The 55,651-nt window shown below is 71.6% G+C and carries 56 protein-coding genes (2 of these 56 running past the window's edge); 29 read left to right on the forward strand and 27 right to left on the reverse strand.

The genetic code is table 11. The features are described from left to right. Positions 1–284, forward strand: partial view of a PH domain-containing protein gene (locus ACTWPW_RS01575; RefSeq protein WP_375109137.1) — the 3' portion only. 208 nt of this gene lie to the left of the window's left edge; only the last 284 of its 492 coding nucleotides appear in the window; its start codon lies beyond the left edge, outside the window; its stop codon occupies positions 282–284. Between the two features lie 167 nt (positions 285–451). After that, positions 452–1,963 carry a PH domain-containing protein gene (locus tag ACTWPW_RS01580; protein WP_443167742.1) on the forward strand — a complete coding sequence of 504 codons (1,512 nt, stop codon included), beginning with the start codon at positions 452–454 and terminating at the stop codon, positions 1,961–1,963. A 154-nt stretch (positions 1,964–2,117) separates the two neighbouring features. Here ACTWPW_RS01580 and ACTWPW_RS01585 read toward each other — a convergent pair whose 3' ends face one another. From ACTWPW_RS01585 to ACTWPW_RS01595, 3 genes are all read right to left on the reverse strand, one after another. Next, the gene (locus ACTWPW_RS01585; RefSeq protein ID WP_443167743.1) at positions 2,118–3,578 is read right to left on the reverse strand and encodes a hypothetical protein; all 1,461 of its coding nucleotides are present in this window, start codon (positions 3,576–3,578) and stop codon (positions 2,118–2,120) included. Positions 3,579–3,772: 194 nt separating this feature from the next. Next, positions 3,773–5,233 (reverse strand): serine/threonine-protein kinase, encoded by a 1,461-nt coding sequence (locus tag ACTWPW_RS01590; RefSeq protein WP_443167744.1) that lies wholly within the window; start codon positions 5,231–5,233, stop codon positions 3,773–3,775. Then, complete coding sequence (locus ACTWPW_RS01595) at positions 5,223–6,725, reverse strand: serine/threonine-protein kinase (RefSeq protein WP_443167745.1); 1,503 nt, start codon at positions 6,723–6,725, stop codon at positions 5,223–5,225. Before ACTWPW_RS01595 ends, ACTWPW_RS01590 begins: the two co-directional genes overlap by 11 nt. Before the next feature lie 75 nt (positions 6,726–6,800). On the opposite strand from ACTWPW_RS01595, the gene ACTWPW_RS01600 reads away from it, so the two are divergent. Continuing rightward, the gene (locus tag ACTWPW_RS01600; RefSeq protein ID WP_443167746.1) at positions 6,801–8,525 is read left to right on the forward strand and encodes a DEDD exonuclease domain-containing protein; all 1,725 of its coding nucleotides are present in this window, start codon (positions 6,801–6,803) and stop codon (positions 8,523–8,525) included. 17 nt (positions 8,526–8,542) lie between these two features. Further along, positions 8,543–8,830, forward strand: coding sequence for an Lrp/AsnC family transcriptional regulator (locus ACTWPW_RS01605; RefSeq protein WP_364113453.1), 288 nt, complete (start codon positions 8,543–8,545; stop codon positions 8,828–8,830). 263 nt (positions 8,831–9,093) lie between these two features. On the opposite strand, the gene qcrB is transcribed toward ACTWPW_RS01605, so the two are convergent. The 4 genes from qcrB to ctaE are packed head-to-tail and all read right to left on the reverse strand — an operon-like array spanning position 9,094 to position 13,335. Then, positions 9,094–10,752 (reverse strand): cytochrome bc1 complex cytochrome b subunit, encoded by a 1,659-nt coding sequence (qcrB, locus tag ACTWPW_RS01610; protein WP_375109131.1) that lies wholly within the window; start codon positions 10,750–10,752, stop codon positions 9,094–9,096. Next, a complete protein-coding gene (gene qcrA, locus ACTWPW_RS01615; RefSeq protein WP_375109130.1) occupies positions 10,749–11,861 on the reverse strand; it encodes a cytochrome bc1 complex Rieske iron-sulfur subunit in 1,113 nt (370 codons plus the stop codon). The genes qcrB and qcrA overlap by 4 nt, the downstream gene beginning before the upstream one ends. Further along, positions 11,858–12,667: a cytochrome bc1 complex diheme cytochrome c subunit gene (qcrC, locus tag ACTWPW_RS01620; RefSeq protein WP_375109129.1), complete on the reverse strand. Its 810-nt coding sequence runs from the start codon at positions 12,665–12,667 to the stop codon at positions 11,858–11,860. The genes qcrA and qcrC overlap by 4 nt, the downstream gene beginning before the upstream one ends. A 14-nt stretch (positions 12,668–12,681) precedes the next feature. Further along, the gene (gene ctaE, locus ACTWPW_RS01625; RefSeq protein WP_443167747.1) at positions 12,682–13,335 is read right to left on the reverse strand and encodes an aa3-type cytochrome oxidase subunit III; all 654 of its coding nucleotides are present in this window, start codon (positions 13,333–13,335) and stop codon (positions 12,682–12,684) included. Between the two features lie 179 nt (positions 13,336–13,514). Between ctaE and ACTWPW_RS01630 the strand changes: the two genes are divergently transcribed. Together ACTWPW_RS01630 and trpD are read left to right on the forward strand one after the other, a co-directional pair. Then, complete coding sequence (locus tag ACTWPW_RS01630) at positions 13,515–13,940, forward strand: hypothetical protein (protein ID WP_443167748.1); 426 nt, start codon at positions 13,515–13,517, stop codon at positions 13,938–13,940. A gap of 6 nt (positions 13,941–13,946) precedes the next feature. Continuing rightward, entirely contained in the window at positions 13,947–14,993 is a 1,047-nt protein-coding gene (trpD, locus tag ACTWPW_RS01635; protein WP_375109126.1) for an anthranilate phosphoribosyltransferase, read from the forward strand. Positions 14,994–15,352: 359 nt separating this feature from the next. Here the strand turns inward: trpD and ACTWPW_RS01640 are convergent, their stop codons facing one another. From ACTWPW_RS01640 to ctaC, 4 genes are all read right to left on the reverse strand, one after another. Then, on the reverse strand, positions 15,353–16,561 hold the full coding sequence (locus tag ACTWPW_RS01640) for a L,D-transpeptidase (RefSeq protein ID WP_375109125.1): 1,209 nt from the start codon (positions 16,559–16,561) through the stop codon (positions 15,353–15,355). Positions 16,562–16,703: 142 nt separating this feature from the next. Next, positions 16,704–17,117: a cytochrome c oxidase subunit 4 gene (locus ACTWPW_RS01645; RefSeq protein ID WP_364113469.1), complete on the reverse strand. Its 414-nt coding sequence runs from the start codon at positions 17,115–17,117 to the stop codon at positions 16,704–16,706. Next, positions 17,117–18,781, reverse strand: coding sequence for an aa3-type cytochrome oxidase subunit I (gene ctaD, locus ACTWPW_RS01650; protein ID WP_364113471.1), 1,665 nt, complete (start codon positions 18,779–18,781; stop codon positions 17,117–17,119). Before ctaD ends, ACTWPW_RS01645 begins: the two co-directional genes overlap by 1 nt. Next, positions 18,778–19,608 (reverse strand): aa3-type cytochrome oxidase subunit II, encoded by an 831-nt coding sequence (gene ctaC / locus ACTWPW_RS01655; protein WP_443167749.1) that lies wholly within the window; start codon positions 19,606–19,608, stop codon positions 18,778–18,780. Before ctaC ends, ctaD begins: the two co-directional genes overlap by 4 nt. A gap of 154 nt (positions 19,609–19,762) precedes the next feature. Here ctaC and ACTWPW_RS01660 point away from each other — a divergent pair, with 154 nt between their 5' ends. From ACTWPW_RS01660 to ACTWPW_RS01670, 3 genes are all read left to right on the forward strand, one after another. Continuing rightward, positions 19,763–20,905 carry a cysteine desulfurase family protein gene (locus ACTWPW_RS01660; protein WP_443167750.1) on the forward strand — a complete coding sequence of 381 codons (1,143 nt, stop codon included), beginning with the start codon at positions 19,763–19,765 and terminating at the stop codon, positions 20,903–20,905. Next, complete coding sequence (locus ACTWPW_RS01665; protein ID WP_043638353.1) at positions 20,902–21,147, forward strand: sulfurtransferase TusA family protein; 246 nt, start codon at positions 20,902–20,904, stop codon at positions 21,145–21,147. Before ACTWPW_RS01660 ends, ACTWPW_RS01665 begins: the two co-directional genes overlap by 4 nt. An 86-nt stretch (positions 21,148–21,233) precedes the next feature. Beyond that, on the forward strand, positions 21,234–21,668 hold the full coding sequence (locus ACTWPW_RS01670) for a CBS domain-containing protein (protein ID WP_375109122.1): 435 nt from the start codon (positions 21,234–21,236) through the stop codon (positions 21,666–21,668). A gap of 24 nt (positions 21,669–21,692) precedes the next feature. Here ACTWPW_RS01670 and ACTWPW_RS01675 read toward each other — a convergent pair whose 3' ends face one another. Next, complete coding sequence (locus tag ACTWPW_RS01675; RefSeq protein WP_375109121.1) at positions 21,693–22,679, reverse strand: carbohydrate kinase family protein; 987 nt, start codon at positions 22,677–22,679, stop codon at positions 21,693–21,695. Positions 22,680–22,786: 107 nt separating this feature from the next. Further along, positions 22,787–23,140, reverse strand: a complete 354-nt coding sequence (gene erpA, locus ACTWPW_RS01680) for an iron-sulfur cluster insertion protein ErpA (protein ID WP_090930529.1) — start codon at positions 23,138–23,140, stop codon at positions 22,787–22,789. Positions 23,141–23,309: 169 nt separating this feature from the next. Between erpA and nadA the strand changes: the two genes are divergently transcribed. Next, entirely contained in the window at positions 23,310–24,467 is a 1,158-nt protein-coding gene (nadA, locus tag ACTWPW_RS01685) for a quinolinate synthase NadA (protein ID WP_443167751.1), read from the forward strand. A gap of 101 nt (positions 24,468–24,568) precedes the next feature. Here the strand turns inward: nadA and ACTWPW_RS01690 are convergent, their stop codons facing one another. From ACTWPW_RS01690 to ACTWPW_RS01720, 7 genes are all read right to left on the reverse strand, one after another. Beyond that, on the reverse strand, positions 24,569–25,435 hold the full coding sequence (locus ACTWPW_RS01690; protein ID WP_443167752.1) for an alpha/beta fold hydrolase: 867 nt from the start codon (positions 25,433–25,435) through the stop codon (positions 24,569–24,571). Between the two features lie 350 nt (positions 25,436–25,785). After that, positions 25,786–26,388: an SIMPL domain-containing protein gene (locus tag ACTWPW_RS01695; protein WP_443167753.1), complete on the reverse strand. Its 603-nt coding sequence runs from the start codon at positions 26,386–26,388 to the stop codon at positions 25,786–25,788. Between the two features lie 179 nt (positions 26,389–26,567). Then, positions 26,568–28,031, reverse strand: a complete 1,464-nt coding sequence (locus tag ACTWPW_RS01700; RefSeq protein ID WP_443167754.1) for an alpha/beta fold hydrolase — start codon at positions 28,029–28,031, stop codon at positions 26,568–26,570. Positions 28,032–28,078: 47 nt separating this feature from the next. After that, the gene (gene pspAB, locus ACTWPW_RS01705) at positions 28,079–28,636 is read right to left on the reverse strand and encodes a PspA-associated protein PspAB (RefSeq protein WP_364113491.1); all 558 of its coding nucleotides are present in this window, start codon (positions 28,634–28,636) and stop codon (positions 28,079–28,081) included. Between the two features lie 2 nt (positions 28,637–28,638). Beyond that, a complete protein-coding gene (gene htpX / locus ACTWPW_RS01710) occupies positions 28,639–29,538 on the reverse strand; it encodes a zinc metalloprotease HtpX (protein WP_375109116.1) in 900 nt (299 codons plus the stop codon). A gap of 4 nt (positions 29,539–29,542) precedes the next feature. Next, positions 29,543–29,821, reverse strand: a complete 279-nt coding sequence (pspAA, locus tag ACTWPW_RS01715) for a PspA-associated protein PspAA (RefSeq protein WP_132519798.1) — start codon at positions 29,819–29,821, stop codon at positions 29,543–29,545. Next, positions 29,818–30,636: a PspA/IM30 family protein gene (locus ACTWPW_RS01720; RefSeq protein WP_364113495.1), complete on the reverse strand. Its 819-nt coding sequence runs from the start codon at positions 30,634–30,636 to the stop codon at positions 29,818–29,820. Before ACTWPW_RS01720 ends, pspAA begins: the two co-directional genes overlap by 4 nt. Positions 30,637–30,789: 153 nt before the next feature. Here ACTWPW_RS01720 and ACTWPW_RS01725 point away from each other — a divergent pair, with 153 nt between their 5' ends. Continuing rightward, positions 30,790–31,374, forward strand: a complete 585-nt coding sequence (locus ACTWPW_RS01725) for a DUF3043 domain-containing protein (protein ID WP_364113497.1) — start codon at positions 30,790–30,792, stop codon at positions 31,372–31,374. Positions 31,375–31,405: 31 nt separating this feature from the next. Here the strand turns inward: ACTWPW_RS01725 and ACTWPW_RS01730 are convergent, their stop codons facing one another. Continuing rightward, positions 31,406–32,413 (reverse strand): SMI1/KNR4 family protein, encoded by a 1,008-nt coding sequence (locus tag ACTWPW_RS01730; RefSeq protein ID WP_375109115.1) that lies wholly within the window; start codon positions 32,411–32,413, stop codon positions 31,406–31,408. Positions 32,414–32,470: 57 nt separating this feature from the next. Between ACTWPW_RS01730 and ACTWPW_RS01735 the strand changes: the two genes are divergently transcribed. After that, a complete protein-coding gene (locus tag ACTWPW_RS01735) occupies positions 32,471–33,469 on the forward strand; it encodes an aldo/keto reductase family protein (protein ID WP_375109114.1) in 999 nt (332 codons plus the stop codon). A 66-nt stretch (positions 33,470–33,535) separates the two neighbouring features. On the opposite strand, the gene ACTWPW_RS01740 is transcribed toward ACTWPW_RS01735, so the two are convergent. Further along, on the reverse strand, positions 33,536–33,742 hold the full coding sequence (locus ACTWPW_RS01740; RefSeq protein ID WP_138693754.1) for a hypothetical protein: 207 nt from the start codon (positions 33,740–33,742) through the stop codon (positions 33,536–33,538). An 82-nt stretch (positions 33,743–33,824) separates the two neighbouring features. On the opposite strand from ACTWPW_RS01740, the gene ACTWPW_RS01745 reads away from it, so the two are divergent. Both ACTWPW_RS01745 and ACTWPW_RS01750 read left to right on the forward strand, forming a co-directional pair. Continuing rightward, positions 33,825–34,520 carry an SCO2322 family protein gene (locus ACTWPW_RS01745; protein WP_443167755.1) on the forward strand — a complete coding sequence of 232 codons (696 nt, stop codon included), beginning with the start codon at positions 33,825–33,827 and terminating at the stop codon, positions 34,518–34,520. Positions 34,521–34,965: 445 nt separating this feature from the next. Further along, the gene (locus ACTWPW_RS01750; RefSeq protein WP_375109112.1) at positions 34,966–36,048 is read left to right on the forward strand and encodes a bifunctional adenosylcobinamide kinase/adenosylcobinamide-phosphate guanylyltransferase; all 1,083 of its coding nucleotides are present in this window, start codon (positions 34,966–34,968) and stop codon (positions 36,046–36,048) included. A 41-nt stretch (positions 36,049–36,089) separates the two neighbouring features. Here ACTWPW_RS01750 and ACTWPW_RS01755 read toward each other — a convergent pair whose 3' ends face one another. Next, positions 36,090–36,890, reverse strand: a complete 801-nt coding sequence (locus ACTWPW_RS01755) for an ABC transporter ATP-binding protein (RefSeq protein WP_375109111.1) — start codon at positions 36,888–36,890, stop codon at positions 36,090–36,092. A gap of 34 nt (positions 36,891–36,924) precedes the next feature. On the opposite strand from ACTWPW_RS01755, the gene ACTWPW_RS01760 reads away from it, so the two are divergent. Next, positions 36,925–37,863: an adenosylcobinamide-GDP ribazoletransferase gene (locus tag ACTWPW_RS01760; RefSeq protein WP_443167756.1), complete on the forward strand. Its 939-nt coding sequence runs from the start codon at positions 36,925–36,927 to the stop codon at positions 37,861–37,863. 45 nt (positions 37,864–37,908) lie between these two features. On the opposite strand, the gene ACTWPW_RS01765 is transcribed toward ACTWPW_RS01760, so the two are convergent. The 3 genes from ACTWPW_RS01765 to ACTWPW_RS01775 are packed head-to-tail and all read right to left on the reverse strand — an operon-like array spanning position 37,909 to position 40,129. After that, complete coding sequence (locus tag ACTWPW_RS01765) at positions 37,909–38,820, reverse strand: lysostaphin resistance A-like protein (RefSeq protein ID WP_443167757.1); 912 nt, start codon at positions 38,818–38,820, stop codon at positions 37,909–37,911. Beyond that, positions 38,817–39,785, reverse strand: coding sequence for a hypothetical protein (locus ACTWPW_RS01770; RefSeq protein ID WP_443167758.1), 969 nt, complete (start codon positions 39,783–39,785; stop codon positions 38,817–38,819). The genes ACTWPW_RS01765 and ACTWPW_RS01770 overlap by 4 nt, the downstream gene beginning before the upstream one ends. After that, entirely contained in the window at positions 39,782–40,129 is a 348-nt protein-coding gene (locus tag ACTWPW_RS01775) for a GntR family transcriptional regulator (RefSeq protein WP_375109107.1), read from the reverse strand. The genes ACTWPW_RS01770 and ACTWPW_RS01775 overlap by 4 nt, the downstream gene beginning before the upstream one ends. A 105-nt stretch (positions 40,130–40,234) precedes the next feature. Between ACTWPW_RS01775 and ACTWPW_RS01780 the strand changes: the two genes are divergently transcribed. From ACTWPW_RS01780 to ACTWPW_RS01845, 14 genes are all read left to right on the forward strand, one after another. Further along, complete coding sequence (locus ACTWPW_RS01780; protein WP_443167759.1) at positions 40,235–41,695, forward strand: leucyl aminopeptidase; 1,461 nt, start codon at positions 40,235–40,237, stop codon at positions 41,693–41,695. 51 nt (positions 41,696–41,746) lie between these two features. After that, the gene (lpdA, locus tag ACTWPW_RS01785; protein ID WP_364113519.1) at positions 41,747–43,111 is read left to right on the forward strand and encodes a dihydrolipoyl dehydrogenase; all 1,365 of its coding nucleotides are present in this window, start codon (positions 41,747–41,749) and stop codon (positions 43,109–43,111) included. Positions 43,112–43,149: 38 nt separating this feature from the next. After that, the gene (gene sucB / locus ACTWPW_RS01790) at positions 43,150–44,631 is read left to right on the forward strand and encodes a 2-oxoglutarate dehydrogenase, E2 component, dihydrolipoamide succinyltransferase (RefSeq protein ID WP_375109105.1); all 1,482 of its coding nucleotides are present in this window, start codon (positions 43,150–43,152) and stop codon (positions 44,629–44,631) included. Between the two features lie 87 nt (positions 44,632–44,718). Then, a complete protein-coding gene (locus tag ACTWPW_RS01795) occupies positions 44,719–45,612 on the forward strand; it encodes a TIGR01777 family oxidoreductase (RefSeq protein WP_375109104.1) in 894 nt (297 codons plus the stop codon). A gap of 38 nt (positions 45,613–45,650) precedes the next feature. Then, positions 45,651–46,388 carry a Type 1 glutamine amidotransferase-like domain-containing protein gene (locus ACTWPW_RS01800; protein WP_375109103.1) on the forward strand — a complete coding sequence of 246 codons (738 nt, stop codon included), beginning with the start codon at positions 45,651–45,653 and terminating at the stop codon, positions 46,386–46,388. A 37-nt stretch (positions 46,389–46,425) separates the two neighbouring features. Then, complete coding sequence (gene lipB / locus ACTWPW_RS01805) at positions 46,426–47,133, forward strand: lipoyl(octanoyl) transferase LipB (protein WP_375109102.1); 708 nt, start codon at positions 46,426–46,428, stop codon at positions 47,131–47,133. A 142-nt stretch (positions 47,134–47,275) separates the two neighbouring features. After that, positions 47,276–48,259, forward strand: a complete 984-nt coding sequence (locus ACTWPW_RS01810) for a M48 family metallopeptidase (RefSeq protein WP_375109101.1) — start codon at positions 47,276–47,278, stop codon at positions 48,257–48,259. A gap of 42 nt (positions 48,260–48,301) precedes the next feature. Further along, positions 48,302–49,231, forward strand: coding sequence for a lipoyl synthase (gene lipA, locus ACTWPW_RS01815; protein ID WP_375109100.1), 930 nt, complete (start codon positions 48,302–48,304; stop codon positions 49,229–49,231). 133 nt (positions 49,232–49,364) lie between these two features. Continuing rightward, on the forward strand, positions 49,365–50,327 hold the full coding sequence (locus ACTWPW_RS01820; RefSeq protein WP_443167760.1) for an AraC-like ligand-binding domain-containing protein: 963 nt from the start codon (positions 49,365–49,367) through the stop codon (positions 50,325–50,327). A 148-nt stretch (positions 50,328–50,475) separates the two neighbouring features. Beyond that, positions 50,476–50,865: a VOC family protein gene (locus tag ACTWPW_RS01825; RefSeq protein ID WP_375109098.1), complete on the forward strand. Its 390-nt coding sequence runs from the start codon at positions 50,476–50,478 to the stop codon at positions 50,863–50,865. A gap of 20 nt (positions 50,866–50,885) precedes the next feature. Then, on the forward strand, positions 50,886–51,665 hold the full coding sequence (locus tag ACTWPW_RS01830; RefSeq protein ID WP_443167761.1) for an alpha/beta fold hydrolase: 780 nt from the start codon (positions 50,886–50,888) through the stop codon (positions 51,663–51,665). 66 nt (positions 51,666–51,731) lie between these two features. Beyond that, entirely contained in the window at positions 51,732–54,056 is a 2,325-nt protein-coding gene (locus ACTWPW_RS01835; RefSeq protein WP_443167762.1) for a glycoside hydrolase family 3 C-terminal domain-containing protein, read from the forward strand. Positions 54,057–54,123: 67 nt separating this feature from the next. Continuing rightward, positions 54,124–54,804: a DUF4191 domain-containing protein gene (locus tag ACTWPW_RS01840; RefSeq protein WP_364113541.1), complete on the forward strand. Its 681-nt coding sequence runs from the start codon at positions 54,124–54,126 to the stop codon at positions 54,802–54,804. Continuing rightward, a complete protein-coding gene (locus tag ACTWPW_RS01845) occupies positions 54,804–55,568 on the forward strand; it encodes a class I SAM-dependent methyltransferase (RefSeq protein WP_443167763.1) in 765 nt (254 codons plus the stop codon). Before ACTWPW_RS01840 ends, ACTWPW_RS01845 begins: the two co-directional genes overlap by 1 nt. Here the strand turns inward: ACTWPW_RS01845 and ACTWPW_RS01850 are convergent. Beyond that, positions 55,549–55,651 carry the 3' portion of a hypothetical protein gene (locus ACTWPW_RS01850; RefSeq protein WP_375109095.1) on the reverse strand. 836 nt of this gene lie beyond the right edge of the window, so only the last 103 of its 939 coding nucleotides appear in the window; its start codon lies off the right edge, out of view; it ends in the stop codon at positions 55,549–55,551. The genes ACTWPW_RS01845 and ACTWPW_RS01850 overlap by 20 nt on opposite strands.

Genomic DNA, 55,651 nt, shown 5'->3' on the forward strand with positions numbered 1-55,651 from the left:
GGGCCTCGTACCGGGTGGAGCGCTGGGAGGTCACCGACCAGGCGGTCTACACGCGCAAGGGGTGGCTGACGCACACCTGGCGGGTGGCGCCGATGTCGCGGATCCAGCGGGTCGACACCGCGCGGGGGCCGGTGCAGCGGCTGTTCGGGCTGGCAGACGTCACGGTGACCACCGCCTCCTCGGCCGGGGCGATCAAGATCGAGGCCCTGGACCACGAGGTGGCGGCCGAGCTGGCCGAGCGCCTGACCGCGATCACCCAGGCCACGCCGGGGGACGCGACGTGAAGGCGGAGCGGGACGCACTGGAAGGCACGGTGACAGAGCACAGGACAGGGGCCGGAGCAGGAGCAGGGGCAGGAGCAGGGACAGGGGCTGAGGCAGGGGCCGGGACGGCGGGCGGGAGGCCGGCTGGGGGTGGGGCGGTGGCCGGGACGGCGGGCGGAGGTGCGGCCGTGACCGCAAGCGATGGGTGGCGGCGGCTGTCGGGGCGGAGCCTGTGGGCCTCGGCGGTCAAGTCGCTGGCGCTCGTGGCGGGCGCGACGGCCGGGCTGGTGCGCTTCCTGACCGGCCGCGACTGGCCGGTCGGCGGCGTGGTGGCGGTCTGCGCGGGTGCGGCGGTGCTGATCGTCGCCGCCGTGGTGGCGTACGACGTGCTCCGGCTGCGCGCCACCCGCTGGCGGCTCACCCCCGATCGCCTCGAACTGCGCTCGGGCATCACCACCCGCCAGCACCGCTCGATCCCGCGCGACCGGGTGCGCAGCGTCGATCTGCGCGCCGATCCGGTGAACCGGGTGTTCGGCCTGACCGTGGTCAAGGTCGGCACGGGAGAGCACGCCGCCGACGGGTCCGAGCTCGCGCTGGACCCGCTGGACCGGCACGAGGCCGAGGCCCTGCGGCGGACCCTGCTGCGCCAGGAGACCGCCGAGGAGACCGGGGACGGGCCGCCGCTGGCGGAGCTGCGCTGGTCGTGGATCAGGTACGCGCCGCTGTCGGTGTGGACGTTCACGGGCGCGGCGGTGCTGCTCGGCGCGCTGTTCAAGGCGCTCGGCTCGTTCGGGGTCAAGAGCTTCGCCACCCGGCTGGCGACCGGCCTGTGGGAGTGGGTGGTGGCGCAGCCGCTGCTGGCGGTCCCGCTGCTGCTGGCGGCGAACCTGGCCGTCGGCGTCCTGGGCTCGGTCCTGCTGTTCGCCGAGGCGTGGGGCCGCTACCGCCTCGACCGCGAGCCCGGCCGGCTCCGGCTGCGCCGCGGCCTGCTGACGACCCGGTCCCTGACGCTGGAGGAGCGCCGGCTGCGCGGCGTGGAGCTCGGCGAACCCCTGCTGCTGCGGCTCGGCGGCGCGGCCCGGGTCAGGACCATCGCCACCGGGCTGGGCAGGAAGCCCGACGACGAGACCGAGGACGCGGCCGCGCTCACCCCGCCGGTCCCCCGCGCCCTGGCCCTCCGGATCGCCGCCCGGGTCTCCGGCGCCGGGTTGCCCCCGCTGGTGCCGCACCCGCCGGCGGCCCGGCGCAGGCGGGTCGTCAAGGCCGTCGTGGCGGCGGCGGTGGCCGTCGCGGCGGCCGTCGCGGCGGCCGCGTGGCCGTGGCCCGGGGTGTGGGTGGGGAACTGGGTGTGGGTGGTGCCAGTGGTCGTGGCGGGGTACGGGCTGTGGCTCGCGGTGGCGAGCGCCGCGAGCCTCGGTCACGCGCTGGGGGCCCGCCACCTCGTCACCCGCAGGGGCGCCGTGGTCCGGCGGACGATCGCGCTCGACCGCCGGGGCATCGCGGGCTGGACGGTCACCGAATCGTTCTTCCAGCGGCGCTCCGGCCTGCTGACCGTCACCGCGACCACGGGCGCCGGAAGGGGTCACTACGAGGTGGTCGACGTGGGCCGCGGCGAGGGCCTGGAGCTGGCCGCGCGGGCCGTCCCCGGCCTGCTCGAACCGTTCCTGGCCCGGGAGAGGCAGCTCCGGGAAAAGCAATGAGCCGCGTGATCCCCCATGCGTTTGCCCATGCCCCTGTACTGGACAAACCTGATCGCGCGGCTCAGATTGCTTGCCTACTTAAAGGTATTTGTCCGACTTGCAGCCGGGTTGCAACCCCATTAACCGCCGTCAGTGCTCGCCAGTCAGGTACGCCCTAGCTCCCGGCGGGCTGCTTCGCCAGCGCCTCCAGGTACGCCCTGGACAGGGTGAGCGCGCCCGCCATCGCTTCCTTCTCGGACATGAGCTCGACCTTGGGCGAGTTGGTCTGCTCGTCCGCCGGCCGCTGGTGGCCGGAGTAGTCGACCTGGACGACCACCGAGCCCTTGCGCATGAGCACCGTGCCGCTGGAGGCCGAGACCGCGCCCTGCCTGGTCTGCACGAACTGCCGGTAGGCCTGGTCGCCCAGCCCCTTGACGTCGGCCAGCTTGCCCCAGGTGATGCCGCCCATGGAGGAGTCGGCGGTGAACTTGTCGCCGCCCTGTTCGCTCACGTAGTAGGCCTTGGCCGCGGGCTCGTCCACCGCGCCCGCCCGGTTGGTGAACCGGTGCACGGTGATCATCGCGCTGCGGATCTTCGTGACGCCCTCGCCGCCGGAGAGGTCCAGGTTGAGCCAGCGGCACTCGGTCTGCCGGTCGCTGCCGGCCTCGGTGCCGCGCGCCCGGGTGGTGGGCTCGGGCACCAGCCGCGTGGCCGTCGCGGTGACGGCCGCGCAGTCGGCGGGGAAGGAGGCCAGCACGGTGGGCGAGGGCGTCGGGCGGGCGCTCGGCGAGAGTGTCGGCGACGGCGACGGCGACTTCTCGGCCTTGGCCAGCACGTTCGGGTGCTGCGCCTGCCAGGCGGCCACGCCCTTGGCGAAGTGCGCGACCAGGCCGCTGACCTCGCGGATGGCGTTGGCCTCGGTGACCGCCTGCGTGGTCTCGTTGCTCAGGATCTGGGCGTCCTTGCGCTGCTGGCCCGCCTGGTATTTGACCTCGATCGTCATGTCGCCGACGCGGGCGTGGGCGGTGCCGTAGGCGTACCAGAGCAGCTTGCCGTCGCGGCGCCAGGTGTATTGGGCGAACGCGCCGTCGCCGACGCCCGGGATGTCCTTGATCGGGGAGATGTACTGCTTCTCGTCGGGGTCGAGGGATGGCTTGGCGGTCTCGCCGTATTTGCCGCCGCGGTATTCGACCTCGTACGAGTTCTGCGCCATCGCCCGCCCGGTCTTGGCCCCTTCGCCCTTGTGCTGCTCGACCCTGACGTCGATCTCCCGGCTGCGCCAGAACTCGCCGAACGAGATGCGCTGGTTCATCCAGTTGCAGGTGAAGTTGACCGTGTAGTCGCTGTCCCTGGACGACCTGGCCACGGTCGCGTCCGGCACCAGCCGGTCGGCCTCGTCCTTGGGCAGCATGGCGCACACGTCGGGGGCCGTCGCGGCGGCCTGGGGCTGCCGGGACGGCGACGTCTGGACCTGCGGGGGCGAGGTGACGCCGGAGATCTTGCCGTACAGGAAGTAGGCCCCCACGCCGCCCGCCGCGACCAGCACGACGAGGGCGGCGGCCAGCGTGGGCAGCACCCAGGCGGGCCGCCCCGGCCTCGGGGGCGGCGGCATGGGAGGGCCGGGGGGCGGGCCCATCGGAGGCCCCATGAAAGGCCCGGTGGACGGCATGCCCGGCGGCTGGAACTGCCTGCCTGGCACCTGATGAGGGGTGGTGGGCGGCTCGTACTGGCTTCCGGGGTTCACTGGCGGGACTCCTGGGGTTGCCCTGACATGCGGGGAGACATGCTAGTCACGCCCCTTGCAAGGGGCTTGCAGCACCGTCCGCGGCCTCATCGCGACAGCGCCGCCGAGACCAGGCGGGCCGCGGCGACGGCCGCCTCCTTGTCCGCCGGGGCGGTGGCCGCCGCGTCCTCACGGTGCCAGATCACCTCGCCCAGCAGATTACTCGTGCGGAAGAGCAGCGTGCTGTACGCGGTGCCGCTGTCGGTGGAGGTCAGGTAGTACTTGAAGGTGCTCTGGACGATCGCCGCCTCCCCCACCCCCGTGACGTCGGCGACCGCGCCGCGCTTCCAGCGCCGGTCACTGCCCTCCGCGGCGGCCCGGGTGGTCTTCTCGCTGGCGAAACGGCGCTGCGCCACCTCGGGGCCGCCGAGGTCGCCGGTGGGGCGATCCACCCAGGCCCGCACGACGAGCCGGCGGGCCGAGACGGTGCCCTCGCGGATGAGCCACTGGCACTCGCCGGGCCGGGTGAGGCTGCGCTCGGGGGCGCCCTTCATGAGCCGGGCGGCCTCGGCGTCGCTGAGCAGGGAGCAGGGGTCGGGCGCCGTGGCGTAGGCGCCGGTCTCCTGGTCGGGCCCGCCGAGGGCGGAGGCGGCGTACCAGCCGCCCCCGCCCAGCGCCACCACGGCGGCGAGCGCGGCGGGCAGCAGCCACCAGCGGCGGCGGGCGGCGGGGCGGTGGGGGCGGGGAGCCGTGTCGGGGTCGGTCAGCGGGATCAGCGCCTGGCGGATCTGCGCCGCGGTGGGGCGGGTCGCGGGGTCCTTGGCGAGCATGGCCATCAGCAGGCCGCCCAGGTCACGGCCGGCCCTGGCCGGGAACGGCGCCTGGTGCAGCAGCACCGCGGCCGCGACCGCGGCGGGCAGCTCCCGCTCGAAGGGCGCGCGGCCCTCCACCGCGGTGTACAGGCTGGCGCCCAGCGACCACAGGTCGGAGGCGGGGCCGGAGGGCTCCTCGTTGAGCCGCTCGGGGGCCATGTAGCCGGGCGAGCCCGCGCTGCCGTACCGGTCGCCCCGCCCGCCCATCGGCGCGGCGATGCCGAAGTCGGTGAGCATGGCCGAGCCGTCGCCGTCGAGCAGGATGTTGGCCGGCTTGACGTCCTGGTGCAGCATGCCGTGCGCGTGCGCCACCTCCAGCGCCGACAGCACGCGCAGCCCGATCGCGGCCACGGACGAGGGGGGCAGCGGCCCCCGCTCCTTGATCACCTTGTCCAGGGAGCGGCCGGTGACCAGGTCCATGATGATCCACGGCTGGTCGCCCTCGAGGACGACGTCGTGCACCAGCACGATGGCCGGGTCGCGCAGCCGGCCCGCCGACCTGGCCTCGTGGATGGCCCGGTCGGCGAACTCCGCCCGCTCGTACGGGCTCATCCCCTGCGGCACCCGCACCTGCTTGACGGCGACCTGCCGGTCGAGCGTCTCGTCGATCGCGCGCCACACCGTGCCCGCGCCGCCCTGCCCGAGCCGCTCGATCAGCCGGTAACGCCCGGCCAGCAGGTAGAGGTCACCGGGCATTGCGCAACGCCTGCTCGCTCGCCTGGGCGGCTCTCAGGGCCGCCTGCCTGACGTCCTCGTCGGTCGGCTTGTCGGCGAGCGTGGCGTATTCGACGCTCACCACCAGGTTGGCCAGCCGGTAGAAGACGTGGGCGGAGTGCACCCGGCCCGTGGATCCCTTCAGCTCGAAGCCGAACGCCTCCTCGCCGAGGCCGGTGATCTGGTGCACGGGGGTGCGCTTTGCCTTCCTGGAGGTCTTCACGCCGATCTCGGGCCAGGTCCAGTCGATGTCCTCGTATTTGGACCAGTAGCGCTTCTGGTTCTGGAAGAGCGCGCGGGCCGAGACGTCGGTCATGGACCACGGGTCGACGGTGTCGGAGTCCTTCTGCACCTGCAGGCCCACGCCGGTGCCCGGGACCGGCCAGCCGCACTTGGGGCCCACCTCGTCGGAGTCGGGCTGGGCCTTGGGCGGGCTCTGCGTGCGCAGCAGCCTGCCGACCTCCTGCTGCGGGATCAGCGTGCACACGTCCATCGGCACGGTGAACGCCGCCTGCGCCGCGCCATCCTGCCGGTTCAGCAGCAGGAAGGCGGCCGCGCCCGCCGCGACGACCACGACCGTGCCGGCGGCGATCCAGAGTGCGGCCCGGCCGCGCCGCGTGACCGTGCCGGGCACGGTCACGTCGTGGCTGGCGGGCAACCGGGGCGCGGGCCCGCCCGCGGCGACCTGCCTGAGCGCCTGGACGGCCACGGCCGGATCGGGACGGGCGGCGGGGTGCTGCGCCATCATGGCGGCCAGCAGCGGCCCGAGCGGGCCCGGCGCGACGGGCACCGGCTCCATCAGCGTGGCGCGCACCCGCTGGGCCACCGACCCCGCGTAGGCCGGCGCGCCCGTCACGGCGACGTAGAGGGTGGCGCCGAGCGACCACAGGTCGCTGGCCGGGCCGCCGGGCTGGCCGTCGAGCCGCTCGGGCGCGATGAAACCGGGCGAGCCGATCATCATCCCGTGCTCGGTGAGCGAGGCCTGCCCCTCCTGCCTGGCGATGCCGAAGTCGGTGAGCACCACCCGGCCGCTCTCGGTCAGGAAGACGTTGCCCGGCTTGACGTCGCGGTGCTGCAGCCCCTGGGCGTGGGCGACGCCCAGCGCCTCCAGGACGTCGGCGCCGATCCGCGCGGCGTGGGCGGGCGGCATGGGGCCGAACTCGCGTACGGTCTCGGCCAGCGTGCGGCCCCGCAGCAGCTCCATGACCAGCCACGGCCGGTCCTGCTCCACGACGACGTCGTGCAGCGCCACGATGCCGGGGTGGCGCAGCCGCGCGGTGGCCTGCGCCTCGCGCACGGCCCTGGTCACCGAGTCGGAGCGCTCCTTGGGCGACATGCCTTCGGGCAGCGTGAGCTCCTTGACCGCGACATCGCGATCAAGCATCTCGTCCCTGGCCAGCCACACCGTTCCCATGCCGCCCGCGCCCAGGGGGCGCAGCAGGGAGTAGCGGCCGGCAAGTCTTCCCGCGGACATAAAGGGAAGGGTAACTAAAGACCAAGAGGGGTGGTGACTCGTTCCTGTCGGTCCCCCTCTCTATGGTCTTGGTTCGTGGATCCGGTTCAAGGCACTCTCGACGAGCTCGGCACCCCGCTGAGCGACGTCACGTTCGTCGTGTTCGACCTCGAGACGACCGGCGGCGCGCCTGCCGAGGACGCCATCACCGAGATCGGCGCGGTCAAGGTGCGGGCGGGCGAGGTGCTCGGCGAGTTCTCCACGCTGGTCGATCCGGGAGGGCCGATACCGCCGTTCATCTCCGTGCTGACCGGCATCACCGACGCCATGGTCATGGCCGCGCCGAAGATCGAGTCGGTGCTGCCGAGCTTCCTCGAGTTCATCCGCGGGGCCACGCTGGTGGCCCACAACGCCGGCTTCGACACCCGCTTCGTCAAGGCCGCCTGCGCCGCGCTCGGCTATCCCCCGCCGGCCAACCCGGTCGTCGACACCGTCGACCTGGCCAGGCGCGTGCTGACCCGCGACGAGACGCCCAACGCCAAGCTGGCCACGCTGGCCAGGTTCTTCCGCAGCCCGGTCGAGCCGTGCCACCGCGCCCTGCAGGACGCCAGGGCCACCGTGGACGTGCTGCACGGGCTGATCGAGCGGGCCGGGTCCTTCCAGGTCCACACGCTGGAGGAGCTCAAGTCGTTCGTCCGGGCCCCCACGCCGGAGCAGCAGCGCAAGCGCCATCTGGCCGAGTCCGTGCCCCACGCGCCCGGCGTCTACCTCTTCGAGGACGAGCGCGGAGAGGTCCTCTACATCGGCAAGAGCACCAACCTGCGCAACCGGGTGCGCTCCTACTTCACGGCCGGCGAGACCCGCCCGCGCATCCGGGAGATGATCGGCATCGCCGAGCGGGTGCGCCACATCGTCTGCTCGACCGCGCTGGAGGCGGAGGTGCGGGAGCTGCGCCTGATCGGCGGCGCCAAGCCGCGCTACAACCGCCGCTCCCGCTTCCCGGAGAAGATGGTGTGGCTCAAGCTCACCTCCGAGGTGTTCCCGCGCCTGTCGATCGTGCGCGAGCTCAAGGACGACGGAGCCACCTACCTGGGTCCCTTCAGCAGCGCCCGCCTGGCCGACGACGCCCGCATCGCCCTGCACGAGGCGGTCCCGCTGCGCCAGTGCACCCAGCCGGTCACGCTGCGCACCCGGCGGGCGGCCTGTGTGCTGCACGAGATGGGCCGCTGCGGCGCCCCGTGCGAGGGCCGGGAGAGCCCGGAGGAATACGCACTGCACGTCGAGAGCGCGCGCCGCGCCATGACGCTCGACGCCTCGCCCGTCTTCACCGCCGTGTCGGCCCGCATGGAGCGGCTCTCGGTCGAGCAGCGCTACGAGGAGGCGTCCGTCGACCGTGACCGGCTGGCCGCGTTCGTCCGCACGGCGGCCCGCATGCAGCGCCTCAGCGCCATCACCCGCATCCCGCAGCTCGTCGCCGCCAGCCCGGCGTTCGGCGGCGGCTGGGACATCCACGTCGTCCGCTACGGGCGGCTGGCCGGGGCCGGGGTCATGTCGAAAGGCACCCATCCCACCGCTTTCGTGGCCTCGCTGACGGCCACCGCCGAGGTGGTGCTCCCCGGGCCCGGCCCGGTCCACGCCGCCAGCGCCGAGGAGACCGAGTGCATCCTGCGCTGGCTGGAGTCACCCGGGGTGCGGCTGGTGGAGGTGGACGGGGAGTGGAGCCTGCCCGCGCGGGGCGCAGCCCGCCACAAGGCGCGCATCGACCTCGCCTACCGCCATCTCGACCAGCGCCACAATCGGGAGGGGCGACCTTTGGGGTGAAACGATAGAGTTGATGCATGGTCACGGCTATCGTCCACATCAATGCAGAGGTAGACCGGATCCCGGAGGTCGCCCAGACGATCGCCGAGATCGAGGGGGTCAGCGAGGTCTACTCCATCACCGGCGAATACGACCTGCTGGCCATGGTCAGGGTCGCCGCGTACGAGGAGATCGCCGAGGTCGTCCCGGGGCGGATCAACAAGGTGGCCGGGGTGCTGCACACGGAGACGCACATCGCCTTCCGCGCCTACTCCAGGCACGACCTGGACGCGGCCTTCTCGATCGGCTTCCCCGAGGCCGACTGACCGCCGCCACGAGCACCGGCCTCCAGGGGGTCCGCTGCCGCATGCCCACGAACCGGGGCCTGCGCGGTGCGGCCTCGACACCCCGGCCCAGGCGGCACGCCTCGGGGCGCCCGCACCACCCGCGCCCCCATGCGAACAGGTCCCGTTGCGCCACCCCGTTCTCCGCCGCGCCGGACCGGCGGCGCCGTCTCACCACCCGGAACGCCGGACGGGCCCGGACGAGGAGATCCTCGTCCGGGCCCGTCCGGTTCGTGGCGTCAGGGTCAGTGACTGATGCTGCGGTCGTCGCCACCGGAGCCGATGGCGGCGTGCTCCTCCTCGTGCCCGTGCCCATGCCCGTCGTCCAGCGGGATCTTCTCCCCGCCGTACGCCTTCGACATGCGCCCGCGCAGCTTGCCGAGCGGGCCGCGCATGCCCTTCGGCGGGATGCCCGAGGTGTCCTCGTCCACCGGCAGCATCGGCACCGGCGTCTTGCCGCGCATGTGGGCCTCGATGTCCTCCGACGGAGGCGTGTGGACCTCGATGAACTCACCGTGCGGCAGCCGCTTGATCACGCCCGACTCCACGCCGTGCGAGATGACGGCCTGGTCGGACCGCTGCAGGCCGAGGCACATGCGGTAGGTGATCAGGTAGGCCAGCGCCGGGGCGACGAAGATCAGCACTCGACCGGCGTAGGTCGTGTGGTTGAGGCTGACGTGGAAGTTCGCCGCGATCTCGTCGTTGGCGCCGAGCAGCCACAGCACACCGTAGAACGTGATCGCCGACATGCCGATCGAGGTGCGGTGCGGGTTGTTGCGGGGACGGTCGGCGACGTGGTGCTCGCGGTTGTCGCCGGTCACCCAGCGTTCCAGGAACGGGTAGAGCGCCAGGCCCGTCATGATGATGCCCATCGGCACCAGCGCCGGGATGATGACGCTCAGCGGCAGCGTGCCCGCGTGGGACGTGCCGAAGAGGTTGATCTCCCATGGCGGCATGATGCGCAGCGCGCCTTCGAGGAAGCCCATGTAGAAGTCGGGCTGCGAACCGGCCGACACGTCCGCGGGCGTGTAGGGGCCGAACAGCCAGATCGGGTTGATCTGGGTGAACGTCGCCAGGCCGCTGATCACGGCCAGCGTGAACAGGAAGTACGCGCCCGCCTTGGCCATGAAGGCCGGGTAGAACGGCGCGCCCACCACGTTCTTGTTGTCGCGGCCCTTGCCCGGCATCTGCGTGTGCTTCTGCACCCACATGAGCACCATGTGCGCCGAGATCAGCGCCAGCAGGATGCCCGGGATGAGCAGGATGTGCAGCGAGTAGAACCGGGAGATGACATCCTCACCCGGATATTCCCCGCCGAACAGGAAGAACGTGATGTACGTCCCCACCAGCGGCAGCGAGATCGCCACACCCTCGGTGATCCGCAGACCGGCGCCGGAGAGCAGGTCGTCGGGGAGGGAGTAGCCGGTCAGACCCTCGGCCAGCGCCAGCGTCAGCAGCAGCACGCCGATGATCCAGTTGAGCTCGCGCGGCTTGCGGTAGGCGCCGGTGAAGAACACGCGCAGCGCGTGCACCATCATGCCGGCCACGAAGAGCAGGGCCGCCCAGTGGTGCATCTGCCGCATGAGCAGACCACCACGGACGTCGAAGCTGAGCTCCAGCGACGATGCGTAGGCCTCGGACATCAGGACGCCCTTGAGCGGCGCATACGAGCCGTCGTAGGCGATCTCCATCATGCTGGGCTTGAACCAGAGCGTCAGGAACGTACCGGTCAGCAGCAGGATGATGAAGGAGTAGAGCGCGATCTCGCCCAGCAGGAACGACCAGTGGTCCGGGAAGATCTTGCGCATGTTGCGCTTGAGGAAGTTGGCCCCGCCGAGGCGCTCGTCGAGGAAGTTCGACGGCCCGGCGATGGCCTTCGGCGTCGTCTTCAGCTCGTCACTCATGCCTGGCCTCCCTTCGACCTGGCCTCGGCCTCGGCGTCACCGCGTTCCCAGTAGCTGGGACCGACCGGCACGTCGAAGTCACCCTGGGCGATGAGGTAACCCTCGGCGTCGACGGTGATCGGCAGCTGCGGCAGCGGCCGCGCGGCCGGGCCGAAGATGACCTTCGCACCGTCGGCGGCGTCGAACGTCGACTGGTGACACGGGCAGAGGATGTGGTGGGTGTTCTGCTCGTACAGGGCCGCGGGGCAGCCCACGTGGGTGCAGATCTTGGAGTACGCCACGATGCCGTCGTGCGTCCAGTTCTGCCGGACGCCGCTCTTGATCTCCTCCGGACGGAACTTGATCAGGATGAGCGTGGCCTTGGCCAGAGCGGTCAGGTCGTGCTGGTAGCCCTCGGGGACGACCGACAGGATGCCGCCGGGCGAGTTGAAGTCGGCCGCCCTGATGGGCTGGCCGGTGCCCTCGACGACGAGCCTGAGCGGCTTGCCCTCCTTGGTCTTCTCACCCCAGACCGTGTGCCGCAGCGTCTTGTTGAACTTGGCGCCGGGCATCTTGCTGTTGTCGAGGTCGCGCAGCAGCACCAGCGGCACCAGGCCGAGCGGCGCGGCCGCGAGCAGCAGCGTGCGGCGCAGCAGCTTGCGCTTGACGAAGCCGCTCTCGTTGGCGCCCTGGATGAACGTCTCCGACACGACCTCGCGGTCGTCCTCGTCGGAGGCCATCGCGTGGCGCTCCTGGACCAGGGAGTATTTCGGCATGATCTGGCGGACCCAGATCACGATGCCGACCGCCAGGCCGAGGATCGCCACCGTGAGCGAGCCGCCCAGCGCCAGGTTGGACGTGCCCGTCGCCTCGGGGCTGCCGACCTGGAACACGACGTAGGAGATGATGAACGCGATGGCGGCCAGGAAGGTGATCGTGAAGCAGAGCGCCACGATCTTCTCGGCCTTGCGGGCCTTGGTCTCGTCCTGGAGCGTGACGCCCGGGACGTCCTCTTCGGCTTCGGCCGCCTCGGCGGTGCCGAGCATCGAGGTGCCCGGCGCGGGGGTGCCGATGACGCGCTTGGGGACGCGGTCGTCCGGCTGCTCGATCTCGTGCTCGTTGTCTGTCATGACTTCTGTCGCTTCTTCGCGGTGATCCAGATGGCGGCGAGTGCGAGGGCCGCGATGCCCACCACCCACGCTACGAGACCTTCGGTGACCGGGCCAATGCGGCCGAGGCCGAAACCACCGGGGTCCTTCTGCTCACGGACCTGGGTGATGTAAGCGATCATGCTGCGCTTCTCTTCGGGCGTGATCGTCGAGTCGTTGAAGACCGGCATCGCCTGCGGCCCGGTGACCATCGCCTCGTAGATCTGCGTCGGCGTCGCCTCGTTGAGGTTGGGGGCGTACTTGCCCTGCGTGAGGGCGCCACCCGCGCCGACCCAGTTGTGGCACTGGATGCAGTTGGCGCGGAACAGCTCGCCGCCCTTGCCGGCGTCACCGAGCTTCGGGTCCACCTGCTCGTGGCCCGGCACCTGCGGGCCGCCGCCGAGCGACTGCACGTAGGCCGAGATCTGCCGCGTCGTCGTCTCGTTGACCCAGGGGGCCAGGGGCTTGCGCGGAGCCTGCGGCCCCGGCGCGCCGGCCGGCATGCGCCCGGTGCTCATCTGGAAGTCGACGGCCGCGGCGCCGACGCCGATGAGCGTGGGCGCCGTGGTGGTGCCCTGCGCGCTCATGCCATGGCAGCTCGAACAGTGCTGGACGAACAGGCTCTTGCCCTCGGCCACGTCATCGACCTTGCCCGCCGCCAATGCCGCGTCGGCGGGCTTACCCACCTGGACAAAGGCGGTGTATGCCATCCCGACCAGCGCCAACGCGAAAATCAGGACGGCGTATCTCGCGAGGGGATGCCGCCGCCAAGCGGTGATCCTAGTCACAGAGATCCCGTTCCTTAACGAATGATGTAGATGGTCGCGAAAAGACCGATCCAGACGACGTCTACGAAGTGCCAGTAGTAGGACACGACGATCGCGCTGGTGGCCTGCTCATGCGTGAAGCGCTTCGCGGCGTACGTGCGTCCCAGCATGAACAGGAACGCGATCAGGCCACCGGTCACGTGCAGGCCGTGGAAGCCCGTCGTCAGGTAGAACACCGAGGTGTAGGCGTTAGCGGACAAGGTCGCGCCCTCTGACGCCAGCTCCATGTACTCGTACAGCTGCCCGGCGACGAAGACCGCGCCCATGAGGAAGCTGACGATGTACCAGAAGCGGAGCTTGCCGACCTGCCCCTTCTCCGCGGCCCACACGCCCAGCTGGCACGTCACACTCGACAGGACCAGGATGATCGTGTTGACCGTCGCGAACGGGATGTTCAGGTGAGCGCCCTCGGCGAGCTCGAGGCCCGCCTTGTGCAGCGCGGGGCCCCATACGAGCTCCTGGCCCTCGCTCACCGACCGGATGGTGAAGTACATCGCGAACAGCGCCGCGAAGAACATGAGCTCAGAGGACAGCCAGACGATCGTGCCCACGCTGACCAAGTTGGGTCTGCGGTACGACTGTGCTGTCGTCGTCGAAGTTATTGCGGATGCTGTCGCCACGGGCAGCATTATTGCGGCTCCGGTGGTCGGTCCGGCGCACGACCCCCCGTTAGGAGGTACAAACCGGGAGCCAACCTGGGATAATCGACACAAAACACCCACCAGGCATGGTGGCCTGGGTCTGCACGCCGACGCACCGGTACGATCCCAGGTGACCATACCGTTTCGACTGATAGTGAGCGCGACCGATGTCCACTGGGAGCACCGACGAGAAGATGAAGGTCCTCGTCTACAGCGATGACGCCGCCACCAGGGCCGAGGTGAGCCAGGCCATCGGCAGGCGCCCCGCGGCCGACGTACCCCTCGTGGAGATCGTCGAGTGCGCCACCGAGCCCAAGGTCCACCAGTGGCTCGGCTCGGGCGAGATCGACGTGGCGGTCCTCGACGGCGAGACGCAGCCCGCGGGCGGCATGGGCGTCGCGCGCCAGGCCAAGGACGAGGTCTACGACTGCCCGCCCATCTGCCTGATCATCGCCAGGCGCGACGACCGCTGGCTGGCCGACTGGTCCAAGGCCGACGCCGTGGTGCCGCAGCCCCTGGAGCCCATGGTCCTGGCCGACACGGTGGCCGACCTGATGCGCCGTCGCTCCTCCACCCGCCTCAACGCTAAGTAGGTGCCCATGGACTCCCGGACGACCTGGCCCACCCTGCTTTCCGCTCTCCTGTCCGGAGAGCACCTCACATCCGACGAGTCGGCCTGGGCGATGCGGGAGATCATGTCCGGCGCCGCGACGCCCTCCCAGATCGCCGGCTTCGTGATCGCGCTGCGCGCCAAGGGCGAGACGGTGGCCGAGGTGGTGGGCCTGGCCCGCACCATGCTCGACCTGGCCACGCCGCTGAGCGTGGAGGGCCCCGTGGTCGACGTCGTCGGCACGGGCGGCGACCGGGCGCACACCGTCAACGTCTCCACGATGGCCGCCATCGTGGCCGCCGCCGCGGGCGCGCGCGTCGTCAAGCACGGCAACCGCGCCGCCTCGTCCTCCTGCGGCGCCGCCGACGTCCTCGAGCACCTGGGCATCCGGCTCGACCTCACGCCCGAGCAGACCGCGCAGGTGGCGCGCGAGGCGGGCATCGCCTTCTGCTTCGCGCCGGTCTACCACCCCGCGCTGCGCTTCGCCGGCCCCACGCGCAAGGAGATCGGGGTGCCCACGGTCTTCAACTTCCTGGGCCCGCTCACCAACCCGGCCCGCCCGGCCGCCCAGGCCATCGGCGTCTACGACGCCGCCATGCTGCCGGTGCTCGCGGGCGTCTTCGCCGAGCGCGGGGTCTCCGCCCTGGTCTTCCGCGGCGACGACGGCCTCGACGAGCTCACCATCGCCGCCACCTCGACCGTCTGGGTCGTCAAGGACGGCACGGCGACGCAGACCACCTTCGACCCGGCCGTGCTCGGCATCCCGCGCGCCGACGTGGGCGCGCTGCGGGGCGGGGACGTGGCGTTCAACGCCCAGGCGGTCCATGACCTGGTGCGGGGGAAGACGGGGCCGGTCCGCGACGCGGTGCTCCTCAACGCCGCCGCGGCCCTGGTGGCGCTCGACGGGCCGGGGGACGATCTGGACTCGGCCATGATCGACGGCTACGCCCGCGCGGTCCAGGCCGTCGACTCCGGCGCCGCCGCCGCGGTCCTGGACCGCTGGGTCGAAGCCAGCAGTTCCTTCCGCCCCGCCTGACCCCACCCCACCCCGGACTCCCCGCCCCACCCGGGCCCACGCGGCCAGCCCGCTGGGCCCGCCCGACCCACCCCGGGCCCACGCACCACCCACCCGAGCCTGCCCGGCCATGGCCAAAGCGCCACGTCCCCGGGCCACCGCCTCGCCCGCCCCGTAACCCGTCGGTGCTCTCTCGTGGGCAGGGCGCCTCAGCAGGCGGGCGCGCCTTGCCACGGGCCACGCGTCAGGGGCGCTCTTCCGGGCGTCGTCCCTCAGACAGACATCCGGGACGTTTCAGGCGTCCGCGTGGCGTGACCCCGCCGACGCGCCACCGAGAAACCGCCCACCACGGCCGGCGCAGGAGGCGAAGCCCCCGCCGGTCAGGGCAGGGTCGTGGTCGGGCCGGCCTTGAGCGCGCTCCACTTGAGCCACTGCTTCCAGGTCTCCTGCCAGTGCCCCCACCCGTTCGTGGGCTCCAGCTTCCGGGGCGACCCCGTGATGATGATCGGATCCCCGATCAACGTGTGCTTGATGAACCACGCCGCGTTGGCCGGGCTGATGTTCACGCACCCATGGCTGACGTTCGAGTTCCCCTGCGACCCCACCGACCACGGCGCGCTGTGCACGTACTCGCCGCTGTTGGAGATCCGCACGGTGTTGTACACGGTCAGCTGGTAGTACCCGGGCGAGCCCGGCCCGATGCCCGGCGAGGTCATCACCGTGACGGGCTCGCGCGACATGGCCAGATGGATGCCGGAGGTCGTGTAGTACTTCCACTGCCCGCCCTGCCCCGCGCTCATCGGCATGGTGCGGATCTTCTTCCCGTCCCGCCGGACCACCAGCACGTGCTCGTTGGTGCTGCCCTTGGTGATCTGCGAGCGGCCGATCTTGAAGTCGAGCCGTACGTCCCGCTTGCCGTACATGCCCGGCCCCCCGCGCACCCCCGCCAGCTTGGCCTCCACGCGCACCTTCGTGTGCGCCGGCCAGTACTTCTGCGGCCGGAAGTCCACGTGCTGGCTGTCGAACCAGTGCCAGGCCCCCTCCACCGGCTTGGAGCTGTGGATGCTGAGGTTGCGCTCGACGGCGACCCGGTCGGTCACCGGCTTGTCGAAGGCGATCATGACGGGCATGCCGACCCCGACGGTGAGGCCGGTGTCGTCCTTGTTCGGGGTGATGGTCTTGATGTCGAACGTCTGCTTGCCCTTGACCGTCCTGAACGTGCTGCGCGTCTCATTCTGCTTGCCCGCGGCGTCCACGGACACGGCGGTCACGGTGTAGTCGGTGCTCGGCCGGGCGGTGCCGACGCTGCGCCAGCGGGTGCCGTCGGAGCTCAGGACGCCTTTGAGCGGCCCCGACTTGCCGCCTTCCACCTGTACGCTCCTCAGCTTGCCCCCATGGGCCGAAACCACCACGGGCTGGTCCGTGGGCACGTTCGAGGTCTTGTCCGCCGGAGAGACCCCCACAGGGGCGCTGCGTGCCCCGCCCGCCATCGCGACCCCCTCGGGCTCCTCGGCCGGGCCGGCCGCCGAGCACGCCGTCAGCAGCGCCAAGGCCAGCAGGCCGGCCGATCCATACGCTCCGCGCCCCACGAGTACTCCCTCGCCCAAGATCCAACCACTTCTGCCTCCTTTATTACCCTGAGTGATCGAATCACCACATCCGCGCCCTGGTAAAGAACACCAAAAAGCGGGCGTCTCCCGTGAGGGAGAGCGCCCGCTCCAGGTGTGGGGCTCAGTGCGAGAAGTGACCCCGGTAGTACTGGAACACGAACCCGATCATGGCCATGATGATCAGGAACACGCCGATCAGGAACATCCAGAAGCCGATCACGAACCCGGCGAAGGCGAAGGCCGCCGCCAGGCACAGGAACAGCGGCCACCAGCTGCTCGGGCTGAAGAACCCGATCTCGCCCGCGCCGTCGCTGATCTCGGCCTGCTTGTTGTCCTCCGGCTGCGCGCCGATGCGCCGCGCCGTGAACATCAGGTAGTAGCCCACCATGAACGCGAACCCGACCGAGATGGCCATGGCCGTGGTGCCGACCGGCTCACCCTGACCCGTCGCCGCCTTGGTCCAGAACCAGTAGGCGATGTCGACGCCGGCGAAGAACACGCCGCACAGCAGGAACAGCCAACCCTGGACCTTCATCAGGCCTCAACCTCCTGGGCGGACTTGGCGGAGACATGCGGATAGTGCAGGTCGAACGCGGGACGCTCCGACCGGATCCGCGGCAGCGAGGTGAAGTTGTGCCGCGGCGGCGGGCAGGAGGTCGCCCATTCGAGCGAGCCGCCGTAACCCCACGGGTCGTCCACGGTGACCTTGGGCGCGCTGCGCCAGGTCTTCCAGACGTTGTAGAAGAACGGCAGCGTCGAGGCGCCCAGGATGAACGCGCCCACCGACGAGAGCAGGTTGAGGTCGGTGAAGCCGTCGGCCGCGCTGTAGTCGGCGTAACGGCGCGGGAAGCCCGCCATGCCGAGCCAGTGCTGCACGAGGAACGTGGTGTGGAAGCCGATGAACAGCAGCCAGAAGTGCAGCTTGCCCAGCTTGTCGTCGAGCATCTTGCCGGTGAACTTGGGCCACCAGAAGTAGAAGCCCGCGAACATGGCGAACACGACGGTGCCGAAGACCACGTAGTGGAAGTGGGCCACGACGAAGTAGGTGTCGCTGATGTGGAAGTCGAGCGGCGGCGAGGCCAGGATGACACCCGTCAGACCGCCCAGCAGGAACGTGATCAGGAAGCCGACCGAGAACAACATCGGCGACTCGAAGCTCAGGTGCCCGCGCCACATCGTGCCGATCCAGTTGAAGAACTTCACGCCCGTCGGGACGGCGATGAGGAACGTCATGAACGAGAAGAACGGCAGCAGCACCTGCCCGGTCGGGAACATGTGGTGCGCCCAGACCGTGATGGACAGACCGGCGATCGAGATCGTGGCGCCGATGAGGCTGATGTAACCGAAGATCGGCTTGCGGCTGAAGACCGGGATGATCTCGGTGATGATCCCGAAGAAGGGCAGCGCGATGATGTAGACCTCTGGATGGCCGAAGAACCAGAACAGGTGCTGCCAGAGCAGCGCGCCGCCGTTCTCGGAGGCGAAGATCTGGGTGCCCAGCTTGCGGTCGGCCTCCAGGGCCAGCAGCGCGGCGGCCAGCACGGGGAAGGCCATCAGCACGAGCATGCTGGTCAGCAGGATGTTCCAGGTGAACATCGGCATGCGGAACATGGTCATGCCCGGAGCGCGCATGCAGATGATCGTGGTGATGAAGTTGACCGCGCCGAGGATCGTACCGAGGCCCGACAGCGCCAGACCCATGATCCACAGGTCGCCGCCGATGCCCGGCGAGTTGATCGCGTTGGACAGCGGCGTGTACGCGAACCAGCCGAACGAGGCCGCGCCGCCCGGGGTGAAGAAGCCCGACACGGCGATGATGCTGCCGAACAGGTAGAGCCAGTAGCTGACCATGTTCAGGCGGGGGAAGGCCACGTCGGGGGCGCCGATCTGCAGCGGCATCAGCTCGTTGGCGAAGCCGGCGAACAGCGGCGTCGCGAACATCAGCAGCATGATCGTGCCGTGCATGGTGAACAGCTGGTTGAACTGCTCGTTGCTGGTGAACTGCAGCCCCGGCTGCGCCAGCTCGGCCCGCATGATCAGCGCCATGATGCCGCCGATCAGGAAGAAGGCGAACGACGTGATCAGGTACATGTGCCCGATGATCTTGTGATCAGTCGAGGACAACCACTTGGCGATGATCTGGCCCTTGGTGACGGGCCGGACCGTCGTGGTCCTGAGTGGCTCTTGGATGGCGGTCACTGGGCACTCCCCGCCTGGTGCGTCGCGATGTACTGGTCGAACTCTTGCTGTGAAACGAGCTTCACGGAGAACAGCATCCGGCTGTGGTCGACACCGCACAGCTCGGCGCAGCGGCCGGCGTAGGTGCCCGGCTTGTTCAGCGTGGTGATCTGGAACTTGCGGCCCGGGTTGCCCTCGGGGATGCCGGGGATGACGTCACGCTTGAACAGGAACTCCGGCACCCAGAACGAGTGGATGACGTCGTCGGTCGACAGATCGAACTCGACCTTCTTGTTCACCGGCAGGACCAGCTGGGGGCCCTGCTTGTAGTCGCTCACCGGAGTGCCGGCGACGGGCTGCAGCGTCTTCCCGTCGGTGGTCGTGGTGAAGCGCCAGCTCCACTGGAACGCCTCGACCTTGACCTTGACGGTCGCGTCGCCGTCCACCTTGGAGAGCACCTCGCTGTCACGGGCGGTGAAGTAGAAGAACACCGACACCATGACGAGCGGGATCAAGGTGTAGAGCATCTCGATCGGCAGGTTGTAGCGCACCTGCGGCGGGAGCTCGGCCTTGGCCCTGCGCTTGCGGTGGAACACGGCCGCCCACAGGATCAGGGCGATGACGACAGCGCCCGTGGCGAGTGCGGCGATCCAGGCCCCGTTCCACAGACTCTGGACCACGCCACCCTGCTCGGTGATGTGGTCGGGAAGAAGGCCGCGAGACCAGTCGGCCTCGGGGACGTCATTAGCACACGCCGTAGCAGTGGCCAGCAGCAACGCCAAAGCGGCGGCGCGCGGCACCCTGCGCCGGGCCAACGAACGCCGCGTCGTACGGCGAGTCGGACTCACGGATCGCCTACCCCACAGATGAAGCCCAAGAGTCTCTCCCTTGGGCGCTCGTATTTCTGTTTTCTGTATCAAGCACAGACTGACAAGCAGACACATTAGCGTGCAGGGGCCTCGCCCTACCGCGCGACCCCTCGATGGCGCCGGAAGTGGGACGATGAGTCTCGTGGCGTATTTCGACGCGGCTTCGAGCGAGCCGCTCCACCCCCAGGCACGCGAGGCGCTGCTGGCGGCGGTCGACGCCGGCTGGGCCGATCCCGCGAGACTCTACGGCCAGGCCCGCCGCGCGCACCTGCTGCTGGAACAGGCCCGCACGGAGGTGGCCGAGGCGCTCGGCGCGCGCCCCGACGAGGTGTCGTTCACCTCTTCGGGCACGCAGGCCGTGCATCTCGGCGTGCTCGGCACCCTACACGGCAGACGCAGGGCCGGACGCCACCTGGTGACCAGCGCGGTCGAGCACTCCAGCGTGCTGCACGCGGGCGCCGTCCACGAGCGCGAGGGCGGCACGGTCGAGACGGTGGGCGTGGGCCTGACCGGGCGCGTGGATCCCGATCGGTTCGCCGAGGCGGTCGCGCGGCCCGGCACGGCGCTGGCGTGCCTGCAGACGGCCAACCACGAGGTCGGCACGCTGCAGCCGGTCGCGGAGGCCGCCGCGGCCTGCCGGGCGCACGGCGTTCCGCTGCTGGTGGACGCGGCGCAGACGGCCGGCCGGATGCCGGTGCCGCCCGGCTGGTCGGTGCTGACGGCCAGCGCCCACAAATGGGGCGGACCGGCCGGTGTGGGCGTGCTGGTGGTGCGCAAGGGCACCCGGTTCCGCTCCTACCTGCCGGAGGACGAGCGGGAGCGGGGGCGGGTGCCGGGCTTCGAGAACGTGCCGGGCGTCGTCGCGGCGGCCGCGGCCCTGCGCGCGATGGCCGCGGAGGCGGAGCGGGAGCAGGCGAGGCTTTCCGGGCTCGTCGCCAGGATCAGGGAGACGGTCCCGAAGCTCGTCCCCGACGTGGAGGTCATCGGCGACCCCGTTGACCGGGCGCCGCACATCGTGACGTTCTCGTGCCTGTACGTTGACGGGGAGGCGCTGCTGACCGAGCTCGACAAGGCGGGATTCGCCGTATCGTCCGGAAGTTCGTGCACCGCTAGTACGCTTCGTCCATCGCACGTCCTGGAAGCGATGGGCGTGCTGACGCATGGGAATGTCAGGGTGTCGCTGCCCACGGGCGCGGCGGCGGACGAGGTCGACAGGTTCCTCGCCGTGCTGCCCGACCTGGTCCGCCGCATCCGTCAGGACGCAGGAGTCGCATGACCGAGGTTACTCAGCCGGCTTTGACGATCGACGCGCTCGGGAAGAAGTGCCCGATCCCGATCATCATGCTCGCCGAGCAGATCAACTACGTCCCTCTGAACGCCGTCGTGGCCGTGCTGGCCGACGATCCGGCGGCCTATACGGACGTGCCGGCGTGGTGCAGGCTGAAGTCTCATCGCCACGTCGGGTCGTACGAGCTGCCCGAGGGCGGCTGGGCGATCCACGTCAGGCGCAACTACTGATTTTCCGGCCCGTCCAAAATTCCCGATTCAGCTCCGCACACCGGGTAGGGGCTTTCCGTACGAGTCATCGACCTCAGGGGAAAGCCATGATCAGCGGACATCCGCACGAAACCGCCCGCGATGTCATGAGCGCGGGGGCGGAGTGCATCAGCGCGCACGAGACCCTCGACCGGGCGGCGCAGATGATGCGCAGGAGCAACGTGGGAGCGCTGCCCGTGTGCGGGCCCGACGACCGCGTGACCGGCATCATCACCGACCGCGACATCGTGATCAAGTGTGTCGCGGCCGGCCACGACCCGGCGCAGGTGACGGCCGGGGATCTGGCGATCGGGCTGGTATGGGTGCCGTCGGACGCCACCGTGGAGGACGCCCTGGCGCGCATGGAGGAGCACCAGATCAAGCGGCTTCCGGTGATGGACGAGGGCCGCATCGTCGGCATGATCAGCGAGGCCGACCTGGCCAGGCACCTGCCCGACGACCAGCTCGCCGAGTTCGTCCACCGTGTCTACGCCATGCGCTGACCTCCGGACGCGGCGTTTCAGGGCTCAGGGGTGGTAGCAGCGGACGTGCTCGGCGATCTCGGCGGCCGCCTCGGCGCCGTACGCGGCACTGAACCGCTCGAGGAAGGACGTCTGGCCGAGCTCGTACTCCTGGCCGCCCACGCGCTCGAGCACGTGCGTGGCGGTGAGGTTGCCGATCTGCCCGCACCGCTCCAGGGGCAGGCCCCAGGCCACACCGGACAGGAAGCCGGCGCGGAAGGCGTCACCGACGCCGGTGGGGTCGGCCTTGCCCCGCTCGGGCGCCGGGGCGACCTGAATGGACGGCTCGCCCTGGCGGTCGATGACGGCGCCCTTGGGGCCGAGCGTGGTGATCCGGACGCCGACCCGGCCGAGGATCTCCTCGTGGGACCAGCCGGTCTTCTGCTCGATCAGGCCCTTCTCGTAGTCGTTCGAGAACAGGTAGGCGGCGCCGTCGACGAGCTGGCGGATCTGCTCGTCCTCCATGCGGGCGAGCTGTTGGGAGATGTCCGCGGCGAACGGGATGCCGCGCTGGCGGCACTCGTCGGAGTGGCGCAGCATCGCGTCGGGGTCGTTGGGGCTGATCAGCACCAGGTCGAGCCCGCCCACACGGTCGGCGACGGGCTGCAGCTCGATGAGCCGCGCCTCGGCCATGGCGCCGGTGTAGAACGAGGCGATCTGGTTGTGGTGCTCGTCGGTGGTGCACAGGAAGCGGGCGGTGTGCTGGGTCTCCGAGATGTGCACGGAGCCGCAGTCGACGCCGTGGCGCTCCAGCCACGAGCGATAGTCGGCGAAGTCGTTGCCGACCGCGCCCACGAGTATCGGCTTGAGGCCGAGGCAGCCCATCCCGAAGGCGATGTTCGCGGCGCAGCCGCCGCGACGGATCTGGAGGTCATCGACCAGGAACGACAGTGACACCCGGTCGAGCTGCTCGGCGATGAGCTGATCGCCGAAGCTTCCAGGGAAGGTCATCAGGTGGTCTGTCGCGATGGAGCCGGTTACGGCGATGCGCACGGGGTTCTTCTTCCTCGTTGTCAGCAGGCCAATGGGCCCCACGAGGATACGCGAAGGTCCCGCACGCACAAAGGCGAGCGGGACCTGGCGACCACCGGCGACCCGGACTAGTTGAACGAGTCACCACAGGCGCACGAGCCCGTGGCGTTGGGGTTGTCGATGGTGAAGCCCTGCTTCTCGATCGTGTCGACGAAGTCGATCGAGGCACCCATGAGGTAAGGGGCGCTCATCCGGTCGGTGACCACACTCACGCCGCCGAAGTCCGACACGACGTCGCCGTCCATCGACCGGTCATCGAAGAAGAGCTGATAGCGCAGGCCGGAGCAACCTCCCGGCTGCACGGCGACCCGCAGCTGCAGACCCTCCTCGCCCTGCTGCTCCAGCAGGCTCTTGACCTTCGCGGCGGCCGCGTCAGTCAGGATCAGGCCCTGCGTCGTGGTCTCGCTGCTCTCAACCGTCATCTGCTGACTCCCTAACCCGGCTGTCTGTTTCCGACGTCCTACTAATGACGCTACCAACACCAGCGCGATGCCACACATTCCCGGGGTCCCCTCCTCTGGAACAACCCCCGGAATAACCACGTACGCCCATGTGTCATGATGAGTATCGTCACAACGACGATAAGGGGGTATGGCCATGGCCACCCAGACTGGGCTGCCGCTCTTCGTCCTCGGCCGGAACGCCGATCCGCACAGCGAGAAGGGGGTCGACTGCCCCGGCGAGCTGCCGCCGGCCTCCGACCCCGGCCTGGTGGAACGTGCCCGCAAGGCCAAGGAGGCGCTCGGCGACCGCCTGTTCGTGCTCGGTCATCACTACCAGCGCGACGAGGTCATCCAGTTCGCCGACGTGACGGGCGACTCGTTCAAGCTCGCCCAGCAGGCGGCCGCGCGGCCCGGGGCGGAGTTCATCGTCTTCTGCGGCGTGCACTTCATGGCCGAGTCGGCGGACATCCTGACCGGCGACGCCCAGAAGGTCGTCCTTCCCGACCTGGCGGCCGGGTGTTCGATGGCGGACATGGCCACGTTCGACCAGGTCGAGGAGTGCTGGGAGGCCCTGGAGGACGCCGGGCTGGCCGATCAGGTGATCCCTGTCACGTACATGAACTCCAGCGCCGACATCAAGGCGTTCTGCGGCCGGAACGGCGGCGCCGTGTGCACCTCCTCCAACGCCCGCCGCGCCCTGGACTGGGCGTTCGAGCAGGGCCAGAAGGTGCTCTTCCTGCCCGACCAGCACCTGGGCCGCAACACGGCGGTGCTGGAGATGGGCATGTCGCTGGAGGACTGCGTGGTGTGGAACCCGCACCGCCCCAACGGCGGCCTGACCCAGGAGGAGCTGGAGCGCGCCAGGATGATCCTGTGGCGCGGCCACTGCTCGGTGCACGGCCGCTTCACCGCCGAGTCCGTGGACGACGTACGCGAGCGCATCCCGGGCGTGAACGTCCTCGTGCACCCGGAGTGCCGCCACGAGGTCGTGCTCAAGGCCGACCACGTGGGCTCCACGGAGCACATCATCAAGACCCTGCGAGCGGCCCCCGCGGGTTCGAGCTGGGCGATCGGCACGGAGCTGAACCTGGTCAAGCGCCTGGCGCAGACCTTCCCGGACAAGAACATCTCGTTCCTCGACCGTACGGTCTGCTACTGCTCGACGATGAACCGGATCGACCTGCCGCACCTGGTGTGGGCGCTGGAGTCGCTGGTGCTGGGCGAGGTCGTCAACCAGATCACGGTGGACGAGGACACCACCCACTGGGCCAAGGTCGCCCTGGACCGCATGCTGGCCCTGCCTTAAGCCCTGCCCTGAGCTCTGCCTGAGCTCTGCCTGAGCTCTGCCTGAGCTCTGCCTGAGCCCTGCCTGAGCCCTGCCTGAGCCCTGCCCTGAGCCCTGGCCGGTCAGCCCCGCGGTGCTTGTGTCGCGGGGCTGACCTGCGCCAGGAACGCGCTGACGGCCTCACGGAAGCCGTCCGGGTCCTCGGTCCAGGGCAGGTGCCCGGCGCCCGCCAGGACCACCCTGGTCACGCGCGGCAGGGCCCGCTCCAGCGAGTCGACCGCCCAGCGGGGCCGGATGTCGCGGTCGCCGTCCACGATCAGCACGGGCACCTCCAGCGTCGCGCACCGCGCCCGCAGCTCGGGGGAGCCCCATTCGCGGGCGTTCTCGGCGTTGATCGCGGCGTTGCACGCGAAGTTGACGCCCAGCCACGGGGTGGCCATGCGCTCGGCCTGTTCCAGCGCCCGGTCGCCGGTGAAGTCCGCCGACCACTGCAGCACGGAGAGCTCCCGGTCCTCGGCGGGCGTGCGCTCGCGATTCTTGAGCTCCGCCCACCGCTCCAGGTGATCGCCCAGCCTGGCGCGCAGGTCACGAGAGTAGTCGTCGTGCCAGGGGGCGTCCGGGTCGATGCCGGTGCCGGCGACGTACACCAGGCCGCGTACGCGCCGGGGGTGGTCGAGCGCGTAGCGCAGGGCGAGCTGGGCACCCCAGGAGTGGCCGAGCAGCACCATGCCGTCCAGCCCGAAATGACGCCGCACCGCGTCGAGGTCGGCGACCGACCGGCCCACCGAGTACGGCCCGCACCGCTGCGACCGCCCGCACCCCCGCTGGTCCCACCGATGCACGGCGGCGCCTCCGGCCAGCAGCGCGGCCACGTCACCCAGCGTGTCCCACAGCCCCGGCCCTCCGTGACAGAACACCACAGGGACACCCTGACCGGCCCGGCACGCCCACAACCGCACGCCGTCCTCGGTCACCACCGTCTCATCCACGCAGACCAGTCTGTCCCCCGCTGATCACCGAAGCCAAGCCCTCCCGCCGCGGTCGCGCCACGCGCCTCTTGCCGTCTGCCCCACCCGGCCCCGGGCACACCCGGGGCGCCCGCGACCGCTTCCCCGCGCCCGAGCGCGCCCCGCAGCCCCCAGCGCCGCGAACCAGCGACCGCCCCTCACTTCGGCGGGGGTCCTTTGGGGAGGAAAGGACGCCGCGAGGGTCGCGTGGCGCGCTCGCGCGCACGGCGGGGAGGACGTGCGGGCAAAACGGCGGGGTGCGGACGTACCGGCGGGACGGCGAGAAGGGGACGTGCGGGCGGGACGACGGGGAGGGGGCGTGGGGGGCCGGGCTAGGCGAAGTCGTAGCCCAGGCGCACCCGGACCGTGAGCGCCTGCCGACCGGGCTGGACCGAGTTCCCGGACTCGGCGGCCATCAGGCTCGCGCGCATCGGCACCGGCGGCCCGAACCCGTGCTCCTCGGTCACCGACACCACCCGCCCCAGCGGCCGCCCGGCCAGCTCGGCGTACTGGGCCGCCTTGGCCGCGGCGTCCCTGAACGCCCTGACCCTGGCCTCGGCCAGGGCCGCCGCCTGGTCCGACAGCTCGAAGGCCACGCCGTTGAGCCTGGCCTCCTCCCCCACCCCGGCCACGGCGTCGATGACGCGGTCGGCCTGGCTCACGTCGCGGACCACGACCTCGACCCCCTGCGCCGCGCGGTAGGCGGCCACCTTGGGATAGGCCTCGTACTCGGGCCCCAGGGACAGCTCCACCGTGGTCACGTCCCGCGGCTCGATCCCCGCCTGGCCGAGCAGCTGGGAGAGCCGGGCCGCGGCGGCACGTACGGCGGCGAACGACTCCGCGGCGGAGGCCCGGCGGACCTCGACGCCCGCGTGCAGCCGCAGGGTGTCGGGCTCGGCCAGGACGGCGCCCTCGCCGGTCACGGTGATGTCCATGGCGCGTCCCCTCCGGTGGGTTCCCCTTGATCCTAGAACGTGCCGCCCGCGCCGCAAGGACCTACGGGGAGGCCCTGCCGAAGCGGAAGCCCATCCGGTCGAACTCGGCCTTCCCAGGCGCGGTCGCCGGCACCCTGCTGACCTGCCCGGCCAGGTCGACCACGACGGTTCCGCACGCGTTACGCCGAGGCCGACACCGCGTCGGCGACGACCTGCGGGGCCCGGAGCGGGATCTGGCGCCCGGACCCCGGCAGGCGTACGTGCTCGGCGCCGAGCTCGCCCGCCAGCCGCTCCAGGCAGCCGTCCCCCCGCTCACCGGTCCGGCCCGCGCTGATCACGGTGACCGGCACGTCCGGGAACGGCTTCTCGGCCCGCAGCCGGTGCAGGTCGGCGGCCATGTCGCGGCGGGCCAGCCACTCCCCGGCCATCGCGGCGGGCACCTTGCCCATGCTGTAGACGCCCGACGGGTCCGGCAGCCCGGTGAGCAGCCGGTGCGCGGCCGGCCCGGTCAGGCGGGCCAGGAAGGTCGCCCCCCAGGTGCCGCCCAGCGCGGGCAGCCACCTGCCGGCGGCACCGGCGAACGGCAGCGGCCGGCGCCCGCCCGCGCAGGCCGGGTCCACGAGGACGAGCCTGGCCAGGCACAGCGGGTGCAGCCGGGCGAACGCCTCCGCGTGCCAGCAGGCCACGCCGTGGGCGACGACGGTGACCTGCTCGGGGTGGGAGGGGGACAGCGCGGCCAGGCGGGCGACCTCGGCGTACAGGGTGGGCGGGGCGGGCGAGCGCGGGCTGAGGCCGAGCCCGGGGCGGTCGAAGCGGATGACCCGGCGGCTCCCGGCGAGCCGGTCGGCCACCGCGTCCCAGTGGAACCAGGCGCCCCCGTGCCCGGCCGTGATCAGCACCGCCGGCCCGTCGCCGGCCACGACGACGTGCGGTTTCCCGTAGCCGGCCGTCTGGTCGGCCGTCCCGGGCAGGACCCTGGCGCCGCCCACGCCGCCCATCCGGCCGGGCGCGACCCTCGGCTCCGCCTCGGCGTCCGGGTCGTCCCAGTCGGAGACGAGCAGGTGGAGCGCCACGTACACCAGCCAGACGGCGACCATCGTGAGCTGGGCGCGATGAGCCAGGCCCACCCCGTGCCCGGCGGCCAGCGCGACGGCGGTGAGCAGCGTGGCCGCCAGGCCGAGCCAGGTGAACAGCCACGACACCCACGACCGCCAGCGGGCGCTGAGCAGCACCATGGCGGCCAGCACGGCCACCGCGCCGAGCACCCCCGCCAGCGCGTGGACCAGGTGCCCGGACGACGTCTCCCGCCGCGCGCAGAGCGGATCGCTGAGCGCGGCGCAGTCCAGGGGGAACACCGCGGCCACGAAGGTCAGCAGCCCGAACGCGGCCAGCGCCAGCCAGCCCGGCCACTCGCGCGCCACCCTCGGCACGAGCGCCACGCCGAGCGCGCACGCCAGCCCCGACAGCGCGTCGCTGACCCGGAACAGGCGCGTCCACGGCTGGTCACGGGCGGCCAGCTCGCTGACGTAGCCGTCGGTCCTGTCCACCGCCGGCGTGGTGAACTGGCCGGTGATCCAGGCGCTGCCCAGAACCGCCGCCACGATGAACGCGCAAGCGGCGAGCACGAACAACCTTCGCTCCACGTGATCATTAGATCACTAGGGGCGATCGTCGCCTATGAGCGCCCCGGTCAGAGCCCGGGAGCCCCCCAGACGGGGAACCAGCGGCTGAGATCCTTCTCCAGCGGCAGCTCGCCCTCCAGGGCGCCCCGGGCCTGCAGCTCGAGCGCGTTGTCGCGCCTCTGTCCTGGCATGGGGGCGAACGGGTAGAAGGTGCCGCGTTTGTACAGGTAGACCACGGCCAGCCGTCCTTCGTTCGGCCCCGTGAAGGACACCAGCGAGCACAGCAGCGAGGGCCCGAACCCGGCTCCCTCCAGCGAGGAGTTGACCGCGTGCAGCTCGGTGACCAGGTCGCTGAGCGCGTCGGGCGAGCGGCGCACCAGGAGCCAGGTGTAGCCGTAGCCGTCGTCGGACTCCTCGACGCGCTCGCCGAGCAGCGCTTTGACGTCGCGTTCGAGCGTGGCGAAGGCGCCGCCCTCGGCGGCCCTGAACGCCACGGAGCCGAGACCGGTGGGGACGAGCCCGGTCGCGGCCTGCAGCGTCACGGCCGCCGACGGCAGCGCGAACAACGCGTCGAGGTTGGGCTGCACCGGCTTCGACCTGCCGAGCAGCGCGTCGAGCCAGCCCATCGTCAGCCCCTTCCGAGTTGCCGCGAGATGTTCGCCAGCTGCTCCAGCCGCCGATCCAGCGACGGATGGGTGGAGAACAGGTTCGCCAGCGACTGCCCCCCGGCCAGCGCCGGGGCGAAGTAGAAGGCGTTGAACGGCTCCGCCTCGCGCAGGTCGCGGGTCGGGATCCTGGCCATGTCGCCGGTCACCTTGGTCAGCGCGCTGGCCAGGGCCGAGGGGCGCTGCGTGAGCAGGGCACCCGCCCGGTCGGCGGCCAGCTCCCGGTAGCGCGACAGGGCACGGGTGAGCAGGAAGCTGACGGCGTACACGAGGACGGAGACCAGCAGGACGATCGCGCCGATCGGCACGCCGCCCTGGCCGCCGTTGCGGCGGCCGCCCAGCCCCGAGTAGAGCGCGAACCTGGTCATCAGCCCCGCCACGATCCCCAGGAACGAGGCGATCGTCATGACGGCCACGTCGCGGTGGGCGACGTGGGAGAGCTCGTGGGCGATCACGCCCTCGAGCTCCTGTGGCTCCAGGCGGCGCAGGATGCCGGTCGTCACGCAGACGACGGCCCGCTTCTGGTTGCGGCCGGTGGCGAACGCGTTGGGGACGTCGGAATCCGCGATCGCCACCCGTGGCTTGGGCATGTCGGCCATGGCGCACAACCGGTCGATCAGGCCGTGCAGCTCAGGGGCCTCCTGTGGGGAGACCTCCCGCCCGTGCATCGCGAACAGCGCGATGCGGTCGGACAGGAAGTACTGCACCAGCAGCAGGCCGCCTGCCAGCACCAGCACGGTCAGCGCCCGAACGCCCAGGGCGATCAGGACGCCGACGAACACCACGTAGAGGAGGCCGAGCAGGAACATCGTCACGACCATGCGGCTGGTCAGGCCGCGGTCGGACGCGAACCGCGTGCTCACGGGCTCAGCCCGGAATGAGGCCTTGGTCGCCCAGCATCTCCCGGACCTCCTCGATCGAGGCGTCCGCGGGGGGAAGGATCAGCTCTGACGGCTCAAGGCTGTCGTCGGGGAGCGCCTTGCCCACGTGGCGCACCTTGTCGAGCAACGCGTGCAGCTTGACGCGGAACGACTTTTCGTCGCCCGCGTCGATGGCCGCCTCGAGCTCGGTGTCCAGCTCGTTGAGGACCGAGATGTCGTCGGCGGAGATCTCCACCTGACCCTCGCCCATGATCCTGACAATCATGCGCCCTCCCCTGGCTGGCGCAGCTGCTGGGTGCCCCCCTGCTGCTGCGGCTGAGCCTGCGGCTGGGCCTGCTGCTGCGGCTGGCCCTGCTCGATGGCGCCCTTCGGCGCCGGACCCTGGCCCAGCTCGGCCTTCATCCTGGCCAGCTCCAGCTCGACGTCCATGCCGCCGCCCATGCGGTCGAGCTCGGCCTGGATGTCGTCGCCGCGGGTGCCGCTGTAGTCGTCGAGCGCGCCGCTGGCCAGCAGCTCGTCGATGGCGCCGGCACGGGCCTGCATCTGCGCCGTCTTGTCCTCGGCGCGCTGGATCGCCAGGCCGACGTCGCCCATCTCCTCGGAGATGCCGGAGAACGCCTCGTTGATGCGCGTCTGCGCCTCGGCGGCGGTGTAGGTCGCCTTGATGGTCTCCTTCTTCGTGCGGAAGGAGTCGACCTTGGCCTGCAGCCGCTGGGAAGCCGTGGTCAGCTTCTCCTCCTCGGCCTGCAGGTTGTCGTGCTGGACCTTGAGGTCGGCCATCTGCGTCTGCAGGTTCGAGCGGCGCTGGAGCGCCTCACGGGCCAGATCCTCACGTCCCACGGACAGCGCCTTGCGGCCCTGCTCCTCATAGCGCCGGGCCTGGTTCTCCAAGCCGGTTATCTGGAGCTCCACCCTCTTGCGAGAGGTGGCGACGTCGGCCACCCCCCTGCGCACCTTCTGCAGCAGCTCGAGCTGCCGCTGATAGGAGTAGTCAAGGGTCTCGCGCGGATCCTCCATCTTGTCCAGGGCCTTGTTGGCCTTGGACTTGAAGATCATCGAAAGTCTCTTCATCACGCTCATGCGCGTCGGCCGTCCCCTTCTAGGTCGTGCTGGTGTCAATCCCAATGCAGCGCAGCCGCCTTGGGATTACCCTACGCATAACGCACGGGGGCGTCACTAAGTTGCAGTCCAGGTAGGGTTGACGTCGTGTTGCGACGCCGTTCCCAGACCTCCGTGGACGACACCCCCGTCCCCGTTGACGATCCTAAGCCCCAGGGTAAAGGTCGTCCCACACCCAAGCGCCGGGATGCCGAAGGCAAACGACGCCAGTACGTCTCCGCGCCGAAGGACCGTAAAGAGGCCTATCGGCAGATGCGGGCGAAGCAGAACGCCGAGCGCCAGCGTGCCCGCGAGGGCATGCTCGCAGGTGACGAGCGGTATTTTCCCGTTCGTGACAAGGGCCCCGCGCGCAAGTTCGCGCGGGACTGGGTCGACTCGCGGCGGCTGCCGAGCCAGTATTTCCTGCCGTTCTCGCTACTGATCCTGCTGGCCACGTGGATTCCCTGGCCGATGGCGATCCGGGCCCAGGTGCTCGGCTACGTCGTCACGATCGGCTGGCCGATCATGATGATCGGCGTGGTCGTCACCTCGGTCTACGTGGCCTGGAAGGTGAAGAAGCTGGTGGCCGAGAAGCTGCCCGGCGAGAGCGTCAAGGGCGTGGGCTTCTACGCGGCGATGCGGGCGCTGCAGATCCGCAAGCTCCGCTTCCCGCCGCCCGCGGTCCTGCCCGGCGGAAAGCCGGTGCCGCCCAAGCGGTGACCTCCCCGGCCGGCGCGGCTCGCCACCGCTCTCACGACCGCTCCCAGCGCAGCACCCCGCGCTCCACCACGGGCCGCCGGCCCTCGACCGGGGTGCCGTGCTCCAGCGCGTCGGCCACGGCCCGCATGAGCGCGTAGTAGGACGGCATCCGGGGTGCCATGCCGCTGGACGAGTCGTCCCAGCCCACTGCACCTCCCACGGAGTCGACCACGGCGTAGGCCATGACGTCCGCACTGCGCCCCGGGTAGTACAGGAACGGGATCATCCGCCCGTTCCAGTACTCGACGGTCGGGTCGGGGCCGCGGTCGGTGCGTCCCCAGGAGCACAGCGCGCGCCAGGAGTCCCTGATCCGGCGCGTGCTGAGATTGACCGCGCCGTCGGGCCAGGAACCGAACCCGAACGCCCGCTTCCCGCTCGCACCGTTGTGGCGCAGCAGGGAGGCCCGCAGGTCGTCGGGGAAGTCCACACCCATCTGCGACTCGGCGACGGCGATCGTGCGCGCCTTGCCGGGCCCTCCCAGCGTCCGGTACGTGCGGGGCGCGTTCGCCTTCAGCCACCGCTCGACGCGCCTCCACTGCCGGTCCACGGCCCGCTTCACCCGCGGGTCGATCGGCCGCACGGTCACCGGGCGCGGCGCGGGCGAGCAACTCGGGTCGGGGATCTCGCTCGGCGCCGGGGTCGGCTCGGGAGTCGGCACCGGAGACGTCACGGGGGACGTCACAAGGGACGGCACGGGGGACGGCGCCGCGGGTGGGGCGCCGTGCTCGACCGCCGCCAGGGCCTCCGGCCGCAGTTCGCCGGCCTGCCGGTCCGCCCCGGCGGCCCGCTCGTGGGCGGGCACCAGCGCGGCCACCAGGGTGAGCGCCACGAGCACCGCGATCAACACCCAGGCTGCGACCATCCTCATGGACCGGGCCGGACGGGGGCCCGGCGCCGGGGGCGCGGGCTGCCTGGCGGGCATGCGGGCGCGACGGCGCAGCCTGACCGCGATCGCGGTCAGGATGGCCGCCGTCAGCGCCAGCCGTACGAGCTTCAGCACGTCGCGCACCCTATCCCGAAACGGATCACCCCATGCGTCGGGATTAAGGTCGGATGCATGGAATTCCGACACCTCGGTCGTAGCGGTCTCATCGTCAGTGAGATCAGCTACGGCAACTGGCTCACCCACGGCTCCCAGGTCGAGGAGGACGCCGCCAAGCAGTGTGTGCAGGCGGCACTCGACGAGGGCATCACCACGTTCGACACCGCTGACGTCTATGCGGGCACGAAGGCCGAGGAGGTGCTCGGCCGGGCGCTGAAGGGCGTGCGCAGGGAGTCGCTGGAGATCTTCACCAAGGTCTACTGGCCGACCGGTCCCGGCAAGAACGACCGCGGTCTGTCGCGCAAGCACATCACCGAGTCGATCAACGCCTCGCTGCGCCGCCTGCAGACCGACTATGTGGACCTCTACCAGGCGCACCGCTTCGACAACGAGACCCCGCTCGAGGAGACCCTCAAGACCTTCGACGACCTCGTACGCCAGGGCAAGGTCCTCTACGTCGGCGTCAGCGAGTGGAACGCCGACCAGATCGCCCGCGCTCTGAAGATCGCCGACGAGATGGGCTTCGACCGGATCGTGTCGAACCAGCCTCAGTACTCGATGTTGTGGCGCGTGATCGAGTCCGAGGTCGTCCCGTTGAGCGAGAAGGAGGGCGTGGGCCAGATCGTCTGGTCGCCCATCGGCCAGGGGGTGCTGACCGGCAAGTACGTGCCCGGCCAGCAGCCGCCGGAGGGCTCGCGGGCGACCGACAAGAGCGGCAGCGCCATGATCGCCCGGTTCATGAACGACGACGTGCTCGCCCGCGTACAGGAGCTCAAGCCGATCGCCGCCGACCTCGGGCTCAGCATGGCGCAGCTGGCGATCGCCTGGGTGCTGCAGAACCCGAACGTCTCCAGCGCCATCGTCGGGGCCACCCGGCCCGAGCAGGTCCGCGACAACGTGAAGGCGGCGGGCGTCAAGCTCGATGCCGACGTGATGAAGCGGATCGACGACGTGCTCGGGTCCGTCGTGGAGCGCGACCCGTCCAAGACCATGAGCCCGAGCACCCGCCCATAACCCCATCAACAACAAAAACCCCTTGAGCCGCAGCAGCGCTCAAGGGGTTTTTCAGTTATCCGGCACTCACTCCGGACGCAATGACAATCCCGCGTATTCCACGCGGTCCTCATCTAGCAAAGCGACCTGCTCAACACCGGATTCCAGCAGGTCACGCCAGTTTTCCCCGAGCCAGGACTCCGCGTCGGCCTGGCTCGGAAAAACCTCTCGCGGCAAAGGGCGATCTGTTACCTCACCACCATTTGCATTTTCATAACGCCACCGCCATGTCATGCCATACGCTCCTTTTCCGCGGGTTCGCCGGCGCACCCTCCGCAGGCACTGGAACCCTACTCCCGAGCTTGGAGGTCAATCGATGCTGCGCGCATGTCGTGTTGCGGCCGGGGTCGCCCTCGGGGCGGCCGCCTTCCTCTCTCTCCCCCATTCCGCCCTCGCCTCACCCTCCATCGCACCCGGCGAACCGGCGCCCGGGGCGGCCGATCCGCACGCCCCGCGGTCGTGGAGCGCGTGGCGCAGCGACGGGACGGCGTGGCTGTCCACCGCGCCGGGCGACACCCCGGAGGGCGGCTCGGTCATCGGCTGGCGCTTCTCGGTGGCGCCGGACGGCGCGGCGGGCGAGTCGCCGGGCGGGGACCTGCCGTCGTTCGAGGCGGTGTGCGGCAAGGAGACCGCGGCCGCCGGGCACAAGCGGGTGGTGGTGGCGGTGGACTTCGGCGACGGGGACGCCGACCCGTACCCCGGGGAGCAGCCGCCCGCTCAGGGGGTGCTGAAGTGCGTGGCGGGCGCCGAGGACGCCACCACGGCCCAGCTCCTCGCGTCGGCCGCCAGCGTACGCGTGGACGCCCAGGGCGGCGTGGTGTCCGTGGACGGCTACCCGGCCCGGCCGCAGGCGGGCACGGACCTCCCGGTCCCGGCCGTAACCCCGGACGGCGGGGGCGGGCCGCCGATCATGCTGATCGCGGGCGGGGCCGGCGCCCTGGCCCTGCTCGGCGCCGGCGCCGTCCTCGCCACCCGCCGCCGCACCCGCCCCACCACCCCAGCCAACCGCTGACTCCCGCCCCCGCGCACCACGACCCACCGCGCCGGCCTGGCACGTGGGCGGTGAGGCGGCGAGCGTGCCGCCCGTTGGCCACCGCCCGGCCCGGCCTGACGCACGGCCTCGTCCGTCAGCGGCCCGCCCGGCTGACGCCCCATGGGACCCGCGCGGGGGACGGCCCAAGGGCTCACCCGTCCGCACGGCTGACGTCTCACTGGGAATCGCCAGTCCGCCCCGCCCAACGCACGGCCGGAAGCCGCTCGCGCAAGACGACGCAGGACACCCTCGGCCAGGCTGCCGGCGCCTGGGGACGGCCGGGCGTCGCGGAGGCCGTGGAGGGGCTCTGCTGTGCGTGGGACCGGCGCAGGGCCGTGAGGGCCTCCTGCGCGTCCGGGCGGGCCTGAGGGGCGGTGGAGGGCCGGGTGGGGTGGGTCGCCGCCGAGTTTGTACGCTCGGCGCGGTGAAGGTCCTTCTCACCGGCACCGGGGGCGGCGCGGGCTGGCCGGAGCCCGGCTGCCGGTGCGCCTCGTGCGCCGGCCTGCCGCCCGGCCATCGCCGCCCGTTCGGCCTCGTCGTGGACGGCGTGGTCCCGTTCCCCTTCGTGAGCCTGCCGCGCGGGTACCGTGCCTGCGCCGACGGCCTGGGGCTGGTTTGCCCGGACGGCTCGCGGCTTCTCTGCCTGCCCCAGGGGCGGCCCGTGCCGCCGGACGGGCCCGCCAGGTACGACGTGGTGCTCATCGACCTGCTCGACCGGCCGGAGCGTCTCGGGGAGCTGCGGCGGGCGGGGCTGGCGGACGGCGCGACCCTGGTGGTGGCCGTGGGGCTGGATCACCGGATCCGGTCGGAGGAGGAGCTGGCCAGGCGGCTGCGGCTCTGGGGAGCGCTCGCCGTCCCCGACGGCACCGAGCTGGAGACCGGCACTGAGCGGACCCCGCAGGTTCCGCGGGAGAGCGCGACGCAGCTCCCGCAGGAGAAGGCGAAGCAGCCTTCGCAGGAGGGCGCGACGCGGGTTCCGCCGGCGCAGCGTGGCGGACGGGTGCTGCTGCTGGGCGGGTCCAGATCCGGGAAGTCGGCCGAGGCGGAGTTGCGGCTGGCGGCGGAGCCGCACGTGACCTACGTGGCCACCGGGCCCGGCGGCGCGGGCGACGGCGAGTGGGCGGCGCGGGTGCGGGCGCACCGGGAGCGGCGGCCCGCGCACTGGGTCACCGCCGAGACGACCGACCTGGCCGGGACGATCCGCACGGCCACCACGCCGCTGCTGATCGACGGGCTGGGGACCTGGCTGGCGGCGGTGTTCGACGAGCACGGCGCCTGGGAGGGCGATCGCGCGCCCGTCACGGCACGCTGCGACGAGCTGGTGGCAGTGTGGCGGCAGGCGTCACAGCCGATCGTGGCGGTGTCCGACGAGGTGGGGATGGGCGTGGTGCCCGCCACGGCGAGCGGGCGGGCGTTCAGGGACGCGCTCGGGCGGCTCAACGAACGGCTGGCCGCCGAGTCGGAGTATGTGGCGCTGGTGGTCGCCGGGCGCCTGCTGGAGCTGTGACCAGGGAGTCACCGGGCGCCTGCTGGAGCTGTGACCGGAGGTTACCGGCGGGCCGCTCTGGCGTACCAGCGGCCTTCCACGCGGTCCACGTTCAGGGAGCGGCCGAAGCAGTCGCTCAGGCGGGCCGAGGTGAGCACGTCCGCCACCGGGCCGGCGGCCAGCACCCTGGCGTCGCGCATGAGCATGGCGTGCGTGGTCGTGGCGGGCACCTCCTCCACGTGGTGCGTCACCGTCACGGTCGTGAGCACGGGCCTGGTGGTGGCGAGGTCCTCGACGGCGGTGATGAGGTCCTCGCGCGCGGGCAGGTCGAGCCCCGCGAACGGCTCGTCGAGCAGCAGCACCGCCGGGTCCGCCATGAGCGCCCTGGCCACCCGGATCCGGGCCCGCTCCCCCTGCGAGCAGACGCGGAACTTCCGGTCCGCCAGGTCCTTGCAGCCCAGGTCGGCCAGCAGCCGGTGGGCCCGCTCGCGCTCGGCGTCGCCGTACTTGTCCCACAGCGGAGCGCTCGTCCCCGTGTGCCCGGTCAGCACCACGGTGTGCGCGGTCGCGCCCTCCTCCTCCATCAGCTCCTCGTCGATCAGGTGCTGGCTGTCGGCGACCAGGCCGATGTGGCGGCGCAGCTCCCGCACGTCGACCCGGCCGAGCCGGTGGCCGAGCACCCTGACCGCTCCTTCGCTGGGGTGCCGTACGGCGGCCGCCAGCGACAGCAGGGTCGTCTTGCCCGCGCCGTTGGGCCCGAGGATCACCCAGTGGTCGCCGTAGTCCACCTGCCAATCGACGCCGTCCAGCAGCGATTTGCCGACAACCCGGACACCTACGCCTTCCAGTTCAACCACGTGCATCCCGCCACACTAGTGGGCCCTAGGATCGTCCGTTATGCGACTGATGGACGGGCTGAGGTTCGCTGTGGGCACGCTCTGCGCCTTCCCCGTTCGCGTCGAACGAGTGGATCGGCAGGTGGCGGGGCAGGCGATGGTGCTGGCCCCGGCCGTCGGGCTGGCGCTCGGCCTGGTCGCCGCGCTGCCGCTGCTGCTGCCCGCGCCGCCCCTGCTGGGAGCGGTGCTGGCGCTCGGGCTGCTGGCCCTGCTGACCCGCGGGCTGCATCTCGACGGGCTGGCCGATCTCGCGGACGGCCTGGGCAGCGGCAAGCCGCCGCCCCAGGCGCTCGACATCATGAAAAAGTCGGACATCGGGCCGTTCGGCGTGATGACGCTGGCGCTCACGCTGATCGTGCAGGTCGTGGCGCTCGCCGACGCGGGGTTCTGGGCGCTCGTGACGGCCTGCGTGGCAGGGCGGCTGGCGCTGACGTGGGCCTGCCGGTCCGGCGTGCCCGCCGCCCGCCCCGACGGGCTGGGCGCGATGGTCGCGGGCACGGTACGCCGTCCCGCCGCCTGGCTCGCCACCCTGGCCGCGCTGCTCGCCGCCGCCGTGATCGGCCTGCTCCCCGCCCCCGGCACGGACCTGTGGGCCTGGGGCGGCGACGACTCCGCCGGCTGGGGCCGCGAGCTGTCCGTCACCTACGCCGAGCCCTTTCTCGCCGGCGCGTGCCCGCAGGCGGACGAGCCCGGCCTGCGCTACTACGACATGGATTCCGAGTACCCGATGGGCATGCTGTCGGCGAGCGTCGAGTGCGAAGCGGCGGCGTTCACGGGCCTGCTGGTGGCGCCGGTCGCGCTGCTGGCCGGGCTCGGCGCCGCGCTGCTGCTGCTCCGGCACGCCAGGCGCCGCCTCGGCGGGATCACCGGGGACGTGCTCGGCGCGCTCGTGGAGACCGCCGCGGCCGCCACGCTGGTGGTGTACGCGATCCTCTGCTGAGCCTCGCGGACGCGGCGGCCGGGGCGCGGGCTCCCGGCCGGGCGATCAGGCCACCGGTTCGGCGGACTCGGCCGGTCGGGGCTGCTGCGGGCGTACCGGGTAGAGGCGGAGCACGACCGCGCCCAGCACCGCCAGCAGCAGCCACCCCACCACGCCGGTGATCCCGGCCAGGAGCTCGTTCGGCGGGTCGGAGGCGTCGCCGAGCAGCAGCGCGACCGAGGCGATGGCGTTCAGCGAGGCGTGCGCCACCACCGCGGGCCACACGCTGCCCGTACGCAGCCGCAGCCACCCCAGCAGCACGCCGGCCAGTACGCAGAAGCCGATGAAGGCCAGCGCCGCCCAGGAGCCGAGCCTCGGGTAGTTGTAGCCGAGCAAGGTGAGCGGGGCGTGCCAGAGGCCCCAGACGAAGCCGGAGATGAGCAGCCCGGCGAGCACACCGTTGGTGGCCACGAGCCGCGGCACCAGCCACCCCCGCCAGCCCCACTCCTCCCCCAGCGCCGGGATGCCGTTCAGCACGGGTCCCGCCGCGACGCCGATCACGATCTGAAGCAGGGCGACCGTGCCGAGGTCAGCGGGCGCCTGCACGCCGCGGGCCTCCATCGCCTCCCGGTAGATGCTGAGCCCGTCGAGGTCCAGCGAGACCAGCCCCAGGGCGGCGCTGATCCCCATGGCCACGAACACCAGCAGCGGCACGCCGAGCCAGGCGGTCAGGACGAGCAGGCCGGTGCGCCCCTTGCGCTCCCCGAGCGTGAGGCCGGTCTCCCTGGCCCACTCGCGGAACGGCGTGCGCGAGACGGCCCACACACCGAGCACGCCGACGGCCGGCGTGAACATCAACAGCGTGCCCAGCGCCTGTGTCAGCGGCGAGCTCAGCCCGCCGCCGAGCCACAGGGGCAGCGCCGCCGCCCAGGACAGCCCGAAGGCCAGGACGATGAAGACGAGCAGGGGTCTTTTCATGACTGGACACGCTCCGCGATGAGGGCGTTGATGAGGGATGCGCCGCGCTCGGCGTCGTCGACGCTGATCGCCAGCTGACCGCCCGTACGGTAGCCGAGGACCAGGCATTCGCCGCCGCGCAGCATGATGGTGGCGCTCCCGGGCACGCCGCGGAAGCCCCAACCTCCGACGTCGCCCGGCACGCGCTCCTCCCGCCAGGCCGCGTCGATCCTGGACAGCGGGATCCTGCGTCTCGGCCGGCCGAGCGGGCCGAAGCCGATCGTGACCGCGTCGTCGCCGACCATGACGGTGGCGGACGCGGTCGCCAGCCCGGCCACGAGCACGATGACGGACGCGGACAGGGCGGCGGCCGGCACGCCCGAGGGGAGCAGCCCCGAGAGGGCGAGCACGGCCAGCACCGCGGTGGCGGCCAGTGCGGCGAAGGCGATGGCCGCCAGCCACCGGTTGACGACGCGGCTGACCCAGACCGCCCGCTGCCCCGGCCTGAGCCTGAACACGGGCGGCGCCTGGCTCCCGGCGGACGGCTGGTCGGGCGCGCCCCTGACCGCGTACGCGGTCAGGGCCCCGGTGGCGGCCATGGCGGCGAGGACCGCCGGGATGTGCCAGCCCGGCAGCAGGGCCTCCCGCCAGCTGGAGGCGTCGAGGTTGACGGCCAGCGTCGAGGCGGTCGTGCCGAGCAGCAGCACGCCCAGCCCGACCAGGCAGCCCCAGCACGTCATCCGCTGCGCCCGCCGCCCCTGCGCGCGCAGGCCGAGCACGAAGAAGACCAGCCACAGCACGGCCCAGAGAACCTCGGTGGCGAGCACGTGTCCCGTCAGGGAGCTCGACCCGTCGGGCACGGCGCCCGACGTCCCCCAGTGGGTGGCGAGGGGGTCGGGCAGCCGGTCGCGCAGCATCGAGGGGGCCAGGGCGAGCGCACCGGCCACGATCAGCCACCACGCGACGGCGACCACACGGGCTCTCATGTCAGTTCCTCCAGGATGGCGATGAGGTCGTCACGGCTGTAGCCGTGCTTCTTGGCCTCCTCCAGCAGCTCGCGCGCCCGCTGGGCGAGCAGGGCGCGGCCGTCGGCGCGGCCGGCCACGCTGACGCCGCGGCCGCGCCTGAACTCCAGCAGCCCCTCCTCGCGCAGGTCACGCAGCGCGCGCAGCACGGTGTTGGGGTTGATGCCCAGCGCCTCGGCCAGGTCGCGGGCCGGCGGCAGGCGGTCGCCCGGCCGGTACGCACCTTCTCCGATGGCACGGCGGATCGCGCCCGCCACCTGCTCGTGCAGGGGCCTGGCGTCGTTGAGATCGAGCGTCAGCAACATGGTGCTAATGACACTAGCACCATTCATCGCAGAACACTGACCGATGATTGGTAGGATGAACCCCTGTTTGTGAGTACGCAGAAACCGTGGATAGCATCGGTTTACGTGACCACTGTGCGGCTGAACTCAGCAGATCCAGTCTCCATCGACACCGACGCGTTGATTGTCGGCTTCGGGCCGGGCAACACCCCCGCGTCGGGCGCCGAGTCCCTGGAAGCCGCCTTCGGCGGCAGGCTCGCCGGCTCGCTCGACGCCGTCGGGTTCTCCGGCAAGGCCGGGGAGCTGGTGAAGCTGCCGACGTTCGGCGCGATCGCGGCCCCGCTGCTGGTCGCCGTGGGCCTGGGCGACTCCCCCGACCTCGAGGGCCTGCGCCGCGCCGCCGGTGCCGCCGTGCGTTCCCTGGCCGGCACCTCCCGCGCCGCGCTCGCCCTGCCCGCGGACACCGCCGAGCAGGCCGAGGCCGTCGCGCTCGGCGGGCTGCTCGGGGCGTACGCCTTCTCCCGTTACCGCACGAACGGCGAGCAGAAGGCGCCGGTCGCCGAGCTCACGGTGGTCTCCGGCGAGTCCGGGCCCGCGGCCGAGCGGGCGAGCGTGCTGGCCGAGTCGGTCGCCCTGGTCCGCGACCTCGTCAACACGCCTCCCTCCGACCTGTGGCCGGCCAAGTTCGCCGAGCTGGCCGAGCAGGCGGGCGGCAAGGCCGGGCTGAGCGTCGAGGTGCTGGACGACAAGCAGCTCAAGGACGGCGGCTACGGCGGCATCGTCGGCGTCGGCCAGGGCTCGGCCAACCCGCCGCGCCTGGTCCGCCTGGCCTACAGCCACCCGGAGGCCGGCAAGACGCTCGCGTTCGTGGGCAAGGGCATCACGTTCGACTCGGGCGGCCTGTCGCTCAAGCCGGCGGCGTCCATGGACTGGATGAAGTCCGACATGGGCGGCGCGGCCGCCGTGCTCGGCGCGATGATCGGCATCGCCCGGCTCGGCCTGCCGGTCAACGCCGTCGGCTACCTCTGCCTGGCGGAGAACCTGCCGAGCGGCACCGCCCAGCGCCCCTCCGACGTCATCCACAGCTACAGCGGCAAGACCGTCGAGGTGCTCGACACCGACGCCGAGGGCCGCCTGGTGCTCATGGACGGCATCGCGCGCGCGGCCGAGGACGGCCCCGACGTGATCGTCGACGTCGCCACCCTCACGGGCGCCCAGATCGTCGCGCTCGGCTGGCGCACCGCCGGCATCATGGCCAACGACGACGCCGTCAGGGAGCTGGTGGTCGAGGCCGCCGGCGCCGCCGGCGAGAGCGCGTGGGGCATGCCGCTTCCGGAGGAGCTGCGCAAGGGTCTCGACTCGCCGATCGCCGACATCGCCAACCTCCACCCCGAGCGCTGGGGCGGCATGCTGGCGGCGGGAATCTTCCTGAAGGAGTTCGTGCCCGACGGGGTGCGCTGGGCCCACATCGACATGGCCGGGCCCGCCTTCAACAAGGGCGAGCCGTACGGTTACACCCCGAAGGGCGGCACCGGCGCCATCACCCGGACCCTGATCGGACTCGCAGAGCGGCACGCGAGCATCTGAAACAAATGAAAAGATGACGGCATCACGAACACCCCGACAAGGAGCACTCCTGTGGCCTATGACATCGTCGTCCTAGGGGGCGGCAGCGGCGGTTACGCCTGCGCGCTTCGGGCGGCTGAGCTGGGCAAGTCGGTCGCCCTGATCGAAAAGGACAAGATCGGCGGCACCTGCCTCCACAGGGGATGCATCCCCACGAAGGCCCTGCTGCACTCCGCCGAGGTCGCCGACGAGACCCGCGAGAGCGAGTCCTTCGGCGTCAAGGCGCGTTTCGAGGGCATCGACGTCCAGGGCGTCCACGCCTTCAAGGACAAGATCGTCACTCGCGCCTGGAAGGGCGTGCAGGGCCTGCTGAAGGGCGCGGGCGTGACGATCGTCGAGGGCGAGGGCCGCCTCGTCGGCGCCAACCGGATCCAGGTCGGCTCCGAGGTCTACGAGGGCCGCAACATCGTCCTGGCCACGGGCTCGGCCCCCAAGTCGCTGCCCGGCCTGGAGATCGACGGCGAGCGCGTCATCACCAGCGAGCACACGCTCAGGATGGACCGCGTGCCCACGTCCGTGATCGTGCTCGGCGGCGGCGTGATCGGCGTCGAGCTGGCCAGCGTCTACCGCTCGTTCGGGGCGGAGGTCACGATCGTCGAGGCGCTGCCGCACCTGCTGCCGACCGAGGAGGAGTCCAGCTCCAAGCTGCTGGAGCGGGCCTTCCGCCGCCGCGGCATCAAATACGAGCTCGGCGTCTTCTTCGACAGCGCCAAGACCACCGAGACGGGTGTGGTCGTCACGCTGGCCAACGGCAAGACCCTCGACGCCGAGCTGCTGCTCGTCGCGGTCGGCCGCGGCGCGGTGTCGGCGGGCATGGGCTTCGAGGAGCAGGGCATCGCCATCGAGCGCGGCGCGGTCGTGGTCGACGAGCACTGCCGCACGTCCGTGCCCGGCGTCTACGCCATCGGCGACCTGATCCCCACCCTGCAGCTGGCGCACGCCGGGTTCGCGGAGGGCATCATGGTGGCCGAGCACATCGCCGGTCTCAACCCGCCGCCCATCGACTACGCCGGCGTGCCGCGCATCACCTACTCCGACCCCGAGGTGGCCTCGGTCGGGATCACCTCGGCGCAGGCGGCCGAGCGCGGCATCGAGGTCGTCGAGCAGGTCTACGACCTCGCGGGCAACCCCAAGAGCCAGATCCTCGGCACCTCGGGCGCCGTGAAGGTCATCGCCCAGAAGGACGGCCCCGTCGTCGGTGTCCACATGGTGGGCAGGCGCATCGGGGAGCTCGTCACCGAAGGCCAGCTGATCTACAACTGGGAGGCGCTGCCCGCAGAGGTCGCCCAGCTCATCCACGCACACCCGACGCAGTCCGAGGCAGTCGGTGAGGCGATGCTGGCCCTGGCCGGCAAGCCGCTGCACGTACACAACTAGTCCAGCCCTCGAGATCAGAACGCGAGAGAAGAATAACGATGCCGGTCTCCGTACAGATGCCCCAGCTCGGCGAGAGCGTGACCGAGGGCACGGTAACCCGTTGGCTGAAGAAGGAGGGCGAGCGCGTCGAGGCCGACGAGCCGCTCCTCGAGGTGTCGACCGACAAGGTCGACACCGAGATCCCGTCGCCGTCCGCGGGTGTCCTCACCAAGATCGTCGTGGCCGAGGACGAGACGGTCGAGGTCGGGGCCGAGCTCGCCATCATCGACGAGAACGCCCAGCCGGGCGCCGCCGCTCCGGCACCGGAGGCGGCCCCCGCGCCGGCTCCCGAGCCCGAGCCGGAGCCCGAGCCCGCCCCCGCGCCGGCTCCCCCGGCCTCCTCCATCCCGCAGCCCGCTCCGGCGCAGCCCGCCCCGGCTCCCGCTCCGGCCCCCGCGCCTGCCCCGGCCCCCGCGCCGCAGGCCGCTCCCCCGGCGCAGCCGTCGCCGATCGCCACCACCCCGGCCGCCGAGCCCACGCCGCTGCCGTCCTCGGGTGACAGCCCCTATGTGACGCCGCTGGTGCGCAAGCTCGCCAACGAGCACGGCGTCGACCTCGACAGCATCAACGGCACCGGCGTGGGCGGCCGGATCCGCAAGCAGGACGTCCTCGAGGCCGCCAAGGCGCAGCGCGAGAAGGCCGTCGCGGCCCAGCCCGCGGCCCCGGCTCCCGCCGCCGCCCCGGCCGCCGCTCCGGCTCCCGCCGCGCAGGCCGCCCCGGTCGCCGCGGCTCCCGAGCCGGTGGAGGTCGACACGACGCTGCGCGGCCGTACGGAGAAGATGACGCGCCTGCGCCAGACGATCGCCAAGCGCATGGTCGAGTCGCTGCAGACGGCGGCGCAGCTCACCTCGGTCGTCGAGGTCGACGTGACGAGGATCGCGCAGCTGCGGGCGCGGGCGAAGGACGACTTCCTGCGCCGCGAGGGCGTGAAGCTGACCTTCACCCCGTTCTTCGCGATGGCCACGGTCGAGGCGCTCAAGCAGCACCCGAAGCTGAACGCCACGATCAACAACGAGACCAACGAGGTCACGTACTTCGACGTGGAGAACCTCGGCATGGCGGTCGACACCGAGCGCGGCCTGCTCGCGGCGGTCGTCAAGAACGCCGGCGACCTCAACCTGGCCGGTCTCGCCCGCAAGATCACCGACCTCGCCGAGCGCACCCGCAACAACCAGGTGACGCCCGACGAGATCACCGGCGGAACGTTCACGCTGACCAACACGGGCAGCCGGGGCGCGCTGTTCGACACGCCGATCCTCAACCAGCCGCAGGTCGGCATGCTCGGCACGGGCGCCGTCGTGAAGCGGCCGGTGGTGATCGACACGCCTGAGGGCGAGGTCATCGCGGTGCGGTCGATGGTCTACCTGGCGCTGACCTACGACCACCGGCTGGTCGACGGGGCCGACGCCGCTCGTTTCCTGACGACGATCAAGCGTCGTCTGGAGGAGGGCCGGTTCGAGGCCCAGCTCGGTCTCGCGTAAGGCGGATCGCTGATCGGCCGGGCGGCTCCTCGACGGGGCCGCCCGGCCTTTCGCCTGTTCGGGGGCGGGGCGGCGTAGTGTGAGTACATGGCGATCATCGTGACGGGTGCGTCGGGGTTGCTCGGGACGGCGCTGGTGGCGGCGCTGCGGGGCGAGGGGCGGGAGGTCGTCCGGCTCGTCCGCCGCCCGCCGCGCGGGGACGACGAGGCGTTCTGGCAGCCCGAGGAGCAGGTCGTGGACCTGGCCCCGCTGGAGGGCGCCGAGGCGGTCGTGCACCTGGCCGGGGCGTCGATCGCGGACCGGCGCTGGACCCCGGCCTACAAGCGCGAGCTCGTCACCAGCCGGGTCCAGGGCACGCGGGTGCTGGTCGACGCCCTGCGGGGGCTCTCCAAGCCGCCCGAGGTGTTCCTGTCGGCCTCGGGGGTGGACTTCTACGGCGACACCGGCGACCGGGTGATCGACGAGAGCCAGGGCAAGGGCAGCGGTTTCCTGGCCGACATGTGCGAGCAGTGGGAAGGCGAGGCGGAGCGGGCCGGGGAGGCGGGCATCAGGACCGTGCGGTCGCGTACGGGGCTGGTGCTGACCCGGAGCGGCGGGGCGCTCGGCCGGATGTTGCCGATCTTCCGGATCGGGCTGGGGGCGCCGCTCGGGTCGGGGAAGCAGTACTGGTCGTGGATCAGCGTGGACGACTGGGTGGGCGCCGCCCTACATGTGTTGAAAAATCGGGACATCGTGGGGGCGGTCAATTTCACCTCCCCCACGCCCGTCACCAACGCCGAGTTCACCAGGACGCTCGGAAAGGCCCTGCGCAGGGGCACGATGCCGATCCCCGTGCCGGCGTTCGCGCTGGCCGCCGGGCTCGGCGAGATGGCCCGCGAGACGCTGCTGCCGGGCCACCGCATCATGCCCGCCAAGCTGACCGCCGGCGGCTATCGCTTCTCCCATACGAGTCTCGACGAGGCGCTGCGCGCCGTACTGTAGGGTGCCGTCCGTTCTTCAGCAGGTGGGAGAATCTTGACATGAGCCGGTCAGGACAGTCACACATCCTCGCCATCGGAGGCGGATCGTTCCGCCCCAGCAGGCGCCACAACAGCATCGAGGCCAGCCTCCTGTTGCGCTACGGGCTCGACCTCACCGGGCAGGACCGGCCGAAGCTGGGGCTGGTGGCCACGGCGCTGGGCGACTCGTCCGACTGGGTGCTGAAGATGTACGGCGCCTTCGCGGGCTGGGACGTCGAGGTGAGCCATCTGACGGTCTTCCCGATGCCCAACGTCGCCGATCCGCGGGCCTGGATGCTCGAGCAGGACATGATCTACGTCAGCGGCGGCAGCGTGGCCAACCTGATGGCGTTGTGGCGGCTGCACGGGCTCGACGAGGCGTTCGAGGAGGCGTGGCGGTCCGGGGTGGTGCTGTCCGGGCAGAGCGCGGGCGCGCTGTGCTGGCACGTCGGGGGCAACACCGACTCCTTCGGGCCCGACCTGCGGGTGTGGGCCGAGGGGATGGCGCTGCTGCCCTACTCGTGCGGGGTGCACTACAACTCCGAGCCGCAGCGCCGGCCGCTGCTGCAGGAGTCGGTGGCCGCCGGCGAGCTGCCCGGCGGTTACGCCGCCGACGAGGGCGTCGGGCTGCACTACGTGGGCACCGAGTTCATCCAGGCGGTGAGCGTCGAGCCGGGCGCGCACGCCTACCGGCTGGAGAGCGAGGGTGCGGGAAGGGTAAAGGAGTTCAGGATCGAGCCACGTCTCCTGACCCCCTGATTACCCTTCAAGGGTGAGGGAACGGCACAATAGGCTCATGCGCCCCATCCACGGGGACGATCCCCACGCACTCGCCATCGTCCGCCTTGGTGTCGACGTTCCCTACGAGCAGGCCTGGTCGCTGCAGCGCTGGGTGCACGGCAAGCGGGCCGCCGGAGAGCTCACCGACACCGTCCTCGTCCTCGAGCACGCGCCCGTCTACACGGCGGGCAAGCGCACGGCCCCGCACGAGCGGCCGTCCGACGGCACCCCGGTCATCGACGTCGACCGGGGCGGGCGCCTGACCTGGCACGGCCCCGGGCAGCTCGTCGCCTATCCGATCGTGGCCGTCACCGACGTGGTGGCGTACGCCTGCCGCCTCGAGGAGACGATGATCCAGGTGTGCGCCGACTTCGGTGTCACGGCCCGGCGGGTGTCCGGCCGCGGCGGCGTGTGGGCCGCCGGCGACCCGGCGCTCGGCCTGCCCGACCGCCAGCTCGGCGCGGTCGGCCTGCGCGTCTCGCGCGGCGTGACCATGCACGGCTTCGCGCTCAACTGCGCCAACGACCCGCGCTGGTACAACCGCATCGCCCCGTGCGGCTTCCCCGACGTGGGCGTCTCGTCGCTGTCGGCGGAGACGGGCCGCCGCATCGTGGTCGAGGAGGTCATGCCGATCGCGGAGAAGCGGCTGGCGGAGGCGCTCGGCAAGGAGGCGTTCGAGCTCCACGAGGAGGACCTGCTCCGCGACAGCCCGCGCGGCCGTTGACGCGGGTGTCGACGCGGCCATTGACGGGGCCATTGACGGGGCCATTGACGGGGCCATTGACGGGGCCATTGACGGGGCCGGTAATCGAATCGGCATCCAACGGCAGCGGAATCGCGGAGATCCCGGGCTTACGATCGCCCGTGTGAAGCGCCTTTCCGCTCTCGTGCTCGCGCTCGTGGTCCACCTGCTGACGCTGGCCTTCGTGGTGCTGGGCGGGTGGATCATCATCCGGGCCCCCGGCTCGATCCTGTCGTGGCTCCTCGGCGCCGTGAGCCTGGCCATCGGCTGGGCGCTGCGGCCCAGCCTGGGCCGGTTGCCCGCCGACGCCGAGGTGCTCGACCGCGCCTCCGCCCCCGAGCTGTACGGGGCCGCGGACCGGGTGGCCGACCGGGTCGGCGTCAAGCGGCCCAGGAAGGTCGCGGTCGGCGACCTGGACCCGCACACCCGCTACGACCGGGTCGGCCTGGCGCGCACCCCCGTCCTGGTCGTCGGCCTGCCGCTGTGGCTGGCGCTGCCCCCCAAGCAGCGGGTGGCGGTGCTGGCCACGGCGTACGCGCGGCTGCCGACCGGCTCCGAGCGGGTGGTGAGCGAGGCCCTGGCCACGCTGGAGTCCTGGCGGGACGCCCTGCTGGGAGCGGCGGCGCCGCTGAAGGTCAGGGAGGAGGCGCAGACAACAATCGCGGCCTCGTCCCTGGGGGCGATGGACCACCCGGGCACCACGTACGAGGTGGCGGGCGCCTTCGGCCGCCTGGTCGGGCGGGTGCTGGGCGGCCCGGTGCTGCTGCTGCGCTACGTGCTGACCCGGCTGGCCCGGGCCGGTGAGAGCCGTACCCTGGCCAGGCAGCGGGCGCTGGCGGAGCGGGTGGCCACGGCGGAGGAGCTGGCCGAGCTGGAGGAGCTGGCGGCGGGCGGCTACCTGGCGCCGATGCAGGCGGCGGCGCTGCGCGGCGAGAGCGTGTCGTCGATCAGGCGCGACGCGCTGGCCAGATTCCAGCTCACCGACGACGGCGTGCTCCCCTCGCCCCCGCACTCCGAGCTGCTCGGCACCCGCGAGTCGGAGCGGATCGACGAGGAGTTGCAGGCCCACTACACCCGGGCGATCCGGGGTTTCGGGCTCATCTCCTGACCCTGGAACAGGCCGCTTCCCCAGGAGACGTAAGCTGAGAACGTGACCGTTGCTCCTGAAGGCCGCAAGCTCCTCCGCCTGGAGGTGCGTAACGCCGAAACCCCTATCGAGCGCAAGCCCCCGTGGATCAAGACCAAGCTGAGGACGGGCCCCGAATACACCGAGCTGAAATCGCTCGTGCGCCGGGAGGGCCTGCACACGGTCTGTGAAGAGGCGGGCTGTCCCAATATCTACGAGTGCTGGGAAGACCGCGAGGCGACCTTCCTCATCGGCGGCGACCAGTGCACGCGCCGCTGCGACTTCTGCCAGATCGACACCGGCAAGCCCAAGGAATACGACCGCGACGAGCCGCGCCGGGTGGCCGAGTCCGTCCAGCAGATGGGCCTGAAATACGCCACCGTGACCGGCGTGGCCCGCGACGACCTGCCCGACGGCGGCGCCTGGCTCTACGCCGAGACCGCGCGCCAGATCCACGCGCTGCTGCCCGACTGCGGCGTCGAGCTGCTGGTGCCCGACTTCAACGGCAACCGCGAGCAGCTGGAGGAGGTCTTCTCCAGCAAGCCCGAGGTGTTCGCGCACAACGTCGAGACGGTGCCGCGGATCTTCAAGCGCATCCGCCCGGCGTTCCGCTACGAGCGCTCGCTCGGCGTGATCACGATGGCCCGCGAGGCCGGGCTGGTCACCAAGTCCAACCTGATCCTGGGCATGGGCGAGACCCGCGAGGAGATCGTCGAGGCCATGCGCGACCTGCACGCGGCCGGCACCGACCTGCTGACGATCACCCAATACCTGCGGCCGACGCCGCGCCACCACCCGGTGGAGCGGTGGGTGAAGCCGGAGGAGTTCGTCGAGCTGCAGGCCGAGGCCGAGGCCATCGGGTTCGCCGGCGTGCTGTCCGGGCCGCTGGTGCGCTCGTCCTACCGGGCGGGCAAGCTCTACAAGCAGGCCATCGAGGCCCGCCAGACCGCCTGACCGGCAGATTTCAGCCCCGGGACGCCCGTCGTCCCGGGGCTGCTCCGTGCCGGGCCACTGCTTTGCCCGGTGCGCGGGGCCGGGCGGCGTGGCTACCATGGCAGCCCTGTCGACGAGGGGGAGCGACTCCGGCATGGCCGTTCTGATCCGCACCAGCGACTTACCCGCGAAGCGTCGCCACGAGGCGTGGCGCAGCATCGTGTGCGACACGCTCGGCCCCCTCGACCTGCGCATCGACCCCGACGCGCCGTTACGCGGCGAGATCGAGTTCGGCAAGCTCGGCGACGTGGGCGTCGGCCGGATCGACACCTCCACCCCCCACAGCGTGCACCGCACCTCGGGCCTGATCCGCCGCGAGAATCCCGGCCTCTACCGGGTGGTGCTCGCCCTGTCGGGCAGCCCCCGCCTGGCCCAGGACGGCCGCCAGACGCAGCTCAGCCGGGGCGAGTTCGCGATCTACGACTTCACCCGGCCCTACGAGCTGGCCTACGACTCGGCGGTGCGGCTCGCGGTGTTCAGCCTCCCGCACGACCAGCTCAGCGTGCCGATCGACGCGGTGGCGACGCTCGCCGCGCTGCCCATCGGGGCCGAGACGGGCGCCGCCGCGCTGGCCGTGCCGCTGCTGCGCCGGGTGGCCCTCGACCACGAGACCTACCGCCCCGGCAGCGCCGCGAGGTTGTCGACCGTGGTGACCGACCTGGTCAGCGCGGCCGTCGCCGAGCGCCTGGAGCTGACGCGGTCGCTGCCCGGCGACGCGCGGCAACGTACGCTGCTGCTGCAGGTGCACGCCTTCGTCGAGCAGCACCTGGGCGAGCTCGACCTCGACCCCGCGACCATCGCGGCGGCGCACCACATCTCCGTGCGTTACCTGCACCGGCTGTTCGAGTCGGAGAACACGACGGTGGCCGCCTGGATCAGGCAGCGCCGGCTCGAACGGTGCCGCACGGACCTGCTGGCGGGCGGCACCGAGTCCGTCAGCGTCGTCGGGGCCCGCTGGGGGCTGCCCGACTCGGCGCATTTCAGCAGGTTGTTCCGGCGCGCGTACGGGATGCCGCCCGCCGAGTACCGCCGCGCCAACACGGTGCTGACACGGTGAGCTGACGCTGTGAACTGACGCTGTGAACTGACACTGTGAACTGACACTGTGCGCTGAACGTCAATCCGCCTGGCGTCCAGATCCAAGACCGGCGGGCCCTTTCTCAGCAGACTGATGGTTGTCAGCGAATGAGAGAAGGGATCAGGAAATGCAGCTCTTCGTCAACCTTCCGGTCAAGGACATCGAGCGGTCGAAGCAGTTCTTCACCGACCTCGGCTTCACCCTGTTCGGCATGGCCGACAACATGGCGTCGGTGGTCATCAGCGAGCAGACGCAGGTCATGCTGCTGGCCGAGGACGCGTTCGCCTCGTACATCACCAAGGAGATCGGCGACGCCGGCAAGAGCACCGAGGCGATCCTGGTGCTGGGGCTGGAGAACCCGGCGCAGGTGGACGAGCTGGTGGACAAGGCTCTGGCGGCCGGGGCCACGCCGGCGGGCGTCAAGCAGGAGGACGGCGGGTTCCGCTACCAGCGCGGCTTCGCCGACCTCGACGGGCACCACTGGGAGGCGCTGTGCCTGGTGCAGCCGGCCCAATGAGCTCGTGCCCGGAGGAGTCCGTGAAGTCGGCCGACGGCACCGTCATCGCCTTCGACCGGCGCGGCGAGGGTCCGGCGGTCGTGCTGGTCCAGGGCGCGTTCGCGGAGCGGCGGCAGCCCATGATGACCGCCATCGCGAGCGCCCTGGCCCGGTGGTTCACGGTGTTCAGCTACGACCGCAGGGGCCGGGGCGGCAGCGGGGACACGCCTCCGTACGCGGTGGAGCGGGAGATCGAGGACCTGGCCGCCGTCGTGGCGGCGGCGGGCGGGTCGGCGATGGTGTTCGGCGGCTCGTCGGGGGCGGCGCTGGCCATGGAGGCGGCCGCCGTCCTCCCGGCGATCTCGAAGCTGGCCGTGTGGGAGCCGCCGTACCACGTGGACGAGAGCGCGCCCGCGCTCTCCCCGGGCTTCACGGCCGAGCTCGGCGCGCTGGTCGCGGCGGGCCGGCGGGCGGAGGTGGTGGAGCGGTTCATGGCGGCGGCCGGGGTGCCGCCGGAGGCCGTGGCCATGATGCGGGCCCAGCCGACCTGGGAACAGGCCGAGGCCGTCGCGCACACGCTGGTCTACGAGGCGGCCGTGCTGCGGGCCGGTGAGGAGCTGCCCGCGGCGCGGCTGGCCGCCATCGGGCAGCCGACGCTGGTGCTCAACGGGGCCGACAGCCCGGCGTGGATGGCGAAAGCGGGCGTGGCGGTGGCCGCGGCGGTGCCCGGGGCGGTGCTGCGGGTGCTGGAGGACCAGGCGCACAACGTGGCGCCGGAGGCGCTGGCGCCCGAGCTGCTGGAGTTCTTCGTGGCGGGGTGACGCTTTGCATTACGCAAAGGTCACAAACCTATCGAGCGCTCGGTTTCCTGGTGAACACTGTGGGGCGTGGACCTCGACGAACTGATCTCCCGGCTCGACCTCCCCACCAAGATCCGCCTGCTCACGGGGGCCGACATGTGGTCGCTGCCGCCGCTGCCCGAGATCGGGCTCGACGCGCTCGTGATGAGCGACGGGCCCATCGGCGTACGCGGCGGCCAGTGGCGCCCGGGCGACCCCTCGATCGCCCTGCCGAGCCCGACGGCGCTGGCCGCCACCTGGGACGTGGACCTGGTCAGGCGGGCCGGGCGGCTGCTGGCCCAGGAGGCGCGGCGCAAGGGCGTGCACGTCCTGCTCGCGCCCACGCTCAACCTGCACCGCTCGCCGCTCGGCGGCCGGCACTTCGAGTGCTTCTCCGAGGACCCGTTCCTCACGGGCGAGATCGGCGCCGCCTACGTCGAGGGCGTGCAGGAGGGCGGGGTCGCCACCACGCCCAAGCACTTCGTGGCCAACGACTCCGAGACCGACCGGTTCACCGTGGACGTCGTGGTGGCGGAGAGGACGCTGCGCGAGCTGTACCTGCGGCCGTTCGAGCGGGTGGTGGCGGCCGGGGCGTGGGGCCTCATGACCGCCTACAACGGCGTGAACGGCACCACCATGACCGAGCACGCGGACCTGGTGCACGGGGTGCTGAAGGGCGAGTGGGGGTTCGACGGGTGCGTCGTGTCCGACTGGACGGCGGTGCGCTCGACCGAGGCGGCCGCCCTCGGCGGCACGGACGTGGCCATGCCGGGGCCGAAGGGGCCGTGGGGAGGCCGGCTGGAGGCGGCCGTACGGGAGGGGCGGGTGCCGGAGTCGGCCGTGGACGATCGCGTACGCCGCGTCCTGCGCCTGGCCGAGCGGGTCGGCGCCCTGCGCGGCGCGCGGGAACGGCCCGTGGAGACGGCGGCCGTCGACGGGGTGGCGCTGGCCCGCGAGGTCGCCACCCGCGGCTCCACCCTGCTCACCAACGACGGCGTCCTGCCGTTCCGGGCCGATGCCACGATCGCGCTCATCGGGGCGGCCGCCCGGGAGGCGCGCGTCATGGGCGGCGGCAGCGCGCAGGTCTACCCCGGGCGCGTCGTCTCGCCGCTCGACGGGCTGGCCGGCCGGGCCGAGGTCCGGTACGCCGTGGGCACCGACCCGCGCATCCGCCTGGCACCGCTGCCCGGCCCCGTCACGGCGCTGTTCCTGGACGAGGCGGGCGAGGTGCTGTCCGAGCAGGCGCTGGCCGACGGCGAGGCGCGCTGGATGGGGCAGTTGCCGCCCGGCGTGGACGGTGAGCGGCTCAAGGCGGTCCGGCTGCGGGTGGCGTACCGGCCGGAGGTCTCCGGCGCGCACGAGCTGTCGGTGGCCGGCGTGGGCGCCTTCGACCTGACCGTGAACGGCGAGAGCGTCCTCGACGAGAGCATCGGCCTGGACGTCGGCGACCCGGCCGCGGCGTTCCTGGCGCCGCCCGAGCGCCGGGTGCGCGTGGCGATGGCGGCGGGCGGGACGTACGAGCTGGCCCTGACCCATCCGGCGAGCACGTTCGCCGGCATGACCTTCGTGTCCTTCACCCTCGGCCACGCCGACCCCGGCCCGGGCGAGGAGGAGCTGATGGCCGAGGCCGTGCGCGTGGCCGGCGAGTGCGACGTGGCGGTGGTCGTGGCCGCCACCACGCCTGAGGTGGAGAGCGAGGGGTTCGACCGCGCGGACCTCGTCCTGCCGGGCCGGCAGGACGAGCTGATCCGGGCGGTGGCCGCCGCCAACCCGCGGACGGTGGTCGTGGTCAACGCGGGCTCGCCGGTCGAGATGCCCTGGCTGGAGGAGGTGGCGGCGGTGCTGGTCACCTGGTTCCCGGGGCAGGAGGCGGGGGCGGCGCTGGCCGACGTGCTGTTCGGCGACGCCGAGCCGGGCGGGCGGCTGCCCACGACCTGGCACCGGCGGCTGGCGGACGCGCCGGTGACCTGCGTGACGCCGGTGGACGGGAAGCTGGCCTACGACGAGGGCGTCCGCATCGGATATCCGGCGTGCGAGGGGTTGTCGCCCGCGTTCTGGTTCGGGCACGGGCTGGGGTACACGACGTGGTCCTACGACTCGATCGCGGCCGAGGGCACCAGCGTTTCCGTGGCCGTCACCAACACCGGGACGCGCCCGGGGCGGGAGGTGGTGCAGATCTACGTCGAGGGCCGGCTGGCCGGGTTCGACGTGGTCGAGGCCGATCCGGGGCAGACCGTGATCACCACCGTGTTCCTCCCGGAGCGGGCCTTCCAGGTCTGGGAGAACGGCTGGCGTACGGTCGAGGGCGTGCACACGGTGCGGGCGGGCCGCAACGCGAGCGATCTTCCGCTGTCGGCAACGGTGAAGATGTAGTCACAACGGGAAAAACGACCGGGCCGCGTTTTCCATACTGCACCAGTTGGTTTGTATCCTTCTGAGCATGGCAAAGTCCGAGGATCCAGAGAAGCCGGGGCGCATCAAGCAGCTCCGCATGATCGCGCAGATCATCAAGCAGGCCAACCCCAAGGGAATGCCGATCGTCTTCCTCTCGGCGGTGGGCACGCTGGCTGTGGTCGTCGTGATCGGCCTGGTCACGGACTACCTGTGGTATTCGGTGTTCATCGGCGTGCTGGCCGCGTTCACCGTCGGGCTGGTGGTGTTCGGTCAGCTCGCGCAGCGGGCCCAATACTCGATCCTGCACGGCCAGACCGGCGCGGCGGCGGCCGTGCTGCAGGGCATGCGGGGCAACTGGCAGGTCACCCCGGCCATCGCGGTCAACCGTGACCAGGACCTGATCCACCTCGTGGTCGGCTACCCGGGCGTCGTGCTGGTGTCCGAGGGGCCGGGCAACCGGGTGGCGAAGATGCTGACGGCCGAGAAGAAGCGGATCGCGCGGGTGGTGCTGGGCGTCGAGATCTACGACGTGCAGTGCGGCGACGGCGAGGGGCAGGTGCCGCTCGGCAAGCTGCAGCGGCACATCATGAAGCTGCCGCGCAACCTGAAGAAGCCCTCGGTCAACGAGGTCAAGGACCGCCTGCGCTCGCTGCCGCGGAACATGCCGATGCCCAAGGGCCCGATGCCCAAGGGCGCCCGCATCCCGCGCGGCCCCAAGATGCGCTAGTGCTGTCGGCTTCGTCGCGGGCCAACCGCGGCTGGTGGGACGGCAACGCCGACGACTACCAGGTCGAGCACGGCGGGTTCCTGCGCGACAGCGGGTTCGTCTGGGGGCCCGAGGGCGTGGACGAGTCCGAGGCGCGCCTGCTCGGCGAGGTGGACGGCCGGCGGGTGCTGGAGATCGGCTGCGGTGCCGCCCAGTGCGCGCGGTGGCTGGTGACGCGGGGTGCGGAGGTGGTGGCGTTCGACATCTCGCACCGCCAGCTCCGCCACTCCCAGCGCATCGACCTGGAGACCGGCCTGCGCGTTCCCGTGGTGCAGGCCGACGCCGAGGTGCTGCCGTTCGCCGGCGGCTCCTTCGACGTGGCCTGCTCCGCGTACGGGGCGCTGCCGTTCGTGGCCGACCCCCTGGCCGTCTTCCGCGAGGTGCGCAGGGTGCTGCGGCCGGGCGGGCGGTTCGTGTTCTCGGTGAGCCATCCGATCCGGTGGGCGTTCCCCGACGATCCGGGGCCGCGGGGGCTGACCTCCGACCGGTCCTACTTCGACCGGTCCCCGTACGAGGAGCGCGACGAGCGGGGCGAGCTCATGTACGTCGAGCACCACCACACGATGGCCGACTGGGTGAACCTGCTGGCGGCCTCCGGCCTGACGATCACCGGGCTGCTGGAGCCCGAGTGGCCCGAGGGGCACGAGCGGGCGTGGGGCGGCTGGAGCCCGCTGCGCGGCCGCCACCTCCCCGGCACGGCCATCTTCAGCTGCGCGAATATCTAGCCGCCATGGCGTGGAAGACCTCCTTGGGCTCCCACGCCCTCTCGTCGAGCATCCTGACCACGCCGTACGCCCCGAGGTCGGCC

Origin of the sequence: Nonomuraea sp. KM90, assembly GCF_052246675.1 — a bacterium.
In the GTDB taxonomy this organism is placed as follows: domain Bacteria; phylum Actinomycetota; class Actinomycetes; order Streptosporangiales; family Streptosporangiaceae; genus Nonomuraea.

Bases quoted from the DNA above. Each gene is read 5' to 3' on its own strand.
- nadA (WP_443167751.1), top strand. From the start codon at position 23,310: ATGGCCATGGCCACCCAGACTGGGCTGCCGCTCTTCGTCCTCGGCCGG.
- ACTWPW_RS01775 (WP_375109107.1), bottom strand. From the start codon at position 40,129: ATGTTGCTGACGCTCGATCTCAACGACGCCAGGCCCCTGCACGAGCAG.
- erpA (WP_090930529.1), bottom strand. From the start codon at position 23,140: ATGACGGTTGAGAGCAGCGAGACCACGACGCAGGGCCTGATCCTGACT.
- sucB (WP_375109105.1), top strand. From the start codon at position 43,150: ATGCCGGTCTCCGTACAGATGCCCCAGCTCGGCGAGAGCGTGACCGAG.
- pspAA (WP_132519798.1), bottom strand. From the start codon at position 29,821: ATGATTGTCAGGATCATGGGCGAGGGTCAGGTGGAGATCTCCGCCGAC.
- ACTWPW_RS01585 (WP_443167743.1), bottom strand. From the start codon at position 3,578: ATGGGCCCGCCCCCCGGCCCTCCCATGCCGCCGCCCCCGAGGCCGGGG.
- ACTWPW_RS01720 (WP_364113495.1), bottom strand. From the start codon at position 30,636: ATGAGCGTGATGAAGAGACTTTCGATGATCTTCAAGTCCAAGGCCAAC.
- ACTWPW_RS01795 (WP_375109104.1), top strand. From the start codon at position 44,719: ATGGCGATCATCGTGACGGGTGCGTCGGGGTTGCTCGGGACGGCGCTG.
- ACTWPW_RS01825 (WP_375109098.1), top strand. From the start codon at position 50,476: ATGCAGCTCTTCGTCAACCTTCCGGTCAAGGACATCGAGCGGTCGAAG.
- ctaE (WP_443167747.1), bottom strand. From the start codon at position 13,335: ATGCTGCCCGTGGCGACAGCATCCGCAATAACTTCGACGACGACAGCA.
- ACTWPW_RS01800 (WP_375109103.1), top strand. From the start codon at position 45,651: ATGAGCCGGTCAGGACAGTCACACATCCTCGCCATCGGAGGCGGATCG.
- qcrB (WP_375109131.1), bottom strand. From the start codon at position 10,752: ATGAGTGACGAGCTGAAGACGACGCCGAAGGCCATCGCCGGGCCGTCG.
- qcrA (WP_375109130.1), bottom strand. From the start codon at position 11,861: ATGACAGACAACGAGCACGAGATCGAGCAGCCGGACGACCGCGTCCCC.
- ACTWPW_RS01820 (WP_443167760.1), top strand. From the start codon at position 49,365: ATGGCCGTTCTGATCCGCACCAGCGACTTACCCGCGAAGCGTCGCCAC.
- ACTWPW_RS01765 (WP_443167757.1), bottom strand. From the start codon at position 38,820: ATGAAAAGACCCCTGCTCGTCTTCATCGTCCTGGCCTTCGGGCTGTCC.
- pspAB (WP_364113491.1), bottom strand. From the start codon at position 28,636: ATGGGCTGGCTCGACGCGCTGCTCGGCAGGTCGAAGCCGGTGCAGCCC.
- ACTWPW_RS01590 (WP_443167744.1), bottom strand. From the start codon at position 5,233: ATGCCCGGTGACCTCTACCTGCTGGCCGGGCGTTACCGGCTGATCGAG.
- ACTWPW_RS01630 (WP_443167748.1), top strand. From the start codon at position 13,515: ATGTCCACTGGGAGCACCGACGAGAAGATGAAGGTCCTCGTCTACAGC.
- ACTWPW_RS01660 (WP_443167750.1), top strand. From the start codon at position 19,763: ATGAGTCTCGTGGCGTATTTCGACGCGGCTTCGAGCGAGCCGCTCCAC.
- ACTWPW_RS01745 (WP_443167755.1), top strand. From the start codon at position 33,825: ATGCTGCGCGCATGTCGTGTTGCGGCCGGGGTCGCCCTCGGGGCGGCC.
- ACTWPW_RS01665 (WP_043638353.1), top strand. From the start codon at position 20,902: ATGACCGAGGTTACTCAGCCGGCTTTGACGATCGACGCGCTCGGGAAG.
- ACTWPW_RS01670 (WP_375109122.1), top strand. From the start codon at position 21,234: ATGATCAGCGGACATCCGCACGAAACCGCCCGCGATGTCATGAGCGCG.
- ACTWPW_RS01770 (WP_443167758.1), bottom strand. From the start codon at position 39,785: ATGAGAGCCCGTGTGGTCGCCGTCGCGTGGTGGCTGATCGTGGCCGGT.
- trpD (WP_375109126.1), top strand. From the start codon at position 13,947: ATGGACTCCCGGACGACCTGGCCCACCCTGCTTTCCGCTCTCCTGTCC.
- ACTWPW_RS01595 (WP_443167745.1), bottom strand. From the start codon at position 6,725: ATGTCCGCGGGAAGACTTGCCGGCCGCTACTCCCTGCTGCGCCCCCTG.
- ACTWPW_RS01840 (WP_364113541.1), top strand. From the start codon at position 54,124: ATGGCAAAGTCCGAGGATCCAGAGAAGCCGGGGCGCATCAAGCAGCTC.
- ACTWPW_RS01755 (WP_375109111.1), bottom strand. From the start codon at position 36,890: ATGCACGTGGTTGAACTGGAAGGCGTAGGTGTCCGGGTTGTCGGCAAA.
- ACTWPW_RS01735 (WP_375109114.1), top strand. From the start codon at position 32,471: ATGGAATTCCGACACCTCGGTCGTAGCGGTCTCATCGTCAGTGAGATC.
- lipB (WP_375109102.1), top strand. From the start codon at position 46,426: ATGCGCCCCATCCACGGGGACGATCCCCACGCACTCGCCATCGTCCGC.
- ACTWPW_RS01760 (WP_443167756.1), top strand. From the start codon at position 36,925: ATGCGACTGATGGACGGGCTGAGGTTCGCTGTGGGCACGCTCTGCGCC.
- ACTWPW_RS01605 (WP_364113453.1), top strand. From the start codon at position 8,543: ATGGTCACGGCTATCGTCCACATCAATGCAGAGGTAGACCGGATCCCG.
- ACTWPW_RS01695 (WP_443167753.1), bottom strand. From the start codon at position 26,388: ATGGACATCACCGTGACCGGCGAGGGCGCCGTCCTGGCCGAGCCCGAC.
- ACTWPW_RS01645 (WP_364113469.1), bottom strand. From the start codon at position 17,117: ATGAAGGTCCAGGGTTGGCTGTTCCTGCTGTGCGGCGTGTTCTTCGCC.
- ACTWPW_RS01740 (WP_138693754.1), bottom strand. From the start codon at position 33,742: ATGACATGGCGGTGGCGTTATGAAAATGCAAATGGTGGTGAGGTAACA.